The 41,062-nt window shown below is 40.1% G+C and carries 39 protein-coding genes and 1 pseudogene (1 of these 40 running past the window's edge); 15 read left to right on the top strand and 25 right to left on the bottom strand.

All coding sequences use genetic code 11. From position 1 onward, the window contains the following. The 6 genes from B7E05_RS01980 to B7E05_RS01955 all read right to left on the bottom strand — a co-directional run. A partial coding sequence (locus B7E05_RS01980; protein WP_080872079.1) for an IS91 family transposase occupies positions 1–941 on the bottom strand: 941 nt, incomplete at its 3' end. Positions 942–1,149: 208 nt separating this feature from the next. After that, positions 1,150–2,694, bottom strand: a complete 1,545-nt coding sequence (locus B7E05_RS01975) for a solute symporter family protein (RefSeq protein WP_080872077.1) — start codon at positions 2,692–2,694, stop codon at positions 1,150–1,152. Next, the gene (locus B7E05_RS01970) at positions 2,691–3,038 is read right to left on the bottom strand and encodes a DUF485 domain-containing protein (RefSeq protein ID WP_080872075.1); all 348 of its coding nucleotides are present in this window, start codon (positions 3,036–3,038) and stop codon (positions 2,691–2,693) included. Before B7E05_RS01970 ends, B7E05_RS01975 begins: the two co-directional genes overlap by 4 nt. 478 nt (positions 3,039–3,516) lie before the next feature. After that, complete coding sequence (locus tag B7E05_RS01965; RefSeq protein ID WP_080872073.1) at positions 3,517–4,269, bottom strand: LytR/AlgR family response regulator transcription factor; 753 nt, start codon at positions 4,267–4,269, stop codon at positions 3,517–3,519. A 17-nt stretch (positions 4,270–4,286) separates the two neighbouring features. Continuing rightward, the gene (locus tag B7E05_RS01960) at positions 4,287–6,026 is read right to left on the bottom strand and encodes a LytS/YhcK type 5TM receptor domain-containing protein (RefSeq protein ID WP_080872070.1); all 1,740 of its coding nucleotides are present in this window, start codon (positions 6,024–6,026) and stop codon (positions 4,287–4,289) included. Further along, on the bottom strand, positions 6,026–7,567 hold the full coding sequence (locus B7E05_RS01955; protein WP_080872069.1) for a solute symporter family protein: 1,542 nt from the start codon (positions 7,565–7,567) through the stop codon (positions 6,026–6,028). Before B7E05_RS01955 ends, B7E05_RS01960 begins: the two co-directional genes overlap by 1 nt. 936 nt (positions 7,568–8,503) lie before the next feature. Between B7E05_RS01955 and B7E05_RS01950 the strand changes: the two genes are divergently transcribed. Beyond that, positions 8,504–9,391 (top strand): fructose bisphosphate aldolase, encoded by an 888-nt coding sequence (locus B7E05_RS01950; protein WP_080872068.1) that lies wholly within the window; start codon positions 8,504–8,506, stop codon positions 9,389–9,391. 62 nt (positions 9,392–9,453) lie between these two features. On the opposite strand, the gene B7E05_RS01945 is transcribed toward B7E05_RS01950, so the two are convergent. Continuing rightward, positions 9,454–10,890: a YfcC family protein gene (locus B7E05_RS01945; protein ID WP_080872067.1), complete on the bottom strand. Its 1,437-nt coding sequence runs from the start codon at positions 10,888–10,890 to the stop codon at positions 9,454–9,456. Between the two features lie 106 nt (positions 10,891–10,996). Beyond that, positions 10,997–12,148: a M20 family metallopeptidase gene (locus tag B7E05_RS01940; protein WP_080872065.1), complete on the bottom strand. Its 1,152-nt coding sequence runs from the start codon at positions 12,146–12,148 to the stop codon at positions 10,997–10,999. 302 nt (positions 12,149–12,450) lie between these two features. On the opposite strand from B7E05_RS01940, the gene B7E05_RS01935 reads away from it, so the two are divergent. Then, a complete protein-coding gene (locus tag B7E05_RS01935; RefSeq protein WP_080872064.1) occupies positions 12,451–13,038 on the top strand; it encodes a LysE family translocator in 588 nt (195 codons plus the stop codon). Positions 13,039–13,274: 236 nt separating this feature from the next. Here the strand turns inward: B7E05_RS01935 and B7E05_RS01930 are convergent, their stop codons facing one another. The 3 genes from B7E05_RS01930 to B7E05_RS01920 all read right to left on the bottom strand — a co-directional run bounded on the left by B7E05_RS01930 (position 13,275) and on the right by B7E05_RS01920 (position 16,265). Next, positions 13,275–14,222, bottom strand: coding sequence for a nucleoside hydrolase (locus B7E05_RS01930; protein ID WP_080872063.1), 948 nt, complete (start codon positions 14,220–14,222; stop codon positions 13,275–13,277). 2 nt (positions 14,223–14,224) lie between these two features. Beyond that, positions 14,225–15,166, bottom strand: a complete 942-nt coding sequence (locus B7E05_RS01925; protein WP_080872061.1) for a nucleoside hydrolase — start codon at positions 15,164–15,166, stop codon at positions 14,225–14,227. A gap of 100 nt (positions 15,167–15,266) precedes the next feature. After that, positions 15,267–16,265 (bottom strand): LacI family DNA-binding transcriptional regulator, encoded by a 999-nt coding sequence (locus B7E05_RS01920; RefSeq protein WP_179134430.1) that lies wholly within the window; start codon positions 16,263–16,265, stop codon positions 15,267–15,269. 327 nt (positions 16,266–16,592) lie between these two features. Here B7E05_RS01920 and B7E05_RS01915 point away from each other — a divergent pair, with 327 nt between their 5' ends. Both B7E05_RS01915 and B7E05_RS01910 read left to right on the top strand, forming a co-directional pair. Next, on the top strand, positions 16,593–17,843 hold the full coding sequence (locus B7E05_RS01915) for an MFS transporter (protein WP_080876184.1): 1,251 nt from the start codon (positions 16,593–16,595) through the stop codon (positions 17,841–17,843). Continuing rightward, positions 17,818–19,314, top strand: a complete 1,497-nt coding sequence (locus B7E05_RS01910) for a glycoside hydrolase family 32 protein (RefSeq protein ID WP_179134429.1) — start codon at positions 17,818–17,820, stop codon at positions 19,312–19,314. Before B7E05_RS01915 ends, B7E05_RS01910 begins: the two co-directional genes overlap by 26 nt. A 176-nt stretch (positions 19,315–19,490) precedes the next feature. On the opposite strand, the gene B7E05_RS01905 is transcribed toward B7E05_RS01910, so the two are convergent. After that, positions 19,491–21,074, bottom strand: a complete 1,584-nt coding sequence (locus tag B7E05_RS01905; protein ID WP_080872057.1) for a BCCT family transporter — start codon at positions 21,072–21,074, stop codon at positions 19,491–19,493. 162 nt (positions 21,075–21,236) lie between these two features. Continuing rightward, positions 21,237–22,097 (bottom strand): oxidoreductase, encoded by an 861-nt coding sequence (locus B7E05_RS01900; protein ID WP_080872055.1) that lies wholly within the window; start codon positions 22,095–22,097, stop codon positions 21,237–21,239. Between the two features lie 103 nt (positions 22,098–22,200). Here B7E05_RS01900 and panB point away from each other — a divergent pair, with 103 nt between their 5' ends. The 5 genes and pseudogenes from panB (at position 22,201) to B7E05_RS01875 (ending at position 25,121) form a co-directional block, all read left to right on the top strand. Next, complete coding sequence (gene panB, locus B7E05_RS01895) at positions 22,201–23,013, top strand: 3-methyl-2-oxobutanoate hydroxymethyltransferase (protein WP_080872054.1); 813 nt, start codon at positions 22,201–22,203, stop codon at positions 23,011–23,013. Next, positions 23,010–23,864 (top strand): pantoate--beta-alanine ligase, encoded by an 855-nt coding sequence (gene panC, locus B7E05_RS01890; RefSeq protein WP_080872052.1) that lies wholly within the window; start codon positions 23,010–23,012, stop codon positions 23,862–23,864. The genes panB and panC overlap by 4 nt, the downstream gene beginning before the upstream one ends. Positions 23,865–23,874: 10 nt before the next feature. Next, positions 23,875–24,024, top strand: a pseudogene (locus B7E05_RS01885) (aspartate 1-decarboxylase); the annotation flags it as partial. Between the two features lie 208 nt (positions 24,025–24,232). Beyond that, positions 24,233–24,607 (top strand): YbaN family protein, encoded by a 375-nt coding sequence (locus B7E05_RS01880; RefSeq protein WP_080872051.1) that lies wholly within the window; start codon positions 24,233–24,235, stop codon positions 24,605–24,607. 61 nt (positions 24,608–24,668) lie between these two features. Beyond that, on the top strand, positions 24,669–25,121 hold the full coding sequence (locus B7E05_RS01875) for a DUF2269 family protein (protein ID WP_080872050.1): 453 nt from the start codon (positions 24,669–24,671) through the stop codon (positions 25,119–25,121). 118 nt (positions 25,122–25,239) lie between these two features. Here the strand turns inward: B7E05_RS01875 and B7E05_RS01870 are convergent, their stop codons facing one another. The 3 genes from B7E05_RS01870 to B7E05_RS01860 all read right to left on the bottom strand — a co-directional run bounded on the left by B7E05_RS01870 (position 25,240) and on the right by B7E05_RS01860 (position 26,723). Continuing rightward, entirely contained in the window at positions 25,240–25,983 is a 744-nt protein-coding gene (locus B7E05_RS01870) for a hypothetical protein (protein ID WP_080872049.1), read from the bottom strand. A gap of 19 nt (positions 25,984–26,002) precedes the next feature. Then, the gene (locus tag B7E05_RS01865; RefSeq protein ID WP_080872048.1) at positions 26,003–26,251 is read right to left on the bottom strand and encodes a hypothetical protein; all 249 of its coding nucleotides are present in this window, start codon (positions 26,249–26,251) and stop codon (positions 26,003–26,005) included. A 163-nt stretch (positions 26,252–26,414) separates the two neighbouring features. Next, on the bottom strand, positions 26,415–26,723 hold the full coding sequence (locus B7E05_RS01860; RefSeq protein ID WP_080872047.1) for a hypothetical protein: 309 nt from the start codon (positions 26,721–26,723) through the stop codon (positions 26,415–26,417). A gap of 263 nt (positions 26,724–26,986) precedes the next feature. On the opposite strand from B7E05_RS01860, the gene B7E05_RS01855 reads away from it, so the two are divergent. Next, on the top strand, positions 26,987–27,277 hold the full coding sequence (locus B7E05_RS01855) for a hypothetical protein (RefSeq protein ID WP_080872046.1): 291 nt from the start codon (positions 26,987–26,989) through the stop codon (positions 27,275–27,277). A gap of 131 nt (positions 27,278–27,408) precedes the next feature. Here the strand turns inward: B7E05_RS01855 and B7E05_RS01850 are convergent, their stop codons facing one another. Together B7E05_RS01850 and B7E05_RS01845 are read right to left on the bottom strand one after the other, a co-directional pair. Next, the gene (locus B7E05_RS01850) at positions 27,409–28,641 is read right to left on the bottom strand and encodes a dicarboxylate/amino acid:cation symporter (protein WP_080872045.1); all 1,233 of its coding nucleotides are present in this window, start codon (positions 28,639–28,641) and stop codon (positions 27,409–27,411) included. A 372-nt stretch (positions 28,642–29,013) separates the two neighbouring features. Further along, positions 29,014–29,790: a MurR/RpiR family transcriptional regulator gene (locus tag B7E05_RS01845; RefSeq protein WP_281252418.1), complete on the bottom strand. Its 777-nt coding sequence runs from the start codon at positions 29,788–29,790 to the stop codon at positions 29,014–29,016. 116 nt (positions 29,791–29,906) lie between these two features. On the opposite strand from B7E05_RS01845, the gene pfkB reads away from it, so the two are divergent. The 4 genes from pfkB to B7E05_RS01825 all read left to right on the top strand — a co-directional run bounded on the left by pfkB (position 29,907) and on the right by B7E05_RS01825 (position 34,416). Next, the gene (gene pfkB, locus B7E05_RS01840; protein ID WP_080872044.1) at positions 29,907–30,827 is read left to right on the top strand and encodes a 1-phosphofructokinase; all 921 of its coding nucleotides are present in this window, start codon (positions 29,907–29,909) and stop codon (positions 30,825–30,827) included. A gap of 18 nt (positions 30,828–30,845) precedes the next feature. Beyond that, positions 30,846–32,741 (top strand): fructose-specific PTS transporter subunit EIIC, encoded by a 1,896-nt coding sequence (locus B7E05_RS01835; protein WP_080872043.1) that lies wholly within the window; start codon positions 30,846–30,848, stop codon positions 32,739–32,741. Then, a complete protein-coding gene (gene lacD / locus B7E05_RS01830) occupies positions 32,717–33,676 on the top strand; it encodes a tagatose-bisphosphate aldolase (RefSeq protein ID WP_425435102.1) in 960 nt (319 codons plus the stop codon). The genes B7E05_RS01835 and lacD overlap by 25 nt, the downstream gene beginning before the upstream one ends. A gap of 230 nt (positions 33,677–33,906) precedes the next feature. Next, a complete protein-coding gene (locus tag B7E05_RS01825; RefSeq protein WP_080872041.1) occupies positions 33,907–34,416 on the top strand; it encodes a hypothetical protein in 510 nt (169 codons plus the stop codon). Between the two features lie 79 nt (positions 34,417–34,495). Here B7E05_RS01825 and B7E05_RS01820 read toward each other — a convergent pair whose 3' ends face one another. From B7E05_RS01820 to B7E05_RS01790, 7 genes are read right to left on the bottom strand one after another with little or no spacing between them, the layout of a single operon-like run. Beyond that, positions 34,496–35,341 (bottom strand): SDR family oxidoreductase, encoded by an 846-nt coding sequence (locus tag B7E05_RS01820; protein ID WP_080872040.1) that lies wholly within the window; start codon positions 35,339–35,341, stop codon positions 34,496–34,498. Beyond that, entirely contained in the window at positions 35,317–36,420 is a 1,104-nt protein-coding gene (uxuA, locus tag B7E05_RS01815) for a mannonate dehydratase (RefSeq protein ID WP_080872039.1), read from the bottom strand. Before uxuA ends, B7E05_RS01820 begins: the two co-directional genes overlap by 25 nt. Positions 36,421–36,439: 19 nt before the next feature. After that, positions 36,440–37,456: a zinc-binding alcohol dehydrogenase family protein gene (locus B7E05_RS01810; protein WP_080872038.1), complete on the bottom strand. Its 1,017-nt coding sequence runs from the start codon at positions 37,454–37,456 to the stop codon at positions 36,440–36,442. A gap of 15 nt (positions 37,457–37,471) precedes the next feature. Beyond that, positions 37,472–38,746: a TRAP transporter large permease gene (locus tag B7E05_RS01805; protein ID WP_080872037.1), complete on the bottom strand. Its 1,275-nt coding sequence runs from the start codon at positions 38,744–38,746 to the stop codon at positions 37,472–37,474. Then, complete coding sequence (locus B7E05_RS01800) at positions 38,743–39,228, bottom strand: TRAP transporter small permease (protein WP_080872036.1); 486 nt, start codon at positions 39,226–39,228, stop codon at positions 38,743–38,745. The genes B7E05_RS01805 and B7E05_RS01800 overlap by 4 nt, the downstream gene beginning before the upstream one ends. Further along, on the bottom strand, positions 39,225–40,244 hold the full coding sequence (locus tag B7E05_RS01795; RefSeq protein WP_080872035.1) for a TRAP transporter substrate-binding protein: 1,020 nt from the start codon (positions 40,242–40,244) through the stop codon (positions 39,225–39,227). The genes B7E05_RS01800 and B7E05_RS01795 overlap by 4 nt, the downstream gene beginning before the upstream one ends. A gap of 28 nt (positions 40,245–40,272) precedes the next feature. Continuing rightward, positions 40,273–40,947, bottom strand: a complete 675-nt coding sequence (locus B7E05_RS01790) for a GntR family transcriptional regulator (RefSeq protein ID WP_080872034.1) — start codon at positions 40,945–40,947, stop codon at positions 40,273–40,275. A gap of 96 nt (positions 40,948–41,043) precedes the next feature. Here B7E05_RS01790 and allD point away from each other — a divergent pair, with 96 nt between their 5' ends. Next, a protein-coding gene (gene allD, locus B7E05_RS01785) for an ureidoglycolate dehydrogenase (RefSeq protein ID WP_080872033.1) crosses the window boundary here: on the top strand, positions 41,044–41,062 show its beginning. Its footprint extends 992 nt past the window's final position; 19 of the gene's 1,011 nt are visible here — the first part of the coding sequence; it begins with the start codon at positions 41,044–41,046; the stop codon falls past the right edge of the window.

Below are 41,062 nucleotides of genomic sequence, written 5' to 3'. Positions count from 1 at the left end.
CCATACCTCCCAACCATTCGAAAATGCTTTGGTGGAATGTGTTGTAATATTTCAAATAAGAACCTGTACACTGGAACCTTTTTATCTACACGTTTTCCTGTTTTATGATCCTCATACCAGTAATGAACTGTTTCCCCATCATAAGATTCAATACGATATTCGGCGATAGCTGGTCGAGCTAAATATCTGCCGATATACTTGGCTACACGCTTGGCATTGTTCATTTTCTTCTCTGCATTGACATAAAAGCCTTTCGGATACCTTTGATATAACTCATTAATAAGTTCTATGATTTTCGGTGTTGCAGGAAACCACTTCTTCAACAAATCTAAGACAACTTTTTGCCAGGACTTTCTTAAAAAATCATAAGGAACATATCCATTATTAACCCATTCATTTTGATTATCTAACGCACCTTCTGTCACCAATGCATGTATGTGAGGATTAAACTTTAAATCTCTTCCAAACGTATGAATAACCGTAATAATCCCTGAACGGAAGCCTCTTTTCTTACCTTTCTTTTTATTATGGTACTGAAATACTTCGGCTACCTGTTTACTTAATTCATTTAATTTTTTTCGGTCATTGTAAAATATGTTTCTTAACTCTCGTGGAAGTGTAAAGACCATATGGCGATGCGTAACATTAAATATCATTTCCTGTTGTTTGTCTGACCAGTCATCCGTATACTTTTTCCCACAACGGTGGCATAGTCTGCTTTTACAAGTAAAACACACGAATTTAGGAGAAGGATCCCCTTCACATCCTAAACACTCATAGCGAGCATATCCTAAATCACGTGTCCCGCAACGAATTGTTTTTTCTACCGTTTCTTTTATATGTTCACGATAAGTTTTCGGAAAACGATCAGCATGGAACTCCCAAAATCCAGCAAAATGGTCTTTTAAGATTTCTTTAATAACTCCGCTTCCCTTTCTCATATCTCTACCCCTCCAGTGAGTTAATAAAAGTTTAACATAAAAGTTATCCACAGCTAGAGAATTTTATAATTTCCTAGACAATGAAAAAGCTGCCATGTGCTATTACATGGCAGCAAACATTTATTTCATCAACAAAAATATAGTGGACACAAAGAAGCTGTTGCATAATCAGTGAATGGATTATGCAACAGCTTCTTTTTTTCCCTATTTAATGACTAGCCCCACTGCTCTTATACCCTGTATTCGCCTTCACCTTCACTTCTGCATAACGTTTCATATCCGTTTCCTTCGACAGTATCGTTCCTACATATCCACCAAGAAACCCAAGCGGAACGGAAACAAGCGCCGGATTCGTCAGCGGGAAGATTGGCTCTCCTACAAATAACGCCGCACCCTCAACCGGAGAGAATACACTCGGGCTGATCGACACTAAAATTAACGCGGAGAATAGACCGGTCAGCATGGCCGTCACTGCCCCTGCTGTATTGAATCTTTTCCAATAGATGGTGTAAAGAATAACCGGTAAATTGGCACTGGCCGCGATACAAAAGGCTAATGAAACAAGGAACGCAACATTGAGATATTGTGCAAATAAAGCTAAAACAATGGACAGAACAGACACAGCTAGTGAAGCATAACGTGCAGCTAACACCTGCTCTTTTTCTGTCGTCTTTCCTTTTTTAATAATCTGTCCATATAAATCATGTGCAAATGCGGATGCTCCAGAAAGAACAAGTCCTGCCACTACAGCTAAAATGGTTGCAAAGGCAACTGCTGAGATAAAAGCAAACAGAATGTCGCCGCCTATGACTTGGGCAAGTAGTGGTGCTGCCATATTTCCTCCCGGATTTGCCGCTAAAATATTATCAAACCCGACAAAGGCTGCTGCACCGAAACCTAAGAATAACGTCAGTACATAGAAAATACCGATAACCCATGTTGCGATAACCACGGAACTTCTTGCTGTCGGAGCATCCCGAACAGTAAAGAACCGCATGAGAATATGAGGTAGTCCCGCCGTCCCCAACACTAAGGCAAGCATAAGTGATATCGTGCTGAGTGGTTCCGTATATTGCAAGCCAGGCATCAAATAAGCCTCACCATGCGCAGTAACAGACTTTACATCAGTGAACATCTGTCCAATATTAAAATTAAATTTTAATAAAACTAAAAATGCCATAACTACCATCCCGCCCATCAGCAGGACTGCTTTTACAATCTGTACCCAGCTTGTCGCAATCATCCCGCCGAATAATACGTAGATGGTCATCATTACCCCGACGATCAGAACTGCTACCCAATAATCAAGGCCAAAAAGCAGCTGTATTAAAGCGCCTGCACCTACAAGCTGTGCAATCATATAAAATGTACTGATTGTAATGGTGTTCAGTGCAGCTGCTCCCCGAACCTTCTTCGCATCAAAACGGGAATTAATCATATCTGCTAATGTGTATTTACCAAGGTTACGTAACGGCTCCGCTACAAGAAAGAGAACCACTAAATAGGCAATTAAAAAGCCGATACTATAGAAAAATCCATCAAAACCATATAATGCAATCGCCCCGGCAATCCCTAAAAAAGAGGCAGCTGATAAATAGTCACCTGCAATGGCTAGACCATTTTGCCAGCCCGTCAGTCCACCGCCGGCAGTATAAAAATCTCCTGCTGTCTGTGTTTTCCTTGCAGCAAAAAAAGTAATAACCAGTGTCAGAAGAACAATCGCAAGAAAAAGGATAATAACTGTGGCACTCATCGTTCCTCTCCTCCTTCTTCGATTTCTCTTATAATTTTATCTGCCTGTTTATCAAAGGACGCTGCCTTCCTCACATAAACAGTGCATAACACCCATGTCATGATAAATTGGGCTAACGCAAATAGCCAAACCCAAGAAATATCACCAATTGCCGGTGTGTTTAAAAAAGTCGTATAAGAAGTTAAAACTGGAAGTAAGAAATAAAATACCAGGAAAAAGATTGTTAACGGAATAATAAATTTTTTTCGATCATGCATCAGTTTTTTAAAAGATCTGCTTTCAGTTACTTGTACATAATCCATTTCGTTTGCAGGGTCCTGCTTATATTCTTTTTCTGCCCCCATCTGCATCCTCCTCGAAAATCGGAATGAAAGGTTTCCAGGCCTCCAGCTCTTCATGCGGACGAAGTACCCCCCGATCCTTAGCCTTTGATGCATCCCTCACGCTTGCACCTGTACATGATTAAAAGCCTCTTCTCTCTATGCCTAAAACCTCTCATCTCCTTTGAGTCATTACCAGCTTCTCTTTTTCTTTTCTTATTCAATGACCGCTTTTCCCTCTAATAGACCCTCTTCCATCACCATTGTCACTTGAAACCGGCATTCCTCCTTCTCTTTTTTTAATCCTTTTTGTAAACGCTTTCTTAATTATAAAGGAAGATGATAATATACGTATGGATATTTGTTTCAACGGTTTAAATAAAAGGGTGAACGGTTGTCATCGTGGGATGAATGGTTTATTCCTTAGAAAATTTTGCTGTCGTCAAGCTTAGATGCGGCCACCGTCGTTACATTTACGCAGCTAAGAAAGGATATCCTTTTTTTAGCTGCCAAATAAATCAAACAGGTGCTTTCTGGCTGTCCGGCTGACAGGAATTTTAGTCTGTTTTTCATCCTTTAAAGTGATATTGCTTGCCCCATTAAACCACGGCGTAATCTCCTGGATATGATTTAAATTAACCAGATAACTGCGATGGGTTCTGAAAAAAGCGTACCCTTGTAACTTCTTTTCCAGTTCTTGCAGTGTCATTTTGCTATAAATTACCCTGTCCTCGGTATGAATTTCCAGCATCCGTTTGTGTGGAACAGCATAATAGATCGCATCGGGAGATAAAACAATCGTCCGATCGTCATCATCAACCAAAAGTTTCGCAGAGGAAGGTATATTTTGTGCAGACTCCCTACCTTTGCTGTTTTCTGATTGCTGTATTCGTTTGCGGAGACGATGCATTGCTGTTTGAAAACGTGCGGTGTCATAAGGCTTCAGCATATAATCCACCGCTTCTATTTCAAAAGCTTCTACCGCATAGTCATCGTATGCCGTTGTAAAAATAAATAACGGCGGTTTGATATAAGCAAGCTCCATGATTATCTTTGCAGCAGCTACACCGCGCATTCCCGGCATATGCACATCCAGAAAAATCACATCCGGTTCATGTTCTTTATACAGCTCAACCAGTTGCTCTCCTGTTTCTGCACTGGGTAAAAGTTTGACGTCTTGTTCTCTTTCCAATAAATACATTAATTCTTCCCGTGCCAATTGCTCATCTTCTGCAATCATGATATGCATTTTCATCAGAAAAACCTTCCTTTCTATTCCTCATGATAGGGAATACTAAAATAAACCTCGCTACCGCCAGCAGGTAAATTACGCACATGCAGACGCGCCTCTTCACCAAGCAGATTCATTAAGCGCTGATTCACATTATATAAACCTGTTCCGCCATGCTGTTTCTCTGTCAACACTGCTTCTCCAGCCTGTTGTAACACAGATTCCGGAAATCCTCGTCCATTATCCCGGACGCTGATTTGAATTCGCTCGTCTACTCTTTCCATCTTCACTTCTACTTTCCCTCCCTCGGAAACATGTTCCAATCCATGCCTGACACTATTTTCCACCAATGGCTGAATCGTTGATGGCGGGATTAACAAATGGGAAATTCCTTGCGGTTGTAAAAAATGAATGTGCATCCTTCCTGTAAATCGCGTCTGAATAATCTCGATATACGCTTTCACATGCTCCGTTTCCTTTTCTAAAGAAACCAGATGTGCAGATACCAGTTTGAGATTAAACCGCATAAAGTTTGCTAATTGTATCGTGATATATCTCGCTTTTTCAGGATCTTTTCGAAACAAGGCAGCAATCATATGCAACGTATTAAATAAAAAATGCGGGTTAATCTGAGCTTGTAAATTATTTAATTCTGCATCACGGGTATGCAGTTCAAGCTTTTCTGTTTTGATTGTTTTTAATTGATTTGCAATTAATTGAAACAACCCTTCCGCCAGCATTACCTCCACTGGACGGATATGCTGCGGTTTACGAAAATACAATTTAATCAGGCCGATGGTTTGCTGCGCTTCTATCATCGGGATAATGATCACGGATTCCAGCGGACAATTTTTATGCGTACATTGAATCTCTGTCTGCGAATAAGCGACCAATATTTTTTGTGATGTTAATGCCCGCTTGGAGAGAGATGTCCGTAACGGATTTCCAATGTGATGATGGTCTCCCCCTAACCCCTTGTGTGCCATCACTTCTTTTTCATTTGTCACCGTCACCGCGGCCAATTTCAAACGGGCATGGAACAAATCAGCGATTCCTTCCGCCTTCTTATGAAATGTTTCCTCTTTCAAAAAGGGCAATGCTTCTTCCACAATGGTTAATGCCTGTCTTGTTGCAAATGCCGCTTCATTTTCCTGCTCTCTAAGCACAATGGCAATCATGGCCGTAAAAATAGCAATGGCAATACTGTTCGACAACACAACGGGCAACCCAATCGTATTAATCAGCTCCATCATTTTCCTGTCCTGTGCATCAAAAATAAGTAATAAGTGCATTAATAAAATAGGAGGAAATATGCCGATAAAAAGTGCTTTCACCGGAGATATAACACGTTCTTGCGAAAAGAACCGAGCAGTAAAACCAGCAAGCAGCCCGGTCAGTGGATTGACGAGACTATTGGCTAGAAAACCGACCCCGCCAAGGAAGAATAAATGCGTACCAGCAATGATTCCAGCTCCCAAACCAACAACTGGTCCCCCTAACAGTCCCGCAATCACGATAGCAACCAGACTGGAACTGACCACCATCTGATCGGCTTCTACATTCCAGACAAAAGTATTGATCACCGTAAAATCACTGTCAATAACGACGCCGGTTAATGTCCCGGCAATACCAAACAAACCAAAGACACACGCATGCAGCCCCGCCATTTTAAAACGAAATTCACGGTAAAGTAGCGATCGGAACCCGGGACTGCGTGTCAAAACAAATGCAATCACCAGTAATAAACCCAGACGTTCGAATAAAACAATAGTTAGATGCATCACGGGCGCTCTCTCCTTATATCAACACCTGTTTGTGCCTGCAGATAAAAAGCAGAAAATGGTACAGCGCTTTCCTTATTCCGTGAAAGCACGGCTCCCAAATACGCACCTAAAAATCCTGCAGGAATGGCAATAATCCCCGGGTTATAAAGAGGAACCAGCGGCTCCATGCTAATCCATCCTCCATCCGGATTCATCACATGCGGCCCCAAAAATAAAAGTACCAGCGACACGATTAAACCAGAGAGCATCCCTGTGATAGCACCAGTCTGGTTGAAACGTCGCCAGTAGATGGTAAATAAAAGCACGGGCAGATTACTGGATGCTGCTACAATAAACGTTAGAGAAACCAGAAATGTGACATTCATATTCCGTAAACCCAGTGCAAACAATGTAGAAAGCAAACCAATGAAAAATGCTGTCCAACGCGCAGCACGTACACGTTTCTTTTCCGAAACATTTTCTTTTTTAATCAGATGATAATAAATATCATGGGAGAAAGCAGTTGTTGCAGAGATGACTAAACCAGCTACAACTGCAACAATGGTTGTAAATGCGATTGCCGCGATAAAAGCCATTAAAAAATCTCCGCCCAGACTCTCCGCTAACAATGGTGCAGCTAAATTCCCGAACGGATCCAGCATCACCAGTTCTTCAAAACCTACTAAAGCAACAGCACCCAGCCCTAAAACGAGTGCAATCAAATAAAATGCGCCGATAATCCAGCTTGCTGTCAGCAGGGATTTACGTACTTCTACGGTATTCCGCACGGTAAATAAACGGATTAGAATATGCGGAAGTCCAGCGGTACCCAGGACTAACGCCAGATGGAGTGAAATCGTTTCCAAAGGATTGTTAAATAAATGTCCTGGCAATGAAAATTGATTTCCTAAGGGGGACCTCAACGTAACCTGCTCCAAGAGGTTGGGAATACTCCAGTTAAATCGTGCAAGTACAATGAGTGCAAGCAAAAATGTACCAGATAATAGCAGCACTGTTTTGACAATCTGTACCCAACTCGTTGCAAACATACCGCCAAATACAACATAAATCGTCATTAATATGCCGATAATTAAAACAGAAGCAGAATAATTGATATCCAATAACAAGCGGATTAACAATCCAGCAGCCACTAATTGCGGAATCATATAAAAAATAGAAATAATTAAAGCGCCTATCGCCATGATTCCCCGCATTTTGTAGCTTGGAAAACGGGCACAAATCACATCACCTAATGAATACTTCCCTAAACGATGTACCGGTTCTGCGATAAAAAATAAGACAATTAAATAAGAAACTAAAAATCCAATGGCATATAAAAACCCATCAAAACCATTAATCGCAATGGTACCGACAATCCCTAAAAAGGAAGCTGCACTGATATAATCCCCTGAAATCGCCATGCCGTTTTGCAAGCCTGTTAAACTGCCGGCAGCAATATAGAACTGATTGGTCGTTTTACTTTGTCTCGCCGCCCAATAAGTTATAATCAGCGTACAAACAACAATACAGAGAAAAAAGAGCAGATAGGTAATGTTCATAAATTCCCCCCTCATCTTTAAGGTATATTTTATTTCAAGAAGTACCGTACACTATTACTAACATATCTATTAGAAGTTTAGGTTCAACACCAACATCTATGGTTGCTATTTTTCCATAAATAAGTTACTCAACTTTCGCTTTTTAAAAATAATTTCCTTACAGCTGTTGACAAAGGATAGAAGGTAAAGTATAAGGCGACCGCTGAACTGCGCCGCTGCGGCGGACCGTTTTGCTTTCCTAGGAGCACGCTCTTCAGCTAACTTTTGCCAAGAAGAGCACTTGGCAAAAGTGGATCTTCAGATGGTGCTGATCCCTCAGGAGTCAAAACGGTCCGCCTCCGCTAGTAGGATATTCTATGCGGTTGCAATAGCTGTACAAATAAAAGTTCAATCAAACAGAACAAATTTTTCTTGGTGCATGATAAAAATGTTCATTAATCATGCCTTTCTATGCATGAAAGCTATACTCGATATGAACGATCCATGCTGTCATGATTTGAACTGCTTAACCAACCATTTTAAATACCAGAATGATTCGTTATTTAGGCTAAAACCATAACTCCTAGGGTTGCGGTTACTCACGCCAACGGAAACATTTGTATGTCGGAAAGCGGACCGGTTGCTACTATCAAAAATATAGCCATTTATCACTCATAGATTTTAGTAAAGCGCCGATGGTTAAAATGTGTAAAAATTGTTTAAATTGCATTTTTTATTTACTATAAATTGTATATTATTAGAGAAGAGAAGTAAAGATATGCTTTATCAGCAGGATGGGAGTAGCTGTTTTAAACGTTTCAAAAAATTTTTAAACGCCCCGCCCTTTATACAAAACACTATAATCTATTAATATTTAGTGCTACAATAGGAAGTGGAGATTACTTCAAACTGTTTTACAAGCCGGTTATCGGCTCAATACAAAAAGGAGTGAAAGTGATGCAGGAAAATCAATTAGAAAAAGTAAAAAATGGACAAGGATTTATCGCAGCACTGGATCAAAGTGGCGGAAGTACACCAAAAGCTTTAGCTGCTTATGGCATCCCTGAAAATGCTTATCAAGGTGAAGATGAAATGTTTGATTTAGTCCACGAAATGCGGACAAGAATCATTACATCCCCTTCCTTTAATTCCGATCAAATTATTGGCGCTATTCTTTTCGAGCAAACCATGGATCGTGAGATTGAAGGAAAGTATACAGGAGATTATCTTGCAGAAGAAAAAGGGATTGTCCCATTCTTAAAAGTGGACAAAGGACTTGCTGAAGAAGCAGACGGCGTTCAACTGATGAAACCAATTAATGATTTAAAAGAAACGCTCGATCGCGCTAATGAACGTCATATTTTCGGCACAAAAATGCGCTCTGTCATTAAAGAAGACAACCCGGAAGGCATTAAAAAAGTCGTTGACCAGCAATTTGAAATCGGAAAACAAATTATCGCTGCTGGACTGGTACCAATTATTGAGCCGGAAGTAGATATTAACAGCCCTTCTAAAGAAGATAGTGAAGAAATTTTAAAAACAGAAATACTCAAACATTTAAATCAGCTGGAATCTAATCAACTGGTTATGCTGAAATTATCGATTCCAACACAAAATAACTTATATAGAGAATTAATCGATCACCCGAATGTTATCCGTGTTGTTGCATTATCCGGCGGTTACTCCACAGATGATGCCAATGCGAAATTAAAAGACAATAAAGGACTTATAGCCAGTTTCTCCAGAGCATTAAGTCAGGATTTAAACGCAAATCAATCGCAGGAAGAATTTGATGCAGAGCTGAAAAAAGCTGTCGATTCGATCTACGAAGCTTCTATTTCTTAATCTGAAACGAAAAAAGGTTATGCGCAGACAATGTGAAATGTCTGTGCATAACCTTTTTTTGATTACACTGTCCAAATAAACAGATGAACGATGGTAAGAATAATACCTCCGACAAGATAAGACAGGAGAATCAATGGAATCACCCAGCGGAACCACGTTGTCCATGGAATTTTAGCGATTGCCAACGAAGCCATGAGCACACCGGCCGTAGGTGTAATCGAGTTGGATATGCCATCTCCCAATTGGAAAGCCATGACTGCAGTTTGTCTGTTGACTCCGGTAAGATCGGATAAAGGGGTCATAATCGGCATCGTTAATGCAGCCTGTCCACTTCCGGATGGAACCAAAAAGTTCAGTATACTCTGGAACACATACATTCCAATGGCCGAAAAAGCCGTAGGAAGTTGGCTTACCAGATTTGATGCAGCAAACAGGATGGTATCAATCGTATTACTTTCCTCTAAAACTACCAGAATCCCGTATGCAAATCCAACAACTAACGCTCCGACAATCAAATCTTTACAGCCCTCAATAAAAGACTCTGCAATCTGATTCACTCGCAGATTTCCAACAAAACCAGCGATGACTCCCATAATTAAGAAGAGAGAAGCTATCTCGAGAATAAACCAGTCAAAATAAATAACGCCAATTGCTAAAATAATAACTGTAGCTACTAATAAGCCAATAATAATGCTTTGTCTCCCTGTCAGTTTATGATATTGACTGCTTAAATTATCCAGTTTTCTATCACTATCAATCTTATACATCAGGCTCTTTTCCGGATTCTTCTTCACTTTTCTCGCATAAAGCATTACAAAAGTGATATTGATTGTGACAAAGATAACCCACATCACAAGACGGATAGCCATTCCGGAGAATGTAGGAAGCTCAGCAATCCCTTGCGCCACCCCTACTGTAAATGGATTCATAAAGGATGCAGTAAAGCCTGCACCAGAACCGATAATTACCATTGCAGCACCGGTTAAAGAGTCAAAGCCTAATTTAATAGCCAAAGGAACCAGGATCATAATAAACGGAATTGTCTCTTCTGACATGCCGAACGTCCCGCCGCCCAATGCAAACAAGGACATAATAACAGGTATCAAATAAATTTCTTTATCTGCCATCTTCATTGATAAATTGGCAAGTCCTGTTTCGATTGCTTTCGTCGCATTTAAAATACCAAAAGCTCCACCGACAATAAAAATAAAGAAAATAATATCTGCACTTTGCGTCATCCCTTTATGGACGGTTTGAAAGACTTCAAAAAATCCAGTCGGGCTTCCTTCTGCTTCATGATATGTATCATTAATAACAACGGTTCTTTCTGTACCATTGACGTTGGTTGTTTCCCGCTCATATTCTCCCGCCGGAATAAAATAGGTTAATACTGCTGTAATAATAATCAGCCCGAACATAAGCGCAAAAACATGTGGAAACTCCCATTTTTTCTTCGGTTTTTGTGCATTTTCACCCGCCGTACTTACATTTTCACTCATGGCAAGCGCTCCTTTTTCTAAGTTGATGAATAAAAAACAGGCAGTTTACTATCTTTTATAAAGAAATAAACTACCTGTTAAGATGATTTATCGATATGGTTCACCCTTATCGATTTTCAAATTCCTCTTGAATGACGTGTAGTAAATCTTTGTTGACTATAATATCGTATCCTGTATGTGCTAAAGCCAGAACCGCATCATGAATCGCTGCTTCCCCGTCTGGCGTTATCGTTTTTTCTGCAAATTCGGTTGTATGGAAAACAAGTCCCGGCTCATTTAAACCGGCAAATGGATGAATCGCTGGAACAACCTGGCTCACATTTCCCATATCTGCTGACCCTGTTGCCGGAACAGCCGGATAAACTGGATTGGAGCTGTAAGCTTTCATATGTTTTGTAAATGTATTTGACAGGGACTGGTTTGTAACCATATTATCGTAACTTATCTCATAATTAGAAACTTCCACAGAAGCCCCGGTCATCAAGCAAGCTCCCTCTGCAATTTTCCGCACTTTTTCTCCAAGCTCGTCCACCAATTTCCGTTCATTGGCGCGAATATAAAATTGCGCGGTCGCTTCTGCCGGCACAATACCTGCTGCCTCTCCGCCTTTTGTAATAATACCGTGTATCCGTACATCATCCGGTACATGCTCACGAAGGGCATTTATTCCATTAAATAATTGAATGACCGCATCCAGCGCATTAATCCCTTGCTCTGGAGATGCCGCTGCGTGTGCTGCTTTTCCGGTGAAATCAAACTGCAGTGCATCCATTGCCAACATTGGACCGCTCTCTGAAGATACATCTGCTCCATGTACCATCATCGCCACATCAATATCATCAAATGTGCCCTGTTCACTCATTGGTACTTTGGCACCGTTCGTTTCCTCTGCAGGTGTCCCCAAAACGACAACCTTTCCGCCAATTTCATCAACCTGCTGACGAAGAATGACTCCTGCTCCGACAGCGAATGTCGCAATTAAATTATGACCGCATCCATGTCCAATTCCGGGAAGTGCATCATATTCTGCCAAATAAGCAATTGTCGGTCCAGGTTTACTGCTTGTATATTCGGCGCGAAAAGCAGTTGGACGATCAACAACGCCTGTTTCCACTTCAAAATCATAACTTTTTAAATATTGAACCAGTAACTTCATGGATTCAAACTCCTGATCACCGAGTTCTGGATTTTCATATAATTGATTACTGATTTTAATCAGTTCATTTTGGATAGATTCGTAGTTTTTTTCTAATGACATTTACTGCTAAGCCTCCTAAATCTGAAAAATAATTATATCACAAATGTATTTTCATGCAAAATCATGCGTTTATATGCATTATAACATAAATCGAAAGAGAATAGTTAAAAAATCGGGAAATGTATACGTGAAAACATAGAATATCTTGGCCTAGTCTATGTTCAAGCGTCCTTGTTTTTTCATTTTAAAAGGTTAAAAACCAAAGATTATTTTAAAATAAACCGTATAAATGCTGTATTCTTTAATGTTACTAATGTATAATACATTTTATTCTGAATCGATGATAAAGGAGCTTTACATGTATGCCTATTTTTCCTTTTCTTACTTTTGTTTTTATCAGCAGTTTTACTCCTGGCCCAAATAATTTTATGGCTATTTCTTTCGCTAACCGTTATGGCTTTAGAAATACATTATCGTTTTGTGCAGGCGTAGGAGCGGGTTTCTTTCTCATCGCTTTACTTTGCAGCTTTTTTAACCGGGCCCTTATCGAAATTCTGCCCATTATTGAAACCCCATTAAAATTCGCAGGTGTTTTTTATATGCTTTATCTGGCTTATAAAACATTTACCAGTTCAGGAAGCGGGGAAGCATCTTCTGAAAAAGCGCAGAAAAACTTATTTGTAATCGGTACATTGATGCAATTCATTAATCCAAAGGCGATTCTCTACGGGATAACAGTTGTGGCTACATTTCTGTTACCCTATTATCATTCGTATATAAGCTATATCCTGTTCTGTCTTTTCCTCGGCCTGGTTGGTATATGCAGTTCGATTACCTGGAGCCTGTTCGGTTCGGTGCTTCAAAACTTTTTGTCCCGCTATCAGAAGACCTTTAATATTGTGATGGGGCTATTACTTGTATATAGTGCTTTTGCTATTTTGATGGGATAAACGCCTCTAAACCATTATCATTCTTGCATCCTCTTCTCTCTTTAGTACAATAACAATAAGACCATACATAAGAACGAGGAGAATGATAATGAAAAGAGGTATCCGCTTTATTTTGGGCTTCTTGCTTGGAGCGCTCATTTATTTTTTATTTTTTAACTAGCTTTCCATCTATATCGTTTTTACTGCAATGGAAAAGCCAAGTCTCTCATAAAAGACTTGGCTTTTTTATTGCTTATTTACTTAATAGCTCCTAATACATTGAACAAATTCTTCTTAAACCGATCACGATCCACTGCTTCACAAACGCGGACATTCGGCTTCTGCTCCATACGGTTATTAATATCCACCAGGCTATAACCTCTGGTAAGCTCTCCTTTCGTTTCAACATCTACATAATAATCATGCGACCCTGTCATGATACGTTCATCTGCCGCAATCGCTACTAACAGCGTATCTGGATGCGTTGTCCCGTTCAGGCGATGCACCGATTTATTAAATTGCATCACTACTTTATTAATATCTATAAAAAATTGAGAACCTGCCGTTTCCAGGCCGGCTATTTCCGCATGATCATCGTCATCCATAATGGAATAATCGATGCACATATCCCAGCCAACCATGGTAATTGGAATACCGGAATGCAGGACAAGTCTTGCCGCTTCCGGATCCACATAGAAATTATACTCCGCTGCCGGCGTAATATTTCCTAATGTATTATTCGTACCGCCCATGATATAAATATGCGGGATATCCTTGATAATGGAAGGGTCCTTCTTAATCGCCATCGCAATATTTGTTAACGGCGCAATCGCCAATAAATTGACTTCTCCCGGATATTCTTTCACTTTCTCAATGATAAAATCAACCGCATGTCCTTCCTCCGGACGCTGTACTGCCTTGGGAAAATGCGCACCGCCCATGCCATCATCGCCATGAACGTCTTCTACAGTCCGGTGCTTTTCCTGACCTGTTGCAAGCAGCGGCCGTTCCAGACCTTTATAAACAGGAACCTTTTCTTCCGGATGAGCGACTTGAATCGTATATAGCGCATTTTCCACCTCTTGATGAAAATCCACATTTCCGCCGGTAATCGTTACCCCTTCGACTTTAAAATGATGCATCGCTTTTAAAAGAGCAATCGTATCGTCCCCGGCTGTATCGGTATCAATAATAATTTTTCTCATTGTTATTTCTCCTGTCTCGCTAATGTTGTCATATAATCAAAAAACGCATCCCGGTTCACTTCATAAACAAACTGTACAGGGCGTCCAGCCTCTGAAATCTCCGTTTTTCCCTGGCTCGCGCCGTCCGGATGAACAATGCTTTTGACTTCTTTTTTCTTTACCAAATCCGGCTTGCCAATCGTTGCTGTTGTTAAAACATCCCATAGGAAGTAAGTTGAATTCGTTTGAAAATGGACAAGCGGCGGCACCATTGCATAGCACTGGCCAAGGAAATCAATGCCAATGTCTTTTCGTTCAGCAGCCCATCTATTCCTGACATCAGGTGTTAACGGAACCATATTTGTGCTCTCCAAAGCAATTAAATCAATCTCAATCGAACTGTCCCATACCTTTTTCACAGCCCCCGGATCCCAAAAGGCATTCCATTCGGCAGTTCCATCATGCTCCGGTTCTTCCACATTTCCATTTTCTAAGAATGTTCCGCCCATCCAAACAAGTTTTTCAATTTTCTCTTCGATATCTGGAGCGATTTCCAAAGCTCTTGCTAAATCGGTCAATGGACCGACAAACACAAGCGTTACTTTTTCATCACTCTCTCGAAGTACTTTTACCAAATGCTCGTGTGCTGCTTTTTCTGCAAGTTTTGCTTCTATCTTTCCAGACTCATTTAACAGAGGCAAGGCATCTACAAAAAACGCATGCATGCGCCAGTCCTTTGGAAAGGGATTTTTGCCGCGGGAACTGGATGCAGCTACTTCGACATGCTGTCCTTTTCCAAAACGGTCAATAATTTTACGGCTTGCATATACAGCAGGTTCTAAATAACAATCTGCCGGGGTAACGCCGACGCCGGTCAAATTCACATCTTCCATTTGTAATAGCAAAAACAGCGAGATTAGATCATCTACACCGCCATCATGATTCAAGTAAACTTTCTTTTGCATAGACAAGTACCTCTTTTCTTTTATCATACTCAAGCACCAATAGATTATCATATAGACTATGGAAAATGAATGTATTCTACAATAAAAACACCTACCAACTTTATAACTTTTTAAAGCTGGAACTACTTCGTTCAATCAATGTTGGCTCCAGCTTAATATTCACTTTTTCTTTAGATACTTCATTCTCTATACGATCAATAAGAACCTCAAGTGTTGTTTTAACCATTTCTTCCATTGGCTGATGAATACTGGAAATCCCCATTGTTTTGGACAGGTATGTATCATCGAAACCAATTAAGCTAATATCTTCGGGTATACGAATCTCTCTTCTTTGAGCCATTTCTAAAAATTCCAAAGCTACCACATCATTCCCAGCAAATATACATGTGAAATCAAGCTGTCCTTCCTTCTCTTTTACGTATGCTTCAATATCCTGTTGAATAAGATAATTGTTTGTGGACGATTCTTCCACGCGAATAAAGTTGTTCAAATCAAAATCGAATCCATTTTCGTACAATAAACTTTTATACCCTAAATATTTATCATCTAGCGCTGTTCCAATAAACCCAAATTTTGTATGACCTGTACGTATAAATTTCTCGGCAGCAATTCTTCCTGCTTGCATATGATTCAGGCTGACACTATCCAGCGTGCGATAGTTTTGGGTAATAATTACGGACGGAATAGCAAGTTTACTTATTCGTTTAAGATTATACTCCCCCGTAGGGATAAAGATAATCCCATCCGCTTGACGGGCAATAAAATTTTGGATACTTTCCCATTCTGTAATTGGGTTATGTTTAGAATTATGCAGAAGAATACTATACCCCAATTTTCTAGCTTCAGATTCTAGCACATCAATTAATTCCACAAAGTAAGGATTATAGGTTTCGGTCACACTTACACCGATAATTTTGGATTGACTTCTTTTTAAAGTTTGTGCCGCACTATTTGGAACATATCCAACATCTTCAATCACATCAAGCACTCGTTTTACCGCATCAGCATTCACTTTTTCGTTTCCGTTAATCACCCGTGAAACGGTAGATTGCGAAACATTTGCCAACTTAGCAATTTCTTTCATTGTCAGTTTAGCCATAGCAGACTCCCTCTCCCCTTCGTGAATTCGTATTCTCATAAACGCATTCTTTTCTTTCGAGTTACAACTTTCCCCATATGTACTTGCTTCCTGACAAAACACCTGAAGAAGTGTGCATACCTTGATTCAAAGCAAATATAAAGTAAAACAGAAATCGTTTTCTAAAATGATTGACTTCCTATTTTTGAAAGAATATAATAAACATCATCAAGAATACGTATTCTTAAATTATTCATGAGAAGGTTAACATAACAGCTGTTACATTCAAGCAACATCCCATTTATCTTATATTTTACTACATTTAGAGAATAGGTGATAACAATGCATATGTTTAAAAATAAAAACTACTGGTTTTCATCCGGTTATCTGTTTCTTTTCTTTATTACATGGTCAATTTGGTGGTCTTTTTATTCTATTTGGCTGAGTGGGACACTTGGCTTAACAGGTTCTCAGACAGGAACTGTTTTTTCAATCAATTCATTTCTTTCTTTGATATTTATGCTTCTATACGGGGTTATTCAGGATAAAATAGGCACAAAAAAACATCTGATTTGGTTTCAGAGTATTTTCCTTATGGGAACAGGGCCATTTATCATTTATATCTATGAACCGCTTCTTCAAACGAACTTTACGATTAGCGCCATTTTGGGCGGGGTTTATTTTGGAGCCGGTTTCATCGCAGGTGTTGCTTTTCTAGAGTCATATGCAGAGAAACTAAGCCGGAAATTCAACTTTGAGTATGGCACATCAAGAATGTGGGGTTCTATAGGCTACGCATGTGCCACATTAACCGCAGGATTACTGCTAAGTATTAACCCCCATCTTAATTTTTGGATTGCCTCTGTTGCAGGGGTAGGTTTCTTTCTGTTAAATTGCTTCTTTAAAACGGAAGTAACTAAAAAAGAGGAAGAGCCCGAAGAAGAAGCACCTAGTTTACGAATAAAAGATATCATATCTATTGTGAAGGTGAAAAAGTTCTGGTATTTTGTTTTATTCCTTTTTGGAACTGCTTGCATTTATACGATTTATGATGTACAGCTTTTTCCAATTTATTTCACAGAACATTTTACCGATACAGATATAGGATATCAAATATTCGGATACCTTAATTCATTCCAAGTTTTTCTTGAGTCAGCCATGTTGTTCGCTGCGCCTTTTATTGTCAATCGAATCGGAGCAAAGCAGTCATTGATTTTAGCAGGTGTTATTATGGGAACGCGTATTATAGGATCAGCACTTGTCGATAGTACCATTGCTATTTCATTCATCAAACTTTTGCATGGGATTGAACTGCCTATCTTGCTGATTGCTATTTTTAAATATATTTCACTTAATTTTGATCAAAGACTATCTGCTACCATTTATTTGATTGGTTTTAAAATATCAGGTGAAATCGGTGTCATAGCCTTTTCATCTATTATTGGTAAACTATATGATAATACAGGTTTTATAACAACATTTTTTGTCCTTGGCACTATCGTCTATATTTTCACAATTGCTTCTATCTTTTTCTTAACCAATCAAAACTCAAAACGAAATGAGGTCTTACCATATGACACAACACAAAACGCACTTTGAACAGCTCGCCCGCGCTAATCAGGCCGTGACAGATACCAAACATGAACAGAAGGAAGCTTCCTATCGGCTCCATTATCATTTTATGGCTCCGACAGGCTGGTTAAATGATCCGAATGGTCTTATCCAGCATAACGGGGTATACCATTTATTCTATCAATTCAATCCATATAGTTATCACTGGGGAGCCATGCATTGGGGACATGCAACGAGCAGAGACCTTGTGAACTGGAAACATGAACCGGTTGCTCTAGCACCTTCTGAACCTTATGAATATGACGAAACAAAGAGCGAGATGGGCTGCTTTTCCGGATCGGCTGTCATGAACGGAGATGTCATGATGTTATTTTATACCGGGCATTTAGAAGGACACGACCCGAAAGAAGTACAAGCTATTGCCACGTCAACAGACGGAATACACTTTACCAAACATGCCGCAAATCCAGTTATCAACGGAAGCCCGGAAGGATTAAGCGATGAGTTCCGCGACCCAAAAGTATGGAAGCATGGTGAACTTTGGTATATGGTTGTAGGAACAGCTGTAGGTCATGACGGTGCCGTGGCATTATACAAGTCCAGTAATCTAATAGACTGGGAGTATGTAGGTATTGCTGCCAAAAGTGACGGAACACAAGGCGATATGTGGGAATGTCCTGATTTATTTCCACTAGGAGACAAGTATGTATTGATGACCTCCCCCATGAACACGGATCGTGGTAAAAGTACAGTGATGGTGGGGAGCATGGATTATGACAAGGGTGTCTTTATTCCGGAATCACAGCATGAAATCGACTATGGGATTGACTTTTATGCTGCTCAGACTTTTGAAGATGAGAAAGGAAGACGTATCCTTTTCGCCTGGATGGACTTTCCCTTCACAGAATTCCCGTCCAAGACGGACAAGTGGTCCGGCGCTATGACGATTCCTCGTGAACTCACGCTGGGTAAGGATGGTTATGTGCGTTCTCAGCCGGTTCCAGAGCTGACTGCACTTCGGGATAACCATATGCACGATGATAAACTTGTGCTATCCGAAGATGAAACACATCCGCTTCATGCTGATTATCCTTTTCAGCATAGCTATGAATTAAAATGCAAATGGGTATTACCTGAAAATAAAGCAGACGGAAAAGTTGGTTTACACTTACGCCAATCAAAAGATGGTTCGGAACAGACAACCGTTTTCTATGACCTGGCAACGAACGAAGTAATCGTCGACACAACACATGCAGGGAAACTTTCTCACAAAGCGGTTAATAAAGCTGGCTTATTGCATAAAAACGACGAGGTGACATTTCATATATTTGTCGATACATGCTCTGTCGAAGTGTTCGTAAATGATGGGGAAGCAACACTCTCTACGCGAATTTATCCAGACCTTGCAAGCAACGATATCACATTATATACAGAAGGAACCGGAGCAACCGCAGAATACATTGATATTTGGGAGCTCAAGAACGCGGAAATGTCATAACGTGATAAATCCGATTTTGCGTTTATCATGGAGAACCTTCCGTAAAACGCCCACTGCGTGCAGTTTCGTTTTATAAAAAAATGGAGCTTCCATAAGACACGAGGCCGTTGCGCACCTGCTTATGGAAGCTCCATCTTATTATTGAGAAAGCAAAGGTCTTTTCTCGAAGTACTTTTTTAATCCTTTTGCTTTGTCGTAGCATACCTGGCTTTTCGGACATTTTTTACCCAAGCCCGATCCTCGTCCATCATTTTCTTAGCTGCAAAGACCGTCAGAATCTGAATCATAATAATCGGTATGCCCATCAGTCCTGAGAGTACTTCCAGCGGTGACAAGCCGCCTACGCTCATCAGTGTTAGAGCAAGCACCGTAATCAATCCTGCAACTAAGATGCGTAAGGATTTATACGGGTTCGATTTGGACATATCCTGATTAGACATATAGGTTGCTACGGTATAGGTTGTAGAATCTAATGTGGTAATCAGGAAAATCGTCGCTATAATTGTAAACAGGATAAGGATAACAGCAGACATTGGTAAAGAGCTCAAGACAGCAGGAATCGATGCTTCAATGCCTTGGTCTTGAACAATATCCAGAACCGGAATGGTATCCGTCACTTGCCTGTGCACACTTAATCCGCCAAGAACACCTGTCGCTACCCACGATAGCAGCATCGGTGCCATCAAATACGTTAATATCATTTCTTTAATGGTCCTGCCTTTGGATACAATAGCTGCAAAAACACCATGGAGCATAGCCCAAGTTGCGTTATAAGCAAACCAGAAAACCGTATGACTTTCAATATGTGTACCGCCCTCTAAGTCCAGCGAATTGGTATACAATGAAAAATTGATATAATTAGAGAATAAATGACGTAAGGAATCTGAAAAGAAATTCATAATAAAGATTCCAGGCCCAATAACAAGTACAAGGATAGCAAAAGCTCCTGCAAGATACATATTCCATGTACTTAACCGTTTGATTCCTTTATCAATGCCCACATAAGCACTGATAGAAAAGCCTAAAACCCATACTAATGTCACAATGAGCGTAAAAGGAAAGGTAACTTCGATATTCAATAATTCTGCCAGATTATACGTAACAATCGGAGTACCAAGACCTAATGTCACTGCCGCTCCTGCTAAAATACTGACTAAGAAAAGAATATCAAGGATAATCCCGCCGATTCCGTCTGTAAATTTATCACCGAATATAGAACGGCACGCTTCGGAAATACGCATTCTTGGCTTCTTCCGGACATATAAAAGATATCCCATCGCCGGCGCAACCATAACAAAAACAGCAAATGTCTGGAAGGTCCATAAAAACATACTATAGGAATTCCCGGCAAGAATCGCTTCCATCGAGCCTGCATCCAGCCCAAATGGCGGATCATTCGCAACCTCGCTCCATTGTGTCAAACCTGTCCGCATGACTGTTGAACCAAGACCCATGGCAATTAAAATCGATGCATATTCAAATAAGTTATATCTTGGTTTTTGTGACGGATCTCCTAAAACGACTCTTCCATATTTAGAAAAAGCAAAAAACAATGCAGCTATAACAATGAGAAATGCATACCATAAATATCCCCATTTAAAGGTATCTACCAAACTATTAAAAATATTATTCAGTAATTCCATGGACTCACTCGTATACATGGCAAATAGAAAACTGATGATAGCTATAATGACAATAGAAGGAATCACAATTTTCTTCTCAACAAAGCTTTTTTTCTTCTGCTGATTTGGCGCGTCCATTTTTTATTTCTCCTCTCTTCTTCCTATTGGGATTAGCAACATCAATCAGAAGATGCCGTCTGCTTTTCATGTCTAACTAATACCACTGAAGAGAAATCTCAAAACATCGAAAGAAATATTAAATTTCCATTTTCTATCTTTTATTTTAACGCGCTCCTTGTTTTACTCCTTCATCTCACTCGCCACCAATAAACTGTATACTGTATCTAAACAAGGTGTATCTAGGCCATATACTCTACTTTTTTGATATAAATAACCTTGAATATAATCGACTTCCATTTTCTGACCATCTACCCTATCGTAATACATACTTGTCCCCATATAAGGAGGATATCCAGCGTAAATATTCATAATCTCACCTATGATTGTTTCTTGAAAATGGACGCCCTCAGCTGCAGCAATACCGATTCCTTCCTGGATTAATCTTTTGCATAGCGTTCGTATGTTTTCCTCCTGTAAAATAAGTGCCGTATTTCTGCTGAGTGCGGTGACAGAATTAATCGCAACGTTAACGAGCAGTTTATACCAAACCTCATAACGATAATCAGAGCTTAATCGGATTTCCAGATTACTTGCTGCGATGTCTTCTTTTAGTTTTTTCGTTTTTGTATTCTCAGGCAACATCAAGACGCGGTCACGAAAATGTGTAACCACATTCTCTTTCTTCTGTCCGCTAATATAAACAACTGCTTGATACGCATTGGGAATGTGAAATGTATCAAGCTGCCCATAACCATTCTGACAAAGAATACAAATTGTATTTTCATGGGTCAGCTTATCTAAATAAGGCATGATTCCCTTCAATTGTGTTCCTTTCACTGTGATAAATAAATAATCAAAAGCTGTCTCCACTTCCGAAATAGCTTCTACCGAAAAAACAGCCGTTTTTGTCTCGTCCATTCTTTTAACATGCACTTCTCCCGGTTTCCGACCTAGAAAAGTCACTTGGTAACCGCTATTGTGCAATGATTCACCGATAACAGAACCAACAGCACCAGGTCCAATAACTCCAAATGTATTCATTTTTATGCTCCACCTTTTTTCTTAGGCTAATAACTTGCCATTGTGAATCTATACAGATAATTTTATAATAAGAACAATAATAAAAATAGTAGGTGATTCAAAAGTGAAACTCCTTAAAGATTTTATAGACATGAAAAGGAACGGAGAAAGAATGACAATGCTTACAGCGTACGACTATCCAAGTGCAAAGCAGGCAGAACAGGCAGGGATCGAGAGTATTCTTGTCGGAGACTCTCTTGGCATGACTGTTCTTGGCTATGAAAGCACGGTACAGGTAACGATGCAGGATATGAAACACCATGCGAAAGCGGTACGCCGAGGAGCAAAAGATACTTTTATGGTCGTGGACATGCCATTTGGTTCCGTTGGTATGGATGATAAAACAGATATCCAAAACGCAGTGGAATTATATCAAGAAACCAACGCCAATGCTTTGAAAATCGAAGGCGCACATGCCGCCTCATTGATTAAAAGATGTACTCAAAGCGGTATTCCGATTGTTGCTCATCTCGGGCTGACACCACAAAGTTTCGGTATTACCGGCTATAAGCTTCAGGCAGCATCAAAAGAAGCCGCTGAAGCTTTAATAGAAGACGCCAAGCTGGTAGAACAAAGCGGCGCTGTGATGCTGGTATTAGAAGCTATCCCGAGTGACCTGGCAGCAACAATTACCAAACAATTATCCATCCCGGTTATTGGCATTGGCGCCGGTGCAGATACAGATGGCCAGGTGCTTGTCTATCATGATGTATTAAATTATGGCGTTGACCGCAAACCAAAATTTGTGAAGCGCTATGGAGACTTTACAACAGGGGTAGATGCATTAACAGCCTATCGCGAAGAAGTAAAGGCAGGCATATTTCCATCACCTGAATTTACGTATAAGAAACAAATTATGGATGAGGTAGACACATGACGCAACGAATCACAACCATACAAGAAATGAAAGCTATTATACGAACGTTAAAAAAAGAACAAAAGCAAATTGGTCTGGTACCTACAATGGGTGCTTTACATGACGGTCATTTAACAATGGTGACAGCCGCTTTGGAAGACAATGATATTACCGTCGTCAGTGTGTTTGTGAATCCGCTGCAATTCGGTCCAAATGAAGATTTCGATGCGTATCCAAGGGATATTGACAGGGATCAGGCAAAATTAGAACCGCTTGGCGTTGATTATATTTTCTATCCAAGCGTAGAAGAAATGTACCCGGATCCATTAGCGATTTCCTTGAAGGTAAACCGCATGGCTGCAGTGCTGGAAGGCGCAAAACGTCCCGGCCATTTTGACGGCGTTGTTACAGTTGTTAATAAACTATTCAATATCATTCGTCCAGATTTCGCTTATTTTGGAAAGAAAGACGCGCAACAGCTGGCGATTATTGAAAAAATGGTCGCTGATTTTAATCATCCCATCGACGTTATCGGTGTGGATACCATCCGGGAAGCAGATGGTCTTGCCAAAAGTTCCCGCAATGTCTATTTAACCGAACAGGAACGCCAGGAAGCAGTTCATTTATATCAGAGCCTGATGAAAGCCAAAAAGAAATATGACGCCGGGGAAAGAAACAGCGCCGTTTTAATGAACACAATCAACCAGCACCTTACGGAAAACATCTCTGGAAACGTGGAGGATATTGCGGTCTACAGTTATCCGGAATTAGTAGAACAGCCGCTGATTACCGGTCAAATTTTTATATCCCTGGCTGTAAAATTTTCCAAAGCCAGATTGATTGATAATATTATCATTAAAGGAGATAGCTAGGATTCGAACAATGATGAACGGGAAGATTCATCGTGCACGTGTCACTGAAGCCAACTTGAATGATGTCGGCAGTATTACGATTGATGCCGATATTTTAGATACTGTCGATATCCTGCCAAATGAAAAAGTCGCTATTGTGAATAATAACAATGGAGCACGCATTTTATAAACACTATTTGAAAAGGCTTTGCCCTAGGTAAGGCTTTTTTTCATTCTCTGTTATACTACTTGCAATCTACACAAATTAGTCATTTTATGCATCTTCACAGACAGCTATTATATTGTAAAATAGAAGTGGTTTCTTATGGAAAGGCATATAAGCTGCTGCTTCAGGCAGTATTTTATTCCAAGCTAAAGCGGGTGTTACGATGAAAAAGGCATTTTTAGTCAGCTGCGGTTCTTTATCGCTGGGTCTGGGTATCATTGGTATTATTTTACCGCTGTTACCGACGACGCCCTTTTTATTATTGTCAGCGGCATGCTACGCCAAAAGTTCGGAAAGACTGTACCATTGGCTGCTTGAAAATAAATATTTTGGCTCTTATATTAAGAATTACCGGGCAGGAAAGGGCATTCCATTAAAAGCAAAAATCACCGCTGTAACGGTTTTATGGTTATCTTTATCGTTTACCATCTTTTTTGTGATTCCTCTGGTTGCCGTAAAAATTCTGCTTGCATTGATAGGTGCGTACATTACAGGCTTTATTCTAAAACAAAAAACACTTCAAAAGCATGCTTTCTAAACGGCTTAACTGTTGCCGTCAATGAACGCATGCTGTTTGTATGCGGAGGTGACTCGCACGAATGACATTTTATGACGTTCTCGTATTTATACATATATTTTCAGCCATTTTAGGGATGGGACCCGGTTTTGTCATGACCCCCATTGCTAAAAAAGCTTCTAACATGACCGAACTGCGGCACGCGTATGCCATTCGCAATAAACTGCATCAATTCGTTATGATTGGAGGCACCTTGTTACTTATTACAGGATTCGGCATGGGATTGTTGAATTCATACCTTTTCCAGCAAGGATGGTTTTGGACCAGTCTGGTTCTTTTTTTACTTGCGCTGGCTTCCGGTCCTACGGTATTAGTTTCCAGCTCTAAGCCGATCAAAACATTGTTGAATAATCACAAGGGAGAAGACATTCCTGCAGAATATACCGCGCTGTCTAAGCGATTATTTTTCTATGAACATCTGATCAATACACTGTTTTTAATTATTATTGCTTTGATGATTACCAAGCCGTTTTAAGCGCTATTCCAAAGAGGATGGAACGGTAACAGGAAATGGTTATCAACACTCCATATATTAAGATAAGCATAGAATCTCTCACATCCTGCAGATTTATATTTTCATTCCAAAACCGCTGTTACGGTATGGAAAATGTATCAGAAACCCGTTCCACCATTGGCTCATACTCCTCTTGTAAGTCTGCTGGATATTCAATGACAAGGTTCGCTATATAGTCATCGCCCAAAATCGATTTTTTATAAATATGATTTGTTCCATCATGATAAGAAACGACGTACCAATTATCTTCCTGTCTTTGATAACTGATGGATCCCCCTTCCTCTTCTGCCTCTGCCAGATCTCCCTCATAATAAGGCTCAATCGATTCTACCTCATTCACAAAGGCACTGCCTTCTTCCGTCATACTAGCATGGCTTCCAGATGCAATAATTGTGGCCGTATCATCATTTACTTCGATCCCGTCATTGTTTTCCGGCATATAATCTGCTTCAAACGTAGAGGGATATTCAACAGAAAATCCGAACCTTCCATTTTCATAGGATTCATAAGCGTCCTCATCCCCTGCTTCTGTATCTTCTTTCACTTCTGTATCTCCATCTGTTTCCGAATCATTATTACTATCGGAAGGATTATTAGAAGTGTCTTCATCAGCTTCTTCTGAATTACTATCGTTTTCATTTATATTATCTTGATTATCGTTGGTTTCGTCACCATTTGCATTTTGTGCATCCTCATTGTTTTCTTCCATATTTTCCTGGTCATTGTTCGTTTGATTATCAGCTGTATCTTCGTCATCATTACAAGCTATGAGTGTGACACTACATATCAGAATAAGGATGATCGATATCATATATTTCTTCATCAGTATTCTCTCCTAACGTTCATTCCATTTTCTCTAAGATCCGACCTTGTGTCCTCTTTTGCTCTTCTAACCAATCATATGTCATCCTCTGCTTTTCTATCCATCCAAATATCCAGCTGGCTCCTTTTGATATCAGGATACCTGTTATCGACAAAGTAATGGCTCTATACGTTATCGCTCCTGCCATTAAATAATCTAAAACAAAAAAGAAAATAACCATAAAAACCGCTCCGACTGTAGCTAACTTGATAAGGTTCACATATTTCATTTTCACCATCTCCTTACAGAAAAGGAGCTATAGCTACAAATATGGCTCCTATTAATGTAATAAATCCGGATATCCCTGTTATCATTGCCTTTCTTTTCCTTCTATCTATCAAGGCCTCTACAAATGAGAGGAAAAAGAAAGTTGGAATATCTGCCTTAAAATATTACGGTCCGCCGCCACCTGAACTTCTTATTACTTTTTTCTCGTAACCGCATCGTTGACAGCGATAAATCAGACGAAATGGAACGTCATCATCCCAGCCGACATGTTCAAATTTATGGAATCCAATTCTGCAAAGCAGGCTCTTTTCCCTTCTGGTTGTTAAATAATAAGTCAGAAGAATAACGACACCAACAATGATGGATATATAATGAAAATAATACATATGAAATAGGGCACTCGTATCCACTACAATGAAAGCAAATCCGAGAAAAATGAGTGAATAACCGATGAGGAGAGCATTCTTTTTCATAGGGCACCTCGTACTGTCAATACCTTCTTCATCACAATTGTTGTTTAAAATATTTAGAAATCAATTCCCTGAATGTACTATTATTAAACAAAAAAAGCTGAAACACTCCAACTCCCGCCTTAAAATAATAATCATTCAAAAAATGAATGGATAAACCCCCTAAATTTACAAAGCCTATTCACAGGTATACAATTAAAGATAGGAAAGCATGTAACTTCTTGCACAAAAATTTAATTAATCACTTGAATAGGAGAGGATTTCTCATGAAGTCTACTTCTGAAAATAAATTAAGAGGAAACACTAATCGCTCGTCTTTGATTTATTTCATCATAACGGGATTTATCACTATCATCTTATCTTTCTTTTTCACGGGAAGAGCTATGGCTGAGGGAGATGGTGGTTCTGTTGGCTTGGACTTCTTTTTACTCATTGCTATCTGGGCTTTGGGAGCAATTTTATACTATTTATTTCAATTAAAAAGAGTTGGCATCGTTATTGCGATACTTCCCATCGTGTTTTATATAGTTAGATTCATACTATCTTTTTTCATGTAAATAAGTTGTTGCAACTCAACCCATATCTCATAAGGAAAAGCAGCGTAACTCCCTGCTGGGATTACGCTGCTTTTCCAATATATTCTTCTTGAAACAGGCCAATGAAGAAAGTTCCCCTTTTTTCCATCCATTCACTTACTTGTTATTTTCCGTTTTTCTCTTTCCGATAAAATATAAGCACATGCCGCATCTCCAGAGATATTCAGAGCTGTTCTCAACATATCCAGAATACGATCGATACCAATAATTAATGCAATCCCTTCAACAGGCAGGCCAACTTGGTTCAGCACCATCGCCAGCATAATTAACCCAACTCCAGGCACCCCAGCTGTACCAACGCTTGCCAGAGTGGCAACGAGCACGACCATTAAAAGTTCTGTCATTGTCAGCGGCAAATTATATACTTGGGCGATAAATACCGTTGCAACAGCCTGCATAATTGCCGTACCATCCATATTGATTGTTGCGCCTAGCGGTTGTACGAAACTGCTGATTTCTTTCTTTACACCAAGGGTTTCTTGTGCAGTTTTCATCGACATTGGAAGCGCCGCATTCGAACTAGACGTACTGAATGCCACTGTCATTGCAGGAAAGAAGCCTTTATAAAACGTGATTGGATTCCCACGTCCTAATAACCATATAGCCAGTGAATAAATAATGAAAGCATGCAGAATCAGTCCCGCAATGACCGTTAATAAATAACTTAACATCGAACCAACTGCATCCAGTCCAGCTCCGGCGATTGCTGATGCAATTAACGCAAACGCCCCATACGGAGCAAACCGCATCACCAACATCACAAGCCATCCTAAGATATCATTTGCCTGTTCAAATAAGCTATAAATGCCTTTTGTCTTATTATTTAAATAAGCTAAAGCAATCCCGATAAAGATGGCAAACGCAATAATTTGCAGCATTTCTCCGGCAGATAAGGCCGCGATTGGATTCTCCGGTATGATATTGATAAGGGTCTCCATAATGGGCGGCGCTTCACTTGGGGTGTAATCACCAAGATTAGATGTATCAAAAATCCCCGCCTTCCCCGGTTTCACCAGATAAGCTAACGTTAACCCTAACGTAATCGCAATAGCCGTCGTTGCTAAAAAGAAACTAATTGTAGATATACCGATTTTCCCTAATTTTGCCGGATCACCAAGTCCTGCTGTTCCTAGAACAATAGATACAAACACCAAAGGAACAACTAACATCATAATGAGATTAATAAATATTTGTCCAACCGGATCTAATACGTATTTATCCAACGGACCAAAAAAACTTTCAGGAGCAAATGTCAAAGCCATACCGACAATAGCACCAGCTACCAATGCAATAAGGATATTTCTGGTCAGGTTTTTAGCTTTCATTAGAAATGACACCCTCTCTATTCAAATGTAATCCATGCCATTCACCACTAAAAGAAAGCGCTATCAAAATAAGAATCCAAAAACATGTATTTGAAATCTTCTCGTCCGAAGCGGGTACTGCTGCTGTTAAATAGGTTCTATATGAATAAACTATATTGGTTGCCATGCAAAAAAAGATGTAGATCCACTCTAGATGAAATGTGTCTCTACATCTTTATGATGTTGGTATGTGATATATTCCAATTCGGATGATGAATATTTAGAAAATAATATTTTTCACGGTTTCTCCATGTTTTTCTGGAATAAAGCATTCAATAAGCTAATCTATACGTTTTTCCAACTAATACAAGTTACTTTTCCTCATCATAAAAATTAATTAAACCGAATCACATACGCATCCAGAAATATACGGGCTAACACTTGCAGCGGTAACCGTGAACGCACCTCATAATCCGGGAAAAAGCTCTGTTTCGACTTATAGCCCAGCAAATTGATATCACATAACTGAAACAGCCTGCCTTCCTTGTTCGTTGTCAGCAAAATCGTTTTCACATTATTCCGCTTGCAAAATTGTGCCGCTTCTACTAATTCTTCTGTTTCCCCGTTTAACGAGACAAAGATAACTAAATCATCCCTTGTAAATTTTTTCGCTTTGATACGGATAATATTCGGATCAGTATGTTCTTCACAGTGCTTTTCCAGCAATTGCAGCTTTACCGTCATTTCATTGGAAATATGCTCCGAAAATCCCCTGGCAAATATGGTGATTTTTTTACTATATCTCACTGCAACCAAAGCATCTTCAATAATCGAGGAATCCAGATAATTGATGGTATTCGTTACTTCCTCCTGATTCTTGAAAATAGCAGATTGAATTTGTGAATCAATATTTTTTATTTTCTCCAGTGCTTCCGGAAATTGCTGCGACTTCTCAGAAACAAATTGAAATTTAAAATCGGTAAAACCACGGTAATGAAGCTTTTTCATACAACGGACAATCGTGGATGTGGAGACATTTGCTTCTTCGCTGAGCTGGGTGATCGAGATATCACCCATTGTTGCCGCATGCGCTTCAATATAATTTAATAAATGCTTGTCACTGCTGCTTAATTCATTGTAGTAATATTGCATACGCTGCTCGAAATTCACAAGAACCACCCGCCCATTTTGAAATCTTTTTCATCTATTTTCTAATGTTACCACTGATAATGCAAACATTTTCATCCCAAGCTGTGCGATACTTTGAATAAGAAAGGATGTTTGCCATGATTTATACATGTACGTTAAATACAGCAATTGATATGTTCATTGAAATGGAAGACTTTCTTCCAGATAAGGTGAACCGAAGTATATACGATGAATTCCAGCCCAATGGCAAAGGCGTTAACATATCTATTATTTTAAACAAACTTGGAACCCCTTCCACCGCTATTGGTTATATAGCTGGGTTCAGCGGCCATTTTATTCAAGATGAACTGCAAAAAATGGATATTAATACGGATTTTACAGAAGTAGATGGTATCACCAGAATTAACGCATTTGTGAAATCCAATCAGGGCGAGTACAAAATCGTCAATAGCGGCCCGGAAATCACGGATATAAAAATAGATGAATTCGTATCAAAAATTGCCGACTTTACAAAGGATGATGTGTTATTTGTATCCGGCAGCCTGCCAAAAGGTGTCGATCCAGCCATCCTCGTTTCTATCGCAAAGCATGCTTCTGATATTGGATTTCGATTAATTTTAGATATCAGTCACCCCATCTTAAGTGAATTAGTTCACTATCAGCCTTATTTAATCAAACCGAACGAGGAAGAGCTGCAAATCCTGTTTCCAGAGGATAATCTGGAATCGGAACAAGCCATTATTGGAGCTGCTCGGAAATTAGTCGATCAAGGCTGCCACAATATCTTGGTTTCATTAGGAGGACAAGGTGCTTACTTTGTCAATAAAGAGACGGCAATCTATTGCCCCGCACCAGCAGGAGAAGTCGTGAATACCGCTTGCTCCGGGGATACAATGCTGGCTACTTTCTATAGCACTTTACAGAACAGCACTCCAGAGGAAGCACTTAAAAAAGCTGTAGCAGCCGGATCCTCTACCGCTTTTCGATCTGGATTAACGGATTTTGAGGATGTCGATCAACTGATGGAAAAGGTAAAAGTCAAAACATTAACCATATAAATGAAAGGGTGAAAAATCATGACATATCGTTTTCTAGGCGTTACCGGCTGTCCAACAGGCATTGCGCATACGTTCATGGCTGCAGAAGCACTGGAAAAAGCGGCGGAAGAAAAAGGTGTTTCCATCAAAGTCGAAACACATGGGCAAAGAGGCACGGAAAACCAATTCACTGCCCAAGAGATTAAAGATGCGGAAGTCATTATTATTGCCGCTGATAAAAACGTCGATGTTGACCGATTTCATGGCAAAAAGGTGATTAATGTTTCCGTTTCAAAAGGAATTAAAAATCCTGAGGAATTGCTCGACCGGGCTATTTCCGGAGAGGTTCCTGTCTACAAAGGTTCCGGAGAAGCGTCACAAGCAGATGAGGACAGCAGCCAGGAATCTGCAAGCATTTGGCATCAGGTTTATGTGCATTTAATGAATGGTGTCAGCCATATGCTTCCTTTAGTTGTGGCCGGCGGGGTAATGACAGCCGTTTCCTTTATGTTCGGCATCTATTCCGCTGACCCTGACTCATCCCAGTATAACGTCATTGCCGAACAAATGAATACAATCGGCGGATTGGCAATGGGATTGATGGTTCCTGTACTAAGTGCTTATATCGCACAATCGATCGCCAATAGGCCCGGCTTGATTATTGGTTTTATCGTCGGCATGATCGCTGACACAAATGGCACCGGATTTTTAGGCGGGATTGCCGGCGGGTTCTTAGCGGGTGGCGTGGTTCTGCTGCTCATGAAAGCATTAAAGAACCTGCCAAAATCATTGGACGGTTTAAAAGCGATTTTCTTAATTCCGGTTCTCGGTATCTTCATCGGCGGATTTGCCATGTGGTATCTGTCCGTTCCGATGGAAGCCATTAACCAAGGAATGATGGACTTCCTCAGCAGTTTCCAAGGTTCCAATCCACTCTTACTAGGATTGATTGTTGGTATCATGAGTGCCTTCGATATGGGCGGCCCAATCAACAAAGCGGCTTATGTCACAGGAACAGCACTCTTGGCACAAGGAAACTTCTTATTTATGGCAGGTGTTTCTGCTGCTTGTATCGTGCCGCCGCTCGCAACAGGGTTCTCTGTATTATTCGCACGGCGCAGCTACAACCAGGCAGAAGCAAGTGCCGGCTATGTCAACTTTCTATTAGGCTCGACACACATTACAGAAGGTGCCATACCTTTTGCAGCAAAACGACCGTTTACTATTATTCCAATTATCATGGTAGGTTCTTCGATCGCCGCCATGCTGACGTATACGTTTAAAGTAGAAGTACCTGCACCACATGGCGGATTTATCGTTCTGCCAGTTGTCACACATGCCTTTTTATGGGTACTGGCTATCGTAATCGGTGCCCTTGTTTCCGGATTCCTGATGGCGTTGGAACAAAAAAGACATCAACGGAAAAACAATCCAGAACAAACAAGCGCACCCGTACAAGAAGAAAAACCAGCACCAAAAGAGCAAGGTGAACTGTTAGAAACAAATCAAATTCACCTGCAGCAAAAGCTCGAATCCAAAGAGGACGTTCTGACATTTATAGCAGAAAAAGCAAAAGCATTAAACATTGCAACCGATGCAGAAAAAGTAGCAACCGGCCTGCAAAAGAGAGAAGCAGAAGGCACAACAGGTATGGAAAATGGTATCGCTATCCCGCATGTGAAGAGTGAAGCCGTTCAGCAGGCAAAATTAATGGTTGTGCAATTAGCAGGAGGTATTGACTGGCCGGCAATGGACGGACAACCAACCGACTTTGTCATTAGTATTCTCGTACCCGATGGAAGCAGCGACGAACATTTAGATATCTTATCCGCTCTTTCCAGAAAACTGATGAATCGAGATTTTATTAACCAGCTAAAAGCTTCCCAATCCGAAGCTGAAATAAAAGAATTATTACTTGGAGGCGTCGAGAAATGAAAAACTTAGAAAAACTCATGAATGACCAGGGAATTATTTCCGCACTCGCTATTGATCAGCGTGGTGCACTCAAACGAATGATGGGAGAAGATATTTCCGGCGAGCAAATCTCTGACTTCAAACAGCTTGTATCAGGGGAGCTCACTCCGTACGCTTCTTCTATCCTGCTTGACCCGGAATATGGATTAGCAGCAGCGAAGCAAAGAGATCAAAACTGCGGGTTAATATTGGCTTATGAACAAACGGGCTATGATAAGCAGGCGCCAGGTCGCTTCCCAGATTTAATCCCGAACTGCTCAGTTAAAAATTTGAAAGAAGCAGGCGCTGACGCCATTAAATTGCTCATCTATGTCGACGTAGATGAAAGCAGCGACATTAATGACGCCAAAGAAGCTTTTGTAGAACGCGTCGGTAGTGAGTGTGCCGCGGAAAACATTCCATTGTTTTTAGAAATTCTCACCTATGACGATTCCATCGGCAATGAGAAAGGGTTGGAATTTGCTAAAGTAAAACCGAAAAAAGTAATCGAAGCAATGAAACGCTACAGCGAATCAAGGTTTAATGTGGATGTGCTAAAAATAGAGGTTCCTGTCAATATGAACTTTGTGGAAGGCTATACAGAAGGCGAAACTGCCCAAAATCAAGCCGAAGCAAAAGCTATCTTCAAAGAACAGGCAGAAGCAACGAATCTGCCGTTCATCTTCTTAAGCGCAGGGGTTACCCCAGAATTATTCCAGGAAACATTGCGTTTTGCCAAAGAAGCGGAATCTACATTTAACGGCGTGCTATGCGGCAGAGCCACTTGGAGCGGTGCCACGTCCGAATTCAAAAATGTGGACGGCGAAGCAGCTGCGAAATGGCTGCAGACAGAAGGCGTTCGTAACATTCAGGAATTAGATAAAGTTGTTCAGGAAACAGCAACATCTATTTCTTAATAAGGAAAGACCAAAAAAGCTCAGTGACGACACTGGGCTTTTTTCATCTTCCTCTTTCTACTTCATATGGATAGTATGTTATCATTCATTTTGTAACATCCTAATTGATGAGATGATATTATAATATGCATATAAAAAAGAAGAGAAGATTTGTGAAATTTTCCCTTTTCTTGATGCAACATTATAATGGAACTCTTTTTGAACTTCCAAATTCATAAGGAGCGGAATCCATGCCCAAAAAATACATTATTTTCAGCAGTATCCTAGCTGTTGCAATCGTTATCCTGCTTATACTTATTTTCTACTTTAAAATTTCCTTTACCTCTGTGCCAACAAATTTGCCTATTGTTTTAACGGAAGAACTAACCGTGGAAGGGGAACGGAGACATGTGGAATCCATCACGATTACCAAATCGGATACCAGTCACTTAAATAGCGATGAGCCTGTACAATCAGAAAATGAGGCGGAAATTGTATTGGATCAATCCAATGCGATTACCAGAACGCTTATTGAGGATGTACGCATTTACGATGGTGGACGAATCACCAGTAACAGTAACAGTCCGGAATACACGGCAGAAATGCGTCTTTCTGATGGAAATAGCCTGTATCTCTATCTTACCAACGAATATATCCGAGTGGTTCCGCCAGAAAAAGATGGGAAGCTGTTTAAAGTGTTGGATAAGGAAAATACGGTCTATGCATATTTTCATTCTCTTGTTGAAGAAGAAAAAAGTTAGTTTTTTCTTCTTCCTGACACATATCAAAAAGGCTTGGGATAAAGTTTTCCTTTATTCCAAGCCTTCTTTATTTCCTAACCTAGACACCTGAATAAGCCATAAAACCACCATCTACAGGAACAGTAATTCCTGTGACAAATCCAGACGTATGATTATCTGCCAGCCATAATAGCGTTCCTAATAAATCTTCCGGTTTTCCAAAACGGCTTTGTGGTGTGTGGCTAATAATTTTTTCTGCACGCGCCGATAGAGAACCATCTTCATTCAGTAAAAGCCCTCGATTTTGTTCTGTTAAAAAGAAGCCTGGTGCAATGGCATTAATACGAATACCTGCCTCAGCAAAATGGACGGATAACCATTTAGTCAAGTTATCAATCCCTGATTTTGCAGCACTGTAGGCCGGAACTTTGGTCATGGGAGCCGGTGCCGCCATGGAAGAAATATTAATGATATTCCCTCCCCGTTTTGTCATTTCTTTTGCAAATACTTGCGTAGGGATGAGCGAACCCACTAAATTCAAACGAAAAACATGATCAAAACCATTCAATTGTAAATCAAAAAATGATTTTATCGTGCTATCTTCTATATCTCCAGCTTCAAATGTTTCCTTATCTGTAATGGCGTCCGGATGATTCCCGCCAGCTCCATTAATAAGCAGGTCGCACGCTCCTAATTCCTGTTTCACGGTGTCATATGCTTCCCTGACATTGTCTTCATTTAATACATCACAGGCAACCGCAATTGCCGTTCCGCCTTGTTCTTTAATTTCATTAGCAATCTTTTGGCCATTTTCTACATTCCGATTCAAAATAGCGACTTTCATACCTTGACGTGCAAGCTCTTTCGCCATTGCTTGGCAAAGAACTCCGCTGCCGCCTGTGACAACTGCTGTTTTACCAATTAACCCTTCATATGCTGGTAGCAAGATGATTCACGCTCCTTTTCTTTCTGCACTAGTTCGTAAGCATCCCATAATCCCCATAAATGCATAATACCTAAAGCCCGATCGTATAATCCATAACCCGGGCGGCATTCTTCTTTCCATAAGTGTCTGCCGTGATCCGGACGGACATAGCCTTGAAAGCCTGTTTCATGGTAGGCTTTGACAATATCGTCAATGGGTACAGACCCATCCTGTGTCCGGTGCGATGTTTCAACAAAATCCCCATTTTCATAAGTACGTACATTACGGATATGTGCAAACGCAATACGATCATGAAATTTTCGAATGATAGCTGGAATATCATTATTCGGATTTGCACCTAATGAACCACTGCAAAGCGTTAAGCAATGCGATGGACTGTCTGAAATAGCTAAATACCTTTCCAAAGCTTGTTCATTCGTTATTAGCCGAGGAAGATTAAACACTGGCCAAGGTGGATCATCCGGATGGATCGCCAGTTTGATGTCTTCCTCCTCCGCAACAGGGAGAACTTCTTCTAAAAAGTACTCCAGGTTCTTCCATAACTGTTCCTCATCCACTTCTTCATATGCTTTAAACGATTCTTTTATCGTCTTTAAGCGCTCCGGCTCCCAGCCAGGCATCGTATAGCCTGAATTCGTGATTTGTTCAATCAAATCGTTCGGATCCATATTATCTACCTTTGACGTTTCATAAAACAAAGCAGTGGAACCGTCTTCTAATTCTTTATATAAGTCTGTACGGGTCCAATCAAAAACCGGCATAAAGTTAAAACAAACTACCTTTGCGCCGACCTTAGCAACATTCCGCAAACTCGCTTTATAGTTTTCAATATATTCATCTCTCGTCTGTCTTCCTAATTTAATGTCTTCATGCACATTAATGCTTTCTACGACATCTAAATGAAAGCCGTAAGCATCCGCTTGCTTTTTTACTTCCTTGATTTCTTCCTCCGGCCAAACTTCTCCTGCTGCACGATGATGTAATGCCCAAACAAGACCTTCTACACCAGGAATTTGTTTAATTTGCGCCAAGGAAACAGAATCATTATTTTCACCGTACCACCTAAATGTCATTCTCACTTTCCATCAACTCCTGCCGCTAAAATGTTAGTACAATTTTCCTTACTTCTTCCGGATTGTTCTCCAGTAGTTCAAATGCATCCTTGATTTGCTCCATCGGATAACGGTGTGAAACAATCTGACTCGGATCCAGATTTCCGTTTTCCACTTTTTCAATTACACCTTTAAATTGATGTGTCTGCAATCGTGATCCAACTACTTTTAACTCCTTTTTGGTTAAAAGTAAAGAAGGAATAGAAGATGGATTTTCATTAAACCCTAATGTAACCACTGTCCCTGCAATCGATGCTATTTCAACAGCTTGTTGGAACGTTTGAGGAAGTCCAACTGCATCAATCACAACATTCGCCAGCTCTCCATCTGTTAATCTCGCAATCTCGTCAGCTACCTCTACCTCTTTGGGCTGAATGGTGACATCCGCACCGATGGAAGCAGCGTAATCTAATCTCGTCTGATTAAAATCGGAAATAAATACCTTGGCTCCCCGCTCCTTGGCTAATAAAAGACAAGCAATCCCTGTTGGACCTGCGCCAATAATAAAGACCGTCTCTCCTTCTTTCACCTCTCCTCTAAAGGTTGCCTGCGCACCAATGGTTAAAGGTTCAATGAGTGCTGCAGCTTCTTCGGACACTTGATTGGAAACCTTGTGCCAATTCTTTTCTCCTGCTTTAAGCCATTCACTCATTCCGCCATCCCGGTGAACACCAAACACCTCTAGTGATTCACAAACATTCGGCTGTCCTTTACGGCAAGCATAACATTCTCCACAGTAGACAATCGGCTCTAAAGCAACCAAATCCCCCACTTGCAGGGAAGTTACTGCCTCTCCGATTTCTTCTACAATGCCGGAAACTTCATGGCCGATAATTCTCGGATAGACGGTAAATGGGTTACTGCCATGATAAATATGAACGTCCGAACCACAAATACCCACATTCTTCACATGGACGATAACATCATGTGCATCCTCCAATACCGGCTTATTCACTTCTACTATATCTAACTGACCGGGTTTTTCAACTTGTATAGCTTTCATATATCAACACATCCTTTATTCAAATAAACTTGGTAAAAACAATGATAGAGTGGGTACAAACGCAACTATAATCAACACAAGCATTGCCACGCCAAAGAAAGGTAATAATTCTTTTACTGTTCTAGTGATTGGTATTTTAGCAAATGTGGAAGCCACAAATAGACAAACACCTAAAGGCGGTGTGGACAGGCCGATCATCAGTGCCAGTACCATCACAACTCCAAAATGAATTGGATCCATTCCAATACTTTCTGCAACAGGCAACAGTACCGGGAATAAAATCACTAGTGCTGCAATTGTCTCCATAAACATTCCGACAATAAGCAGTAATAAAATAATTAATAAAATCACCAAAATCGGATTGTCTGTCAGTGATAAAATGCCATTGGCAATCTGCAGAGGTACCCCTTCACTTACTAAAACCCATCCAAATGTATTGGCAAATCCAACAAGTAACAAAATGGAGGCAGTAGAGCGTAACGTGCTTAGTAAAATGCTTGGAATTTCTTTTAACTTTAATTCTTTATAAACAAATTTCCCTACAACAAATGCATAAACAACGCAAACGACAGCTGCTTCTGTCGGAGTAAAATAACCTCCAAGTATTCCCCAAAGAATAATAACAACCATTAACAGCGCCCAAAATGCACCAAAAAATGTTTTTCCAATCACGGAAAAGGATTGTCTTTCTCCCTTTGGGTATTGACGTTTAACAGAAATAGCATATGTAACAATGAGAAATCCTACAGCTAAAAGGATTCCTGGAATGGCTCCAGCTAAAAATAAATCTCCAATAGAAATACCTGCAAGTGTACCTATAATAATCATCGGTAAAGATGGCGGTAACATTGGACCCACCGTTGAAGAAATAGAAGTAACTGCTGCAGAAAACCCTGCACCATAACCTTGTTTCTTCATGGCAGGAATCATAACAGACCCGATACTGGCAGTATCTGATAAGGCCGTGCCGGAAATCCCCGCAAATCCTAACGAGGAAGCTACGTTTGTTAACCCTAAACCGCCTCGGATATGCCCAACAACAGCGTTTGCGAAATCAATAATCCGATTGGTAATGCCGCCAGCATTCATTAAATTACCTGCCAAAATAAAAGCAGGAATAGCTAACATGACAAAAGAATCCAATCCAGCAAACATTGTTTGGGGAATAACTGTAAACGGGACCCCAGCAACGATAAGATAAACCAATGAAGATATGCTTAAGCTGAATGCAATAGGAACACCAACAGCAATTAATAAAAAGAATAACCCAAAAAGCAATAATGCCATCATAACTGCTCCTCCTCCTCTTCCTGTGGTTCATTACGAAATTGATCAATAATAGACACCACCGAATAAATCATTAACAAAATGGCTAGCAATGGGACAGACGCATAGGCGTAAGCCATTGAAAAACCTAAGGTAGGAGCATAGAAATCAATTCCCAGATTGGTAAACTGGATTGCATAAATAAATAACACGAGGGAAAATACAAAAATCAAAACAGAAATAACGCTTTCATATACTTTCCTAGTGTGCTCTGGCAACTTTTCAATAAGTAAATCTACTCTTATGAACTCTTGTTTCCTCAATGCCAGCGGTGCCGCTGTAACAATCGAATATACAAATAGATAACGGGAAAGCTCTTCTGTCCATATAAAATCATACGGGAAATATCGACTTAAAATCTGAATAATAACGACAAGCAATAAAGCTGTAAACAGCAACATCGTTACCATCCCGAGAATCTTGTCAACTTTTTTCATCAGATTCATTCTTCTTCACCCCCGTTATCATCAGCAGCATCTAAGATTTCCTGATACAATTCAAGCTGTTCTTCATCAAAATAATCTTCCAATGCAGGCAGCATTGCCTCGCGGAAAGCTTCCTGATCAACATCTTCGTTGATTTCCATTCCATTATCGACCAGACTTTGACGAACTGTTTCCATTTCTTCTTCAAATAATTCTTGTGAATATGCTTCTGCTTCTGCCGCCGCTTCATTGACAGCTTCCTGCTGATCTTCAGGCAGCGCTTCCATCTGTTCTGTACCGACCACCACATAAATCCAGGAACGGACATGTTCTGTAGTATTTAAATAGTTTTGAACTTCGTAAAAACCATTACTTTCGATTAAATCATTTGGATTTTCCTGTCCATCAATCACGCTCTGCTGCAACCCTGTAAATACCTCACTCAAGCTGATAACCTGCGGTTGCGCTCCAGCTGATGACCAGGAATCTAAAAATAACGGCACATTCGGCACACGCATACTGAACCCTTGTAAATCTTCCGGTGTGGAAATCGGATAATTAGAGGTTAAATTTCTCGGAGCGCGTTCCATATAAAACAGCGGCGTTAATCCAACATCTTTTTTTATATCCTGTTCAATTTTTTCTCCAATGTCTCCTTCAATGACATCGCGCATATGCTCTTGACTTTCAAACGCATATGGCATCGCTAACATAATAGCGTTAGGAGTCCACACTTCTAATGTCTCCCCTGTGATAGTTACATCCGTTGCCCCATAGCGGATGGAATTGATATTATCTACTTCACTGCCCAATTGACTATTTGGGTAAATATCAATTACTACTTTTCCATCTGTTTTTTCTTCTACCAAATCGGCAAATTTAACAGCTGTGCGATGCCAAAGATGACTTTCATCGGAAATATGTGTCATCTTCCAATGTGTCACATCATCTTCTTTAGCAGCACTCTCCTTTGTTGATGAGCACCCGCTAAGAATAAGGATAGTAAGCACGCTGAATACAAACAATCTCTTTAACATGACGTGTAACCCCTTTATATTTTTTTAGTTAACTGAAATAATTTGGATATCTATCTTTTAATGCTTTTTGATCATATATCAGCATGGTCAGATGTTCCCGAATCAGATCTTCTCCCTTTTCTGGATCCTTTTCCTTGATAGCTTCCACCATTGCCTCATGTTGTTCAACTAATTTTTTCCAATTTAGTTTTAATTCGATACTTAATTTCCTGAGCCGCAAAGAATGCGTATCCATTTTTTGAATGGTTGTCCATACACGATACTTGTCTGTTCCTTCTGCAAACAGTCGATGAAATTCTTTATCTAAATCGTATAGCGTATTTTCATCCTCATTATCTCTAGCTTTCTTCTGTTCTGCTAAATTTGTTTCTAATTTATGCAGATGTTCATCAGAGAACTTTTCACATGCTAACCGAATAATTCCGGCTTCTGCCTGTTCTCGTAAAAAGCGGGCTTCTTCCACATGGTCTAAATCAATCAATGCCACAAATGATCCCCTTTGTGGAAGCACGGTCAGAAGCTCATCTTCTTTTAGCCTCAAGAAAGCTTCTCTAACTGGTGTACGGCTAACCTCCAGCTCTTCAGAAATTTCTTTTTCAGAAATCGCTGTACCCGGCGGCAAATCTAAATCTATAATAGATTCTCTTAATGATTCATAAACAAAATCTCTCGTGGAATGTTTAAACGGAGTTCGATTTAACATTTTTTTAGCTCCTTTCTGAAATTTATTCTACCACACTACCATACAAGTATGCTAGTATAAATTTAAGCGTTTGCAGAAAAGAAGGGAGAAATGTTTATGATTTCAAGTAAAGAAC

The sequence above is a fragment of the Oceanobacillus timonensis genome, from assembly GCF_900166635.1.
GTDB lineage: Bacteria > Bacillota > Bacilli > Bacillales > Amphibacillaceae > Oceanobacillus > Oceanobacillus timonensis.
The sequence above is the reverse complement of the archived record's forward strand: the minus strand, read 5'-3'. Positions and strand labels throughout refer to the sequence as shown.

Excerpts from the sequence above, each read along its gene's own strand:
- B7E05_RS01935 (WP_080872064.1), top strand. The coding sequence starts at position 12,451 with ATGCCTATTTTTCCTTTTCTTACTTTTGTTTTTATCAGCAGTTTTACT.
- B7E05_RS01795 (WP_080872035.1), bottom strand. The coding sequence starts at position 40,244 with ATGTTAAAGAGATTGTTTGTATTCAGCGTGCTTACTATCCTTATTCTT.
- B7E05_RS01875 (WP_080872050.1), top strand. The coding sequence starts at position 24,669 with ATGACATTTTATGACGTTCTCGTATTTATACATATATTTTCAGCCATT.
- B7E05_RS01915 (WP_080876184.1), top strand. The coding sequence starts at position 16,593 with ATGTTTAAAAATAAAAACTACTGGTTTTCATCCGGTTATCTGTTTCTT.
- B7E05_RS01870 (WP_080872049.1), bottom strand. The coding sequence starts at position 25,983 with ATGAAGAAATATATGATATCGATCATCCTTATTCTGATATGTAGTGTC.
- B7E05_RS01865 (WP_080872048.1), bottom strand. The coding sequence starts at position 26,251 with ATGAAATATGTGAACCTTATCAAGTTAGCTACAGTCGGAGCGGTTTTT.
- B7E05_RS01975 (WP_080872077.1), bottom strand. The coding sequence starts at position 2,694 with ATGAGTGCCACAGTTATTATCCTTTTTCTTGCGATTGTTCTTCTGACA.
- B7E05_RS01790 (WP_080872034.1), bottom strand. The coding sequence starts at position 40,947 with ATGTTAAATCGAACTCCGTTTAAACATTCCACGAGAGATTTTGTTTAT.
- B7E05_RS01950 (WP_080872068.1), top strand. The coding sequence starts at position 8,504 with ATGCAGGAAAATCAATTAGAAAAAGTAAAAAATGGACAAGGATTTATC.
- B7E05_RS01850 (WP_080872045.1), bottom strand. The coding sequence starts at position 28,641 with ATGAAAGCTAAAAACCTGACCAGAAATATCCTTATTGCATTGGTAGCT.
- B7E05_RS01835 (WP_080872043.1), top strand. The coding sequence starts at position 30,846 with ATGACATATCGTTTTCTAGGCGTTACCGGCTGTCCAACAGGCATTGCG.
- B7E05_RS01805 (WP_080872037.1), bottom strand. The coding sequence starts at position 38,746 with ATGATGGCATTATTGCTTTTTGGGTTATTCTTTTTATTAATTGCTGTT.
- B7E05_RS01930 (WP_080872063.1), bottom strand. The coding sequence starts at position 14,222 with ATGAGAAAAATTATTATTGATACCGATACAGCCGGGGACGATACGATT.
- B7E05_RS01825 (WP_080872041.1), top strand. The coding sequence starts at position 33,907 with ATGCCCAAAAAATACATTATTTTCAGCAGTATCCTAGCTGTTGCAATC.
- pfkB (WP_080872044.1), top strand. The coding sequence starts at position 29,907 with ATGATTTATACATGTACGTTAAATACAGCAATTGATATGTTCATTGAA.
- B7E05_RS01855 (WP_080872046.1), top strand. The coding sequence starts at position 26,987 with ATGAAGTCTACTTCTGAAAATAAATTAAGAGGAAACACTAATCGCTCG.
- B7E05_RS01810 (WP_080872038.1), bottom strand. The coding sequence starts at position 37,456 with ATGAAAGCTATACAAGTTGAAAAACCCGGTCAGTTAGATATAGTAGAA.
- B7E05_RS01800 (WP_080872036.1), bottom strand. The coding sequence starts at position 39,228 with ATGAATCTGATGAAAAAAGTTGACAAGATTCTCGGGATGGTAACGATG.
- B7E05_RS01940 (WP_080872065.1), bottom strand. The coding sequence starts at position 12,148 with ATGTCATTAGAAAAAAACTACGAATCTATCCAAAATGAACTGATTAAA.
- B7E05_RS01945 (WP_080872067.1), bottom strand. The coding sequence starts at position 10,890 with ATGAGTGAAAATGTAAGTACGGCGGGTGAAAATGCACAAAAACCGAAG.
- B7E05_RS01960 (WP_080872070.1), bottom strand. The coding sequence starts at position 6,026 with ATGCATCTAACTATTGTTTTATTCGAACGTCTGGGTTTATTACTGGTG.
- B7E05_RS01900 (WP_080872055.1), bottom strand. The coding sequence starts at position 22,097 with ATGAATACATTTGGAGTTATTGGACCTGGTGCTGTTGGTTCTGTTATC.
- B7E05_RS01860 (WP_080872047.1), bottom strand. The coding sequence starts at position 26,723 with ATGAAAAAGAATGCTCTCCTCATCGGTTATTCACTCATTTTTCTCGGA.
- B7E05_RS01970 (WP_080872075.1), bottom strand. The coding sequence starts at position 3,038 with ATGGGGGCAGAAAAAGAATATAAGCAGGACCCTGCAAACGAAATGGAT.
- B7E05_RS01955 (WP_080872069.1), bottom strand. The coding sequence starts at position 7,567 with ATGAACATTACCTATCTGCTCTTTTTTCTCTGTATTGTTGTTTGTACG.
- B7E05_RS01905 (WP_080872057.1), bottom strand. The coding sequence starts at position 21,074 with ATGGACGCGCCAAATCAGCAGAAGAAAAAAAGCTTTGTTGAGAAGAAA.
- B7E05_RS01920 (WP_179134430.1), bottom strand. The coding sequence starts at position 16,265 with ATGGCTAAACTGACAATGAAAGAAATTGCTAAGTTGGCAAATGTTTCG.
- B7E05_RS01965 (WP_080872073.1), bottom strand. The coding sequence starts at position 4,269 with ATGAAAATGCATATCATGATTGCAGAAGATGAGCAATTGGCACGGGAA.
- B7E05_RS01880 (WP_080872051.1), top strand. The coding sequence starts at position 24,233 with ATGAAAAAGGCATTTTTAGTCAGCTGCGGTTCTTTATCGCTGGGTCTG.
- B7E05_RS01910 (WP_179134429.1), top strand. The coding sequence starts at position 17,818 with ATGACACAACACAAAACGCACTTTGAACAGCTCGCCCGCGCTAATCAG.
- B7E05_RS01925 (WP_080872061.1), bottom strand. The coding sequence starts at position 15,166 with ATGCAAAAGAAAGTTTACTTGAATCATGATGGCGGTGTAGATGATCTA.
- panC (WP_080872052.1), top strand. The coding sequence starts at position 23,010 with ATGACGCAACGAATCACAACCATACAAGAAATGAAAGCTATTATACGA.